Annotated in this window: 57 protein-coding genes and 1 pseudogene (2 of these 58 only partly in view); 31 read left to right on the forward strand and 27 right to left on the reverse strand. The window is 64.6% G+C overall.

The genetic code is table 11. The features are described 5' to 3' along the window. The 8 genes from HALKA_RS19560 to HALKA_RS0113375 form a co-directional block, all read right to left on the reverse strand. Positions 1-444, reverse strand: partial view of an ABC transporter substrate-binding protein gene (locus HALKA_RS19560; RefSeq protein ID WP_018258460.1) — the 5' portion only. It extends 342 nt beyond the left edge of the window; the window shows 444 of its 786 coding nt (coding positions 1-444); its start codon is at positions 442-444; its stop codon lies off the left edge, out of view. Positions 445-654: 210 nt separating this feature from the next. Further along, a complete protein-coding gene (locus HALKA_RS0113345; RefSeq protein ID WP_018258461.1) occupies positions 655-1845 on the reverse strand; it encodes an ArsB/NhaD family transporter in 1191 nt (396 codons plus the stop codon). Positions 1846-1881: 36 nt separating this feature from the next. After that, complete coding sequence (locus HALKA_RS0113350) at positions 1882-2523, reverse strand: hypothetical protein (protein WP_018258462.1); 642 nt, start codon at positions 2521-2523, stop codon at positions 1882-1884. Between the two features lie 39 nt (positions 2524-2562). Next, on the reverse strand, positions 2563-3048 hold the full coding sequence (locus HALKA_RS0113355) for a hypothetical protein (protein WP_018258463.1): 486 nt from the start codon (positions 3046-3048) through the stop codon (positions 2563-2565). 58 nt (positions 3049-3106) lie between these two features. Next, positions 3107-3958: an ABC transporter ATP-binding protein gene (locus HALKA_RS20425; RefSeq protein ID WP_080505821.1), complete on the reverse strand. Its 852-nt coding sequence runs from the start codon at positions 3956-3958 to the stop codon at positions 3107-3109. Continuing rightward, on the reverse strand, positions 3955-5016 hold the full coding sequence (locus tag HALKA_RS0113365; protein WP_044956699.1) for a FecCD family ABC transporter permease: 1062 nt from the start codon (positions 5014-5016) through the stop codon (positions 3955-3957). Before HALKA_RS0113365 ends, HALKA_RS20425 begins: the two co-directional genes overlap by 4 nt. A 109-nt stretch (positions 5017-5125) precedes the next feature. Beyond that, positions 5126-6364, reverse strand: a complete 1239-nt coding sequence (locus HALKA_RS0113370; protein WP_018258466.1) for an ABC transporter substrate-binding protein — start codon at positions 6362-6364, stop codon at positions 5126-5128. 63 nt (positions 6365-6427) lie between these two features. Then, complete coding sequence (locus HALKA_RS0113375; RefSeq protein ID WP_018258467.1) at positions 6428-7186, reverse strand: HEAT repeat domain-containing protein; 759 nt, start codon at positions 7184-7186, stop codon at positions 6428-6430. Positions 7187-7689: 503 nt separating this feature from the next. On the opposite strand from HALKA_RS0113375, the pseudogene HALKA_RS22385 reads away from it, so the two are divergent. The 7 genes and pseudogenes from HALKA_RS22385 to HALKA_RS0113415 form a co-directional block, all read left to right on the forward strand. Further along, positions 7690-8071, forward strand: a pseudogene (locus tag HALKA_RS22385) (hypothetical protein); the annotation flags it as partial. Between the two features lie 691 nt (positions 8072-8762). Continuing rightward, positions 8763-9230: a hypothetical protein gene (locus tag HALKA_RS19565; RefSeq protein ID WP_018258470.1), complete on the forward strand. Its 468-nt coding sequence runs from the start codon at positions 8763-8765 to the stop codon at positions 9228-9230. Positions 9231-9868: 638 nt separating this feature from the next. Further along, the gene (locus HALKA_RS0113395; RefSeq protein ID WP_026190314.1) at positions 9869-10285 is read left to right on the forward strand and encodes a DUF5805 domain-containing protein; all 417 of its coding nucleotides are present in this window, start codon (positions 9869-9871) and stop codon (positions 10283-10285) included. Continuing rightward, entirely contained in the window at positions 10282-11319 is a 1038-nt protein-coding gene (locus HALKA_RS0113400; protein ID WP_018258472.1) for a tyrosine-type recombinase/integrase, read from the forward strand. Before HALKA_RS0113395 ends, HALKA_RS0113400 begins: the two co-directional genes overlap by 4 nt. A 401-nt stretch (positions 11320-11720) precedes the next feature. Then, positions 11721-12104: an ArsR/SmtB family transcription factor gene (locus tag HALKA_RS0113405; protein WP_018258473.1), complete on the forward strand. Its 384-nt coding sequence runs from the start codon at positions 11721-11723 to the stop codon at positions 12102-12104. Position 12105: 1 nt separating this feature from the next. Beyond that, on the forward strand, positions 12106-13062 hold the full coding sequence (locus HALKA_RS0113410; protein ID WP_018258474.1) for a permease: 957 nt from the start codon (positions 12106-12108) through the stop codon (positions 13060-13062). A 150-nt stretch (positions 13063-13212) separates the two neighbouring features. Next, positions 13213-14103 carry an arsenite methyltransferase gene (locus HALKA_RS0113415; protein ID WP_026190315.1) on the forward strand — a complete coding sequence of 297 codons (891 nt, stop codon included), beginning with the start codon at positions 13213-13215 and terminating at the stop codon, positions 14101-14103. Positions 14104-14280: 177 nt separating this feature from the next. Here the strand turns inward: HALKA_RS0113415 and HALKA_RS0113420 are convergent, their stop codons facing one another. From HALKA_RS0113420 to HALKA_RS0113460, 9 genes are all read right to left on the reverse strand, one after another. Continuing rightward, complete coding sequence (locus HALKA_RS0113420) at positions 14281-16155, reverse strand: molybdopterin biosynthesis protein (RefSeq protein WP_044956701.1); 1875 nt, start codon at positions 16153-16155, stop codon at positions 14281-14283. Continuing rightward, positions 16152-17366, reverse strand: coding sequence for a molybdopterin molybdotransferase MoeA (locus tag HALKA_RS0113425; RefSeq protein ID WP_018258477.1), 1215 nt, complete (start codon positions 17364-17366; stop codon positions 16152-16154). The genes HALKA_RS0113420 and HALKA_RS0113425 overlap by 4 nt, the downstream gene beginning before the upstream one ends. Before the next feature lie 143 nt (positions 17367-17509). After that, positions 17510-18517, reverse strand: a complete 1008-nt coding sequence (gene moaA, locus HALKA_RS0113430; protein ID WP_018258478.1) for a GTP 3',8-cyclase MoaA — start codon at positions 18515-18517, stop codon at positions 17510-17512. A gap of 90 nt (positions 18518-18607) precedes the next feature. Beyond that, complete coding sequence (locus tag HALKA_RS0113435) at positions 18608-19252, reverse strand: alpha/beta hydrolase (protein ID WP_018258479.1); 645 nt, start codon at positions 19250-19252, stop codon at positions 18608-18610. A 133-nt stretch (positions 19253-19385) separates the two neighbouring features. After that, positions 19386-20282, reverse strand: a complete 897-nt coding sequence (locus HALKA_RS0113440) for a phosphoribosyltransferase HisG-related protein (RefSeq protein WP_018258480.1) — start codon at positions 20280-20282, stop codon at positions 19386-19388. A gap of 192 nt (positions 20283-20474) precedes the next feature. Beyond that, positions 20475-21665, reverse strand: a complete 1191-nt coding sequence (locus HALKA_RS0113445) for a hypothetical protein (protein ID WP_018258481.1) — start codon at positions 21663-21665, stop codon at positions 20475-20477. 72 nt (positions 21666-21737) lie between these two features. After that, positions 21738-22571, reverse strand: a complete 834-nt coding sequence (locus HALKA_RS0113450) for an MBL fold metallo-hydrolase (RefSeq protein ID WP_018258482.1) — start codon at positions 22569-22571, stop codon at positions 21738-21740. 52 nt (positions 22572-22623) lie between these two features. Further along, positions 22624-23295 (reverse strand): flagellin, encoded by a 672-nt coding sequence (locus HALKA_RS0113455; RefSeq protein ID WP_018258483.1) that lies wholly within the window; start codon positions 23293-23295, stop codon positions 22624-22626. Between the two features lie 351 nt (positions 23296-23646). Beyond that, entirely contained in the window at positions 23647-24045 is a 399-nt protein-coding gene (locus HALKA_RS0113460; RefSeq protein ID WP_018258484.1) for a YlbF/YmcA family competence regulator, read from the reverse strand. Between the two features lie 88 nt (positions 24046-24133). Between HALKA_RS0113460 and HALKA_RS22175 the strand changes: the two genes are divergently transcribed. From HALKA_RS22175 to aglJ, 4 genes are all read left to right on the forward strand, one after another. Then, complete coding sequence (locus tag HALKA_RS22175) at positions 24134-24268, forward strand: hypothetical protein (protein WP_015763443.1); 135 nt, start codon at positions 24134-24136, stop codon at positions 24266-24268. Positions 24269-24426: 158 nt separating this feature from the next. Further along, positions 24427-25473, forward strand: coding sequence for a diphthamide biosynthesis enzyme Dph2 (gene dph2 / locus HALKA_RS0113470; RefSeq protein ID WP_018258485.1), 1047 nt, complete (start codon positions 24427-24429; stop codon positions 25471-25473). Between the two features lie 86 nt (positions 25474-25559). After that, positions 25560-27110 carry an ATP-binding protein gene (locus HALKA_RS0113475; RefSeq protein ID WP_018258486.1) on the forward strand — a complete coding sequence of 517 codons (1551 nt, stop codon included), beginning with the start codon at positions 25560-25562 and terminating at the stop codon, positions 27108-27110. Between the two features lie 43 nt (positions 27111-27153). Continuing rightward, a complete protein-coding gene (gene aglJ, locus HALKA_RS0113480; RefSeq protein WP_018258487.1) occupies positions 27154-28188 on the forward strand; it encodes an S-layer glycoprotein N-glycosyltransferase AglJ in 1035 nt (344 codons plus the stop codon). Here the strand turns inward: aglJ and HALKA_RS0113485 are convergent. Both HALKA_RS0113485 and HALKA_RS0113490 read right to left on the reverse strand, forming a co-directional pair. Continuing rightward, positions 28185-28514: a DUF5789 family protein gene (locus HALKA_RS0113485; protein WP_018258488.1), complete on the reverse strand. Its 330-nt coding sequence runs from the start codon at positions 28512-28514 to the stop codon at positions 28185-28187. The two genes, aglJ and HALKA_RS0113485, sit on opposite strands and share 4 nt — an antisense overlap. 138 nt (positions 28515-28652) lie before the next feature. Then, complete coding sequence (locus HALKA_RS0113490) at positions 28653-29009, reverse strand: winged helix-turn-helix transcriptional regulator (protein WP_018258489.1); 357 nt, start codon at positions 29007-29009, stop codon at positions 28653-28655. A gap of 220 nt (positions 29010-29229) precedes the next feature. Between HALKA_RS0113490 and HALKA_RS0113495 the strand changes: the two genes are divergently transcribed. After that, positions 29230-30912: a rhomboid family intramembrane serine protease gene (locus HALKA_RS0113495; protein WP_044956543.1), complete on the forward strand. Its 1683-nt coding sequence runs from the start codon at positions 29230-29232 to the stop codon at positions 30910-30912. A 7-nt stretch (positions 30913-30919) separates the two neighbouring features. Here the strand turns inward: HALKA_RS0113495 and HALKA_RS0113500 are convergent, their stop codons facing one another. Next, on the reverse strand, positions 30920-31543 hold the full coding sequence (locus tag HALKA_RS0113500; RefSeq protein ID WP_018258491.1) for an METTL5 family protein: 624 nt from the start codon (positions 31541-31543) through the stop codon (positions 30920-30922). 67 nt (positions 31544-31610) lie between these two features. Further along, on the reverse strand, positions 31611-31865 hold the full coding sequence (locus HALKA_RS0113505) for a hypothetical protein (RefSeq protein ID WP_018258492.1): 255 nt from the start codon (positions 31863-31865) through the stop codon (positions 31611-31613). A gap of 156 nt (positions 31866-32021) precedes the next feature. On the opposite strand from HALKA_RS0113505, the gene HALKA_RS0113510 reads away from it, so the two are divergent. Further along, the gene (locus tag HALKA_RS0113510; protein ID WP_018258493.1) at positions 32022-33083 is read left to right on the forward strand and encodes a S1C family serine protease; all 1062 of its coding nucleotides are present in this window, start codon (positions 32022-32024) and stop codon (positions 33081-33083) included. Between the two features lie 81 nt (positions 33084-33164). Here the strand turns inward: HALKA_RS0113510 and HALKA_RS0113515 are convergent, their stop codons facing one another. Genes HALKA_RS0113515 through HALKA_RS0113525 form a run of 3 tightly spaced genes read right to left on the reverse strand, consistent with a single transcriptional unit; the run spans position 33165 to position 35779 of the window. Next, positions 33165-34067, reverse strand: coding sequence for a DNA replication complex subunit Gins51 (locus HALKA_RS0113515; RefSeq protein ID WP_018258494.1), 903 nt, complete (start codon positions 34065-34067; stop codon positions 33165-33167). Continuing rightward, positions 34064-35242, reverse strand: coding sequence for a DNA primase small subunit PriS (gene priS / locus HALKA_RS0113520; RefSeq protein ID WP_018258495.1), 1179 nt, complete (start codon positions 35240-35242; stop codon positions 34064-34066). The genes HALKA_RS0113515 and priS overlap by 4 nt, the downstream gene beginning before the upstream one ends. Before the next feature lie 57 nt (positions 35243-35299). Beyond that, a complete protein-coding gene (locus HALKA_RS0113525; RefSeq protein WP_018258496.1) occupies positions 35300-35779 on the reverse strand; it encodes a GNAT family N-acetyltransferase in 480 nt (159 codons plus the stop codon). A 119-nt stretch (positions 35780-35898) separates the two neighbouring features. On the opposite strand from HALKA_RS0113525, the gene HALKA_RS0113530 reads away from it, so the two are divergent. Beyond that, entirely contained in the window at positions 35899-37005 is a 1107-nt protein-coding gene (locus tag HALKA_RS0113530) for a DoxX family protein (RefSeq protein ID WP_018258497.1), read from the forward strand. Between the two features lie 92 nt (positions 37006-37097). On the opposite strand, the gene HALKA_RS0113535 is transcribed toward HALKA_RS0113530, so the two are convergent. After that, a complete protein-coding gene (locus HALKA_RS0113535) occupies positions 37098-37532 on the reverse strand; it encodes a type IV pilin domain-containing protein (protein ID WP_018258498.1) in 435 nt (144 codons plus the stop codon). A gap of 83 nt (positions 37533-37615) precedes the next feature. Between HALKA_RS0113535 and HALKA_RS0113540 the strand changes: the two genes are divergently transcribed. Further along, positions 37616-38482 (forward strand): eIF2B alpha/beta/delta subunit family protein, encoded by an 867-nt coding sequence (locus HALKA_RS0113540; protein ID WP_026190317.1) that lies wholly within the window; start codon positions 37616-37618, stop codon positions 38480-38482. Positions 38483-38640: 158 nt separating this feature from the next. Here the strand turns inward: HALKA_RS0113540 and HALKA_RS0113545 are convergent, their stop codons facing one another. Further along, positions 38641-38838 carry a DUF8106 domain-containing protein gene (locus HALKA_RS0113545; protein WP_015763426.1) on the reverse strand — a complete coding sequence of 66 codons (198 nt, stop codon included), beginning with the start codon at positions 38836-38838 and terminating at the stop codon, positions 38641-38643. Positions 38839-38981: 143 nt separating this feature from the next. Between HALKA_RS0113545 and HALKA_RS0113550 the strand changes: the two genes are divergently transcribed. From HALKA_RS0113550 to HALKA_RS0113610, 13 genes are all read left to right on the forward strand, one after another. After that, positions 38982-39986 (forward strand): mechanosensitive ion channel family protein, encoded by a 1005-nt coding sequence (locus HALKA_RS0113550; protein ID WP_018258500.1) that lies wholly within the window; start codon positions 38982-38984, stop codon positions 39984-39986. A gap of 256 nt (positions 39987-40242) precedes the next feature. Beyond that, entirely contained in the window at positions 40243-40818 is a 576-nt protein-coding gene (locus HALKA_RS0113555; RefSeq protein WP_018258501.1) for a hypothetical protein, read from the forward strand. Then, positions 40815-41462 (forward strand): QcrA and Rieske domain-containing protein, encoded by a 648-nt coding sequence (locus tag HALKA_RS0113560; protein WP_026190318.1) that lies wholly within the window; start codon positions 40815-40817, stop codon positions 41460-41462. Before HALKA_RS0113555 ends, HALKA_RS0113560 begins: the two co-directional genes overlap by 4 nt. Then, positions 41462-42844, forward strand: a complete 1383-nt coding sequence (locus HALKA_RS0113565) for a cytochrome b (RefSeq protein ID WP_026190319.1) — start codon at positions 41462-41464, stop codon at positions 42842-42844. Before HALKA_RS0113560 ends, HALKA_RS0113565 begins: the two co-directional genes overlap by 1 nt. 5 nt (positions 42845-42849) lie before the next feature. Next, entirely contained in the window at positions 42850-43032 is a 183-nt protein-coding gene (locus HALKA_RS0113570) for a DUF8120 family protein (protein ID WP_026190320.1), read from the forward strand. Beyond that, the gene (locus HALKA_RS0113575) at positions 43025-45943 is read left to right on the forward strand and encodes a nitrate reductase subunit alpha (RefSeq protein ID WP_018258505.1); all 2919 of its coding nucleotides are present in this window, start codon (positions 43025-43027) and stop codon (positions 45941-45943) included. Before HALKA_RS0113570 ends, HALKA_RS0113575 begins: the two co-directional genes overlap by 8 nt. Then, positions 45940-47016, forward strand: a complete 1077-nt coding sequence (gene narH, locus HALKA_RS0113580; RefSeq protein ID WP_018258506.1) for a nitrate reductase subunit beta — start codon at positions 45940-45942, stop codon at positions 47014-47016. Before HALKA_RS0113575 ends, narH begins: the two co-directional genes overlap by 4 nt. 404 nt (positions 47017-47420) lie before the next feature. After that, positions 47421-48263: an ethylbenzene dehydrogenase-related protein gene (locus HALKA_RS0113585; RefSeq protein WP_018258507.1), complete on the forward strand. Its 843-nt coding sequence runs from the start codon at positions 47421-47423 to the stop codon at positions 48261-48263. Next, positions 48263-48937 carry a molecular chaperone TorD family protein gene (locus tag HALKA_RS0113590; RefSeq protein ID WP_018258508.1) on the forward strand — a complete coding sequence of 225 codons (675 nt, stop codon included), beginning with the start codon at positions 48263-48265 and terminating at the stop codon, positions 48935-48937. Before HALKA_RS0113585 ends, HALKA_RS0113590 begins: the two co-directional genes overlap by 1 nt. After that, positions 48934-49761 (forward strand): DUF8068 family protein, encoded by an 828-nt coding sequence (locus HALKA_RS0113595; protein ID WP_018258509.1) that lies wholly within the window; start codon positions 48934-48936, stop codon positions 49759-49761. The genes HALKA_RS0113590 and HALKA_RS0113595 overlap by 4 nt, the downstream gene beginning before the upstream one ends. Continuing rightward, a complete protein-coding gene (locus tag HALKA_RS0113600) occupies positions 49758-50624 on the forward strand; it encodes a HEAT repeat domain-containing protein (protein ID WP_018258510.1) in 867 nt (288 codons plus the stop codon). Before HALKA_RS0113595 ends, HALKA_RS0113600 begins: the two co-directional genes overlap by 4 nt. 1 nt (position 50625) lies before the next feature. Then, the gene (locus HALKA_RS0113605) at positions 50626-51876 is read left to right on the forward strand and encodes a P-loop NTPase (protein ID WP_018258511.1); all 1251 of its coding nucleotides are present in this window, start codon (positions 50626-50628) and stop codon (positions 51874-51876) included. 309 nt (positions 51877-52185) lie between these two features. Then, positions 52186-53949 carry a methyl-accepting chemotaxis protein gene (locus tag HALKA_RS0113610; protein WP_018258512.1) on the forward strand — a complete coding sequence of 588 codons (1764 nt, stop codon included), beginning with the start codon at positions 52186-52188 and terminating at the stop codon, positions 53947-53949. Positions 53950-53958: 9 nt separating this feature from the next. On the opposite strand, the gene HALKA_RS0113615 is transcribed toward HALKA_RS0113610, so the two are convergent. After that, positions 53959-54363 carry a universal stress protein gene (locus tag HALKA_RS0113615; RefSeq protein WP_018258513.1) on the reverse strand — a complete coding sequence of 135 codons (405 nt, stop codon included), beginning with the start codon at positions 54361-54363 and terminating at the stop codon, positions 53959-53961. 121 nt (positions 54364-54484) lie between these two features. Here HALKA_RS0113615 and HALKA_RS0113620 point away from each other — a divergent pair, with 121 nt between their 5' ends. The 3 genes from HALKA_RS0113620 to HALKA_RS0113630 all read left to right on the forward strand — a co-directional run. Beyond that, entirely contained in the window at positions 54485-54724 is a 240-nt protein-coding gene (locus tag HALKA_RS0113620) for a DUF5816 domain-containing protein (protein WP_018258514.1), read from the forward strand. A gap of 84 nt (positions 54725-54808) precedes the next feature. Next, entirely contained in the window at positions 54809-55108 is a 300-nt protein-coding gene (locus tag HALKA_RS0113625; protein WP_018258515.1) for a DUF7116 family protein, read from the forward strand. A 110-nt stretch (positions 55109-55218) separates the two neighbouring features. Then, positions 55219-55690: the 5' portion of a metal-dependent hydrolase gene (locus HALKA_RS0113630; protein ID WP_018258516.1), read on the forward strand. The gene runs 458 nt beyond the window's last position; 472 of the gene's 930 nt are visible here — the first part of the coding sequence; it begins with the start codon at positions 55219-55221; its stop codon lies off the right edge, out of view.

Below are 55690 nucleotides of genomic sequence, written 5' to 3' on the forward strand. Positions count from 1 at the left end.
TACTTCTGGGTCAGTCTCGAGAACCCCCTCGTAACCGTATAACGCCCATTCCCGAAATGCGTTCTCCACACCCAAATCACGGAACTGTTTGCATTCGGTACCTACTTCGCGGATGGGTAGAGCGTAGAACTCTCCTGATGAGGGGTTTGATCCATTGTTGAGAAACCCGATCGACGGCCGGTTTTCCTCCCGTGGCAGTCGCGATTCGACCTCCTGAAGCATTTGTCGATGCACTTTAGTGAAGGCTCGATAGCGAGCCTCCTGTTTGAATAATTGCGCGTACCTCTCGAACGTATCGTATAACGACGAAGGTTCGTAACCTATCGCGTCCGACTGATCTCTATCAATCCGTATACCAAAGAACGGCGCGACGTTCTCTTCTATCTCCTCGATGACTTCCTGGGACCACGAATCACGGGCTGCGGTTAGGAAGGCCGGGTCCATGAAAAGTACCAGAATCTCGGAGGATAGATCTGATGCGTGCCTTCTTTTCTTCCCTGCTTTACCTGTTAAAATCCAGATTCAGCTTTCAGTCTTACAGCGAGGGAATCAGACAACTCATGACATCTCCGAGATCGGTTGGGAAGTATCACTCAAACACTAAAAGAATGTATCGCAGTACTGAAAACGCCACTTCGCAACGAACTGGCTCTATCAGACTAACAGAATCGCTGTCGCGAGCGCGCTCGTCACGACAGCGATCGGAAGTCCAATCCGAGTGAGATGGACAATGGAGATGTCGACCCCGCGTCGACTCGCCTGATCGAGGACGATCAGCGTTGCCGCGCTCGCGATCGGCGTCGCATTCCCGGCTAGCGTGCTAACCGCCGCCAGAAGATACCACCCGGTGGGATCGGAGACCGCCGTCGATAACAACACGACGGCAGGCACGTTGCTGACGAGGTTCGACAGGACGAACGTCACACTAGCCAAGCCCAGCCCGCTGCCGACCTGTTGGAGGCTCTCGACGAGAGCCGTATCACGAACGCTTCCCACGAGCACGAACAGTCCGACGAACAACACGAGGATGCCCCAGTCCATTTCGGCAAGGACCTCCTCGCCGGGAAGTCGACGAAACAGTTGAAGCCACGCGAGATGACAAATGCCCATCCCCGCGGCGATGATCCCGGCCGATACCGTCGGGAGCGCAGCCATTAGCACGAACGTTCCGATCAGAAACGCGCCGCTTGAGACCGCCCATCGACGGTCGATCTCGGGGACAGAAACGGTCGATTCAATGGGCGTTCCGTTATGCTGGAGTGCGAGCATCGCCGTCGTGACGACGAGAGACACGCCGGCGATCGGTCCGAGCACACTCACGAACTCGAGCGTCGTGAGGCCGCTCTGACTGAGGATATACGCGTTCTGTGGGTTTCCGAGCGGCGTCGCGACACTCCCGATATTTGCTCCGAGAATGACCGCGACGAGCGGTCCGACGGCATCAACATCGGCGTCTCGGACCGCCTGTATCAAGACTGGTGTCATCAGGAGCACAATGGCGTCGTTGAGCGCCAATGCGCTCAAGATCGCAGCCAGCCAGAGCGTTCCGATCACCAGCCGCCGGACCGTTCCTGTCCGGCGGACCAGCTGAGCGGCTGCCCACGGATAGAATCCGCTTCTGGAGAGCGCCTCGACGTGGGCGAGCATCCCGAACAGTAACAGGATCGTTTCGCTGTCGATGCTGCGGAGTGCTTCTTCAGAAGAGATCGCCCCGAGCGCGATGACAACGACCGCACCGGTCGCAGCGGTGATCGACCGAGTGAGCGGATAGACCCGAACCCGTCTAAAAAAGAGCAGTCCGAACGTCCCGAGGACGAGGCCAATCACTGCCGATTCAGATATCATAAATACATTAATTTCTATATGTGATATACTGGAGATCTACTTTTCTACTGGTTTACGGAGAGCCAAATACCATGCAGAATCCAGATAATATAAAAAGCTGTTTGTTAGAACGGGTAGATCGACCAATTCGTTTGAATCACTTGAAAGGCGTGGTAGCCTCCACAACTTCTGTGTCGTTTTCCGGTTCTTTTCCTGAGTCGACGATTTCAAAATCGATCGCACCGTTGACCGACGCCCGGTCCGTTTCGAGAGCTCCAGTAGCAGTTTTTCTCGACCGACTTCGATTTCGAGCTTGTCTTCGTCGATTTCAACCTCAACTTCCACTTCTATGTCGGGATCGTGGGTTACCTCTTTATCGGTTCCCTCTGTCTCTTGTGGGACACCATCGACATCGGTTTCCACGTCAATTCCAACACCGTCTATATCGGACTCCGAGTCAGCCTCCCGGTGTTCTTCAGGATCTAGTTTCAGGTGTTCCAGATCGGCTTCAACCTCTGCTTCAGCGTCCACCTGAATCATATCGCTTTCCTCTGTAAGAGCGACATCAACCTCGAATTCGATTTCAAGCCCATCCGTCTCGAGGTCAGTCTTGGCTTTTCGCGACCCGCCGGATTCGACATCAAGTGCTTCTCGCTCGATCTCGACTTCTGCCTCGATTTCTATCGCTGGTGTCGACATGCAGCATCAAAAATTGCGACCGTGGTCGGAAGAGTTAGATTACTCCTCGCCGACGTGTGCGAGTTCAGCAGTCGCCTCGACGGTCAGTTGGTCTGTCTCCAACGTGCCGACCGTCGTCTTCGGCTCGGCGAGCTCGATTTCGAAGCAGTCCCCATCGACTTCGATCTCGATTTCCGTTTCGATCTCGGCCTTGGCCGCTGTCTCGTCACCGTCAGCGTCACTACCCGATTCGAATTCGGGGCTGAGCTCGACTTTGATCCCGTCCGCCTCGAATCCCGGCTCGCCTTCAAACACGTCAGTGTTCGCAAAGTCCAGTTCGGCGAAATCGACCGCCGTGTAGTTCTCAGCGATGATTTCTATATCACCGTTCTCGTCCAGGTGGGACACTTCAGCTTCGAATACGACATCGAGGCCGTCGGTTTCCATGTCCGTCTTCAGGCTCCGCGTTTCGCCAGCTGCGACATCGAAGTGTTCACGATTGATATCAACGATAGCGTCAATCTCGAGCTCGTGTGCATCAGACATGCACTCATTTTTAGGCTAACCTAAAAAATAAGTGTTGCGATTTGTTCACGCGACACAGCTATTCGAGACTACTTTCCGGCGTGATACGGGGTGATCCGTTATGAGTATCCACCGTAACTGAAACGTTGAATACGTTTTCAAACATATTAGAGGTCATGACAGAATCAGGTGTTCCTTCAGCTGTAATTTCGCCGTCAGATAATGCAATCATATGGTCGGAATAACGGCCAGCGAGCGTTACGTCGTGGAGAACCAGAACCACAGTGATCTCGGAATTTACACGCAGAGTCTCGACGATCTCCATGACCTGCAGTTGATGTTCGAGATCAAGGAATGTCGTGGGTTCGTCGAGAAGGAGGACATCGGTCTCTTGTGCCAGTACCATTGCGACCCAAGCCAACTGCTTTTGTCCTCCACTGAGGCTTTCTATCTCGCGGTCTCGGAGGTCACGGACCCCGGCGAGATATAGTGCCCGCTCGACTGCGACTTTGTCTTCACGACTGACGGACTCGAAGAAGCCTCTATGTGGGTATCGACCGTGATACGCAAGGCCCTCGACAGTCAGCGTACTTGGTGCCTCGTGTTCCTGCGAGAGCAGACCCATCCGCCTAGCTAACTCTTTCGAATCGAACTCGTGGACTGCTCGACCGTCGAGTAGCACTGTTCCATTCGTCGGTGCCAGCCTGTTTGCGATTCCTTTTAATAATGTACTTTTTCCACTACCGTTGGGGCCGACGAGGGCCGTTACCCGCCCTTCAGGAATCGAGACCGATTCCCCGTCGATAACACGAGTATCTGACGCACTGTACTCCAGTACGATGTTCTCGATTTCAATGACATCGTTCGTCGCGTAGCCGTCTGCTTGATGTCCATCGTTGGCAACCTGCCGTGATTCGATCTGTTTACTCATAGTTCACCTAATTTTTGTCTGCGTCGCATCAGGTACAGGAAGTAGGGCCCTCCAATCAGTCCGGTGAGTACCCCCACCGGTAGCTGGCCAGGACTAATTATCAGCCGAGCGAACATATCGGAAACGGTCATCAATGCCGGTCCCATGAACACGCAGGCGATAATTAACTGCTTGTAGTCGCTACCGACGACGTTTCTCGCCATGTGCGGGACGATTAGCCCGACGAAGCCAACGAGTCCAGCAACGACAATGGCACTGCTCGCAGAGAGAATCGCAACGCCGGACAGCGCGAATCGGACCCGTTCGACCGACATTCCGAGCGCACCTGCAGTTTCCTCTCCAAGCATCAGTACGTTGAGTTGCCGTGCTCCGATAACGGTCAGTCCGACACTCAAGACACTCAGCAGGAACACGAGCCGGATTTCGCGCCACCCGGCACCGGTTAGCGAGCCGGTCGTCCACGCCAAAGCTGTGAGTATCACGTCTATATCCGGCGCGAAAAAGAACAAAGCCGTCTGGATCGATCCCATGAGGGTGCCGACGATGACCCCAGCGAGAACGAGTCTAACCGGACTCGTACCACCCTTCCAAGCGATAGCGTACACGATGAGGAAGGCGACGGTTCCGCCGGCTGCAGCCAACAGAGGAAGAAACGGCGTGAACGCAGTAAACACGACCAGCGTGAGCATGATCGCGAGACTCGCGCCGCTATTGATACCTAAAATAAACGGGCTCGCCATTTCGTTGCGTGTCACGGACTGGAACACGGCCCCCGACACAGCGAGATTCGCACCGACGATGACCGCCGCAATGACTCGTGGGAGTCTGATATCCCAGACGACGAGCGTCCCGGTTGCGACATCGGGATTCGTGCTCTGGAAAACAAACGCTCGAAGCGTATCGAGGTTCCAGATGACTGCTGGATCAAGTACTGCTTGCCATGCTTCACGAACCGTCAAGGGATACGCCCCAAAAGTCAGCTGAACGAGCCCCGAAGCGATGACGAGCACCGTACTGACGATGGCGACTGTGATGACTTCCGGCGTGATCCAGCCCATTTCCGGCGTCGTTTCGGGTGGCTCTATCTCTTCGGGAAGCCTCGTTTGTTCTTCAGTATCAAGCCCGCTGTCAAGCTCGAAATCCCATTTGTCGTTGCTCATGTAGTAACTACAGATTTCCGTTGATAATGTCTGCCACCCGCTGGTGATCGAACAGATTCGCACCACCGAAGACATCGGGGTAAAGTTGCTGTGCAAGCCGCTCCGTCTGGAAGAGATGAGTAATCGGGCCCTGCTCCTGTCCAGTCAGATAGATATCGTCGTTCTGGACTGCAGTCAGTTCACCCCCTGACGTGTCCTGTTGCATCGGCTCTCGGAACTGCGTATTAAACTCCTCTTGAGTGACCGCGATATCCCACTGGACGACAATAATATCGGGATCGTCCCGGAGCAGTGCCTCGTAGTCGACGATGGGATTTTGTGTTGTCTGGTCGACACTCGGCATCCCATCTCTTACATCGAGAGAGCGGAACTGCTTCGTTTCGAGTCCTTCGAGTGTGGGGTCCCGTAGCTGGAACTCACCTTTCGTCGGATTGCTACCACCGGCGAATACTCCTACCGCCTTCGCCTCAATGTCCGTTCCGATACGCTCGTCGATCCGGGTCTGCATCTCGTCGTGGACTGCCTGGAACGCTTCAAACCGCTCGACTCGCTGGAATACCTGTGCGGTCTTCTCGAAGTCCGTGTACAGATCATAAAAGGCGTACTCGCCCCACGCGTCATTACGACGGTAGGGGTGTCGGTTCGAGTTGCCAATGAACGGTCCGATCTCTAGGAGATCCTGCACATCTTCCTCGTCCAACCTCCGGCGAAGGTGGTTGGGATCCATCAGATGGACATCCGCATCAATAGCGTAGTACACTTCTTTGAGAGGCGCGGGCGGACCGGAGCCGGTGTTAGTTACGGGCTCCCGGTCGCCAACCTGAACATCGACGCCGGAAAGCGTGTTCCAGTATTCATCGGCGTAGCCCTCGATGTCTTTCGGCTCCCCGATTCCAGCGAGGTCGTCGTACGCTCCGAGTGCCACACTCATATCGATGTACTTTAGATTGGGCGAGACCACCGTCTCCGGAGGTGATTCGAACGTCACACAACCTGCTGGTTCCGTACAAACCTCGTAGACCGTCGAAGTTTCCGTCTCTGTCTCGGTCGAGTCGTCGTTCTCGGTCGAGTCGTCGTTCTCGGTCGAGTCGTCGTTCTCGGTCGAGTCGTCGTTCTCGGTCGACGTCGACCCGGAGTCGGACTGACCCGTACAGCCGGCGAGCAGTCCGCCGCCGACAATCGCCCCGCTATACTTGATATAGTCACGCCGCGTCGGTGCCTCATGTGCCGCGTCGTCTCTCGACATGTATTTTAGGCTCGCCTAAATAGACAAAAACCCTTCGAACTTTAGGCCAGCCTAATCCGTCGGTCACCGCGGTGCGTCACGTCGCGGACACATCGGTGGCCCGCCTTCTGGAGTTGCGAGTTCACATTGTGGGCATTCGCCGCCATCGGGCGTCGTCATCGCGTTGACGACCACCTCGGTTCTGATTCGTATTGAGTCGGGCGTCCCCACACCATCAGTTATTTCAACTGTTTGCTCCACCTGTGCGGCCCGGAAAAACCAGAGTCTGGAGCGGACGAACTCGGCCGTCTTATCCTCGTCCCAATCGATCTCATCGGGCACGGTCACGCCCTCACCGTCGATGTCCTCCAGCAGCCCCAGCAACTCAGCGGCCCGGCCGCGAGTGTACGGGTTCTCGTTTACATCCGAGAGCCGGGCCACGAGGGCGTCGCGACCGTCCACAAGCTTCCCGGGGTGCTCACAGCCGACCGCTGCCAACGCCGTACAGAGGTGATACCGGACCAATTCTTCGTCCTCGTCAAGGTGATCAACCAAGACCCGATCTGATGTCGAAGCCGACTCTGGTCGCCCAACGCGACACACTCCAGCCTCCGCGAGTTTCTCTTTGACCTCCGTTTTGTCGAACGACAGCCCAATACGGAAGTCAGCGAGGATCTCCGGATCGCTGACCGCTTCCGGGTGGTCGTGGCCGACGTAGCCCAGCGCTTCCGCGCACCGCGCCCGGACGTAGTAGAACTCCCCGTCGTCGGCGAGCCGGTCAGCGGGCGTGTCAACAGCTGGGCAGGCAATCTCGGGCTCGACCTCGGCGAGCCTGACGAACAATTTCGCGGTGGTCAGCCTGACGGCTCTGTCCTCCTCGATTAAGGACGTCGAAAGCGGGTCGATGAATTACTCGACGGAGCCGGACCGTTCTGTACAACGTCCCGAACTGCCCGCAACGCACGCTTGCGGGCCTCAGTCTCAGCCGTGGCGAGCCGGTCAAGATACGCCACGATCTCCTCTTTGGTCCCCTGCTCGAGGAGTTCGGGCAAGCGGTCGGGCGTTGGCGGCTGGTCCGGTTCAGTCATCAGGTCAGTTGGTGTGTGAGTGGCTTTCAGGACTAATTGCCTCAATCCGGTGGTTCCGCGCTGGATTGTGAAGTCCCTCGTGAGCAGTTCTATCGACAAATAACGTCCGTACAGACGAGACCACGGCCACTTCTATTCTGCCGATACAACCGAGAATCGATGTCGGAGACGTTGGACCCGCTGTCGGACCGTACCTGCCGGATGACTCACGGGTACAAGACCGGAATCGAGCTCACACAGGCGCTACGTGATGGAGCTGACGGACAAACTGTCGCGGTAGAATCGGAGTCCGTTCACGTCGAATCAGGAGGTCACTCGATGCAGTTCCTGTACGTACCGTCGACGAGTCGTGAGGGGACGACCGTCTTCGCGACGAAGCTCCAGTCGCCCCGGAGGTAGCATAGTCGTTCTGCCGGCGCTGCAGTCGGCGCTGACAAATCGAAAACGGGTACAAGAGCATCAAGAACGACTTCTTCGCGAAGACCTCGCCAAAAAACTACAGATTCAGGCTGTCTACTTCGTGTTTGCGGCCTTGCTCTACAACATCTCACGGCTCACCGACTTCCTGCTGAAAGCGGGTGTCGACGGAGATTTAACCCAAACACAGTCTATCCTCCGGAACTTATTCCTAAAGTGCTAATTAGCTCGACATTGGCGATAAGTGTTGTTGAGTTGGTGGTTTGTAGAAATCCAAATGCAGAATCTGTGGTCGTTCGCACGCCCACTTCTGTATAGTGCTATGCAATTTATCAGTCCCACTGCGGTCACTTCCGATGGGCAGAAATGAAAGAACTTGATCATATATGGCGACCACAGACGAGAAACGATCGAAGACGCCAGCTCCAGAGTCACACTCGCGATCCGCTGCCGGACGGCAGCCGACGAGGACGGATCGAGCCGTCGAGAGACCAGCGAGAGGCTCGTCCGCACCGACCGTCGTCGGTAGTGGCGTCGAGATCCGTCGCCACAGCCCGGCGCTTGGCGACGATCGACTGTCCGAAGGTGCGGAGATTGGCCGAAGCAACTGACAGCACCGAAAGCCCTGGGGGTGAAAGGCCGAGGTGCAGTTGGCAGATCTGTGCCGGCCTATCCGATCGACGGGAGGATATCCGGCACGGATCCGCCTTCCGAACTGCCGGTACATTCATTAGTCCGCCGCTTGTCATACTGCCGGCTGTAACTGTTTCAAGATATTCGCGACCTCGTGGTCGCGAAATTCTGTACAGACTTACAGCCGGCAGTATCAGTCGAACACTGATTTCGCGGGGGCCTCGCTCGAACGTCCGCCGGGAACGCTCGCTTCGATCGAGCCACGACACAACCCACCCACCATGACGACAGACACCCCATCTCCGGAGATCGAACCGATCGTCGACTACGAGCGCCTCTCTGCGGACGATACAGTGCCGTATCACGAGCAGCGAGACGTCGTCGACCGGGCAGTCGTTGACCGGATGAGAGACCTCCCAGATCTCGCTTGCGTGGGCATCACGAACCCAGCGGGCGAGCTCCTCCTCCGACAGCAAACGGACACCTGCTCGTGGAAGATCCCCGTCGAGAGCGTGACACCGGACGAGGCGTTCACGACTGCGATCGAAGGCGTCTGGCAGATCACCGTCGAAACGGACGACGGCGAACGGACCGCGGGGATTCGTCACCTTCGGCGGCGTCCCCGTGTCGAGAGCGTACGATCTCACCGGCGTGGAACCGGCAGGCGAATCGGTCCACGCAGCCGAGTGGTTCGACGAACTGCCCGCGATGCCGACGCGATTCCGGGGACAGGCGTATTTCTGGACTGATACTTCCGGCTGTCACTGTTTCGAGAGAGTCGCGACCACGGGGTCCCAACGGTCTGTACAGACGGACAGCCGGCAGTATGGTGGCGGCGTCGAATCGAGTCAGTCATTCATGGACTGCTCCTGCGGCTGTAACTTTGTAAACGACTGGAGGCCACAGGGCTGGAAATAGCTAACCACGGTGACAGTCGGTCGTGTGACGGACCGGCTGTCGAGTGTCGCCACGACCGGCGGCCGTCCGATAGGATCTTTCTATCCGATCGTCGCTCGTTCGAGCACAGAGATCTCTCGAAGTCGTGCGCGATCAGCTCCATGCCAGAGTCTCGTCCGATGCAGCGAGTCGTGCAAGAGCGCCTGCGTCGCAGAGCGTACCCACGGTCGCGGTGTTCCGACACGGCGACAGTCGGCACCGTCCACAGCGAGCGGCCGCTGCTGACCAGATCGATTGGCGTCGTCGGCGATTTGTGTCGCTGCTGTAGAAACAATACTTATTTGTGAACATAATCTTCAGTGCTATCTGAGCATAGATACACAAATAAAGTATTAGTTGCCGGCCGCTACGGGACATTATCTCCACAGATAAAGGTCTTTATCTGTGTGAGTGAGTTAGATTGATGTGGCTGGGAAGTGACGAGATCGGTATGGCACGTAACGGCGGCGTCGACACCTCCCGAGCGAGGATTCAGTCCTACGTTCCGACCTATCAGAAACAGGAGTGGCAGGCACACGCCGACGAACTCGACATGAGCCTCAGCGAGTTCGTCAGATCGATGGTACAGGCCGGGAGACGTGGTTTTACTGCTGACCCGTCTTCGATCGAACCGTCGACAGTAGCTGAAGGCGGTGAAGGGGAACAATCGGACGCTGACCCCCAGGGTCAGCGTCTGGAAGACCGGGTTCTCTCGACCCTCGCCGACGGCGACAGCTACGAGTGGGACGAGCTGGTCGCGGCAGTGACCGACGACATCGAAGCGCAACTGGACGAGACGCTACAGGATCTCCAGGCGCGCAACGAGATCAGATACAGCGGGCGAGAGGGAGGGTACGTCAAGAAATGAGCTCCGACACCGATGCCGTCGACGCGGGCGAGGACCCGGTTGGCTACTTTCTGGACGATATGACCTACCACGGAAAGACGGATCGAACGCGGGAGTACTACGAGCGCGTGCTCCGGGAGTTCGAGTCCTTCCTCGACAGCGGAGCCCGGCCGGTCGGACTGGCCGAAGCGACCCACCGAGACTGTATGGCGTACGTCCACGGGCTCAGAGACGAGCAGAGTGACTCGACCGTCGCGACGTACGCCTCATACTTGCATCGGTTCTACGCGTACATGAATCAAGTCGGAACCTTCGAGGACAATCCGATGGCGCTGGTAATGGAGGAGATGGACGAGACGATCGACACCGACCCCCAGCGCCGAGAGATCCCCATCCCGGCGATGCGGTCGTTCGTCCGGGACATCGGCCATCCCCTGGAGCGAGCGGTCGTCGTGACGCTGTTGAAGACCGGGATGCGTGCGGGCGAGCTCTGTAATCTCGACGTTCGTGACCTACATCTGTCGGAGTGTGCGGTCACGGCGGGGACTGCGATTCGGCCACAGCTCGAAGAGCGCCCCGACTCGCTGTTCGTCTCGGCCGAGCCGGCGCGTGGTGCGGTCGTCAACGGCGAAGAGCGGACGGCCTCGAACAAGCGAAAACGGGACACGACGGTCCCCGTCGACGCGGAGCTGGGCGACGTACTCGAACGGTGGCTGGCCGTCCGCCCAGATCCGAGATCGACCGCAGAGCCGCTGTTCACGTCGACGAGCGGGGATTGGGGGAAGCGACTCACGCCGGACATGGTCCACCACGTCGTCGAACGCCGCGCACGCGACCGGGGCTGGTACCAGGACGGCGGCGACGCGGCCCAGAACGTGACGCCGCACTACTTCAGGCACTTCTTCACGACACACCTCCGAGATCGAACTGGTGATCGCGGGATCGTGAAGTATCTGCGCGGCGACGTGGCCCAGGACGTGATCGACACGTACACCCACGAGTGGGGCGACCGCGTTCGCACCGTCTACGACGAGCACGTGTACAATATCTGTTAGCACTTGACACTGTTTTGTCGGCGACCCGACGGCAGCTTGCAGACACGTGAATTATATTTCGCTATATCAATGTATCGGCGCTTTCCGATGAGATGATCAAATCCCACTCGCGTACATCACCGTTTTCGACTACTCCACTGCACTGAATCGTGACAACACGAATCCTCTTCTCGGCAAGGAGACCGAGGTCCGAGCCACCACAATCTTCATGTAAATCGGGAAAATACAATATGGTGGAGATGGCTCAAAGTACCCTCGGTCGACTCTGGAACCGTCTCGTAAGCCGCTACGAGCAGGACGAAGAGTCCTGCTGTGGGACAAGCATCGAAGAAACACGATCTACCTCGCCAGGATCCGAATCAGAGGATTGCTGCGAGTGATTCAAACCGGGAAATGAAAATATGTCTGATGCAGATCCGTCACACGACGAGGCCTATAGCGCACTTGAACGGTTGTACGACGACCCGGAAGAACGGATCGCCGCCTTACGGGATGTTCGGCAATCCGAACAAGATGTCGCCGGTCAGGAGACGGTGTTCAAGGCCCTTGGGAATGAAGATCGCATCCGCGTTCTCAGCGCACTCCGGGAATCAGAGTGCTGTGGATGTGAGTTACAGATCGTGCTCGACGCCCCCCAATCCACCGTCGCTACCCACCTCCGGAAGCTGAGAGAGGCCGGGCTGGTCAAATCCCGCAAAAGGGGCAAGTGGAGCTACTACCGCATCGCCGACACCGCGGTCTTCGATCTGCTCGACCTCGCTCAGGCCGTTCAGGGGGACGATTGAGATGCTCACACCGAGCCTTACCAACGCGCTCCTGGACTCGTGGAACTACTTCCTCCACCTCGCGTTCCTTCTCGTCCCGTTGTTCATCGGGGCGTCGTTCCTCGTCGGATTAGCACAGGAGTATCTCCCGCCGGAAAAAGTCGAGCGGAAACTCCGCGGCCACGATGAAGGCACCGGTAACGTCGCTGCCGCCGGACTGGGCGCGGTGACGCCGTTCTGCTCGTGCTCGACCGTCCCTGTCTTAGCCGGATTGCTTCGGGCGGGTGCGCCGCTCGGACTGGCCTTCTCGTTCCTCCTCGCTTCGCCACTCGTCAACGAGATCGCCGTACTGTTGTTAATCGGGCTGTTCGGAATCGAAGTAACCGTCTGGTACGTCCTCATAACGTTTCTCGCAGCCGTTCTCGGCGGAATCGTTATCGGTCGGCTGGGCTTGGCCGACCACGTCAAGGAAGTCCACATTACGGATAGTACAGGTCAGACCGTCGCAGACGGCGGAACAGTCGACTGCTGTGCCGGCGGAGCGGCGAATACGGAGCAAACGCACCGGCAGCATTTCGAATCGGCCGCGCGTGAAGCGTGGTCGTTCTTCGTCGATACCCTTCCATATCTTGTCCTCGGGATGGTTCTCGGAGCATTAATTCACGGCGTCGTCCCCGTCGAGATAGTTCGAACCGTGCTCGGTCCGGAGAACCCGCTCTCCGTGCCACTGGCCGCACTCGTCGGGGCTCCGGTCTACGTCAGCCTCAGTGGAATGCTCCCCATCGCGGCCTCCCTCAGCGAACAGGGAATCGCCGTTGGAACTGTGCTCGCGTTCGTCATCGGTGGAGCCGGTGTGAGTATACCGAACCTGATTCTCCTGAACAAGCTGTTCAAGCGCCGACTATTGCTCGTCTACGCTGGAACCGTCGTCACAATCGGTGTTGTCGTCGGTGTCGTGTTCAACTTCCTCATCGTCTGATCCCCGAAATGAGACACCAACACACAGACCTGCCAGTGACGGTGAACCGCTCGTTAGATCGCCAGTTGGCGCTTGGGCCATCGAACCGACAGTCGACACAACTCCCGAGCAGCGGATTCGAAAAACCCGACACGGACCATACAAACAACGATGACTGAGAATACGACTTCACGAGAAGAAGCGACGTTCACTGACGACGAACAGCACGAGACAGTCCGTGACCGATACGCGGGGGTCGCATCGGAGGACACGGACTGTTGTGAATCGAACACGACAGCCGACTGCTGTAGTGATACGGAGTCGCCGACGAGTGGCGATACCGACACGGAGACGCTAACCGGCTGCTGTACAAACGATAAGACATCAGCGACATGGGCAGAACACGTTGGGTACAGTTCCGAAGATATCGAGTCGGTTCCAGCCGATGCGAACCTCGGGCTCGGGTGTGGTAATCCGACCGCTATCGCAAACCTGTCTCCGGGAAGGACGGTCCTGGACCTCGGTTCCGGCGGTGGATTCGACTGTTTCCTCGCTGCAAATGAGGTCGGCACGGAGGGACACGTTATCGGCGTCGACATGACGCCTGAGATGATCGAGAAAGCCCGCACAAGCAGTGAGAACAACGACGCTGAGAACGTTGAATTCCGGCTCGGTGTGATAGAACATCTGCCCGTCGGCGACGAAACCGTCGACGTCATCATCTCGAACTGCGTAATCAATCTCTCGCCAGACAAGCGGCAGGTGTGTGAAGAGGCGTATCGGGTGCTCCATCCCGGCGGCAGATTGGCGATCTCGGACGTCGTTTTGACGGCTAAGCTCCCCGAGGAATTGCGTGCAGACCTTGACTCGATCGCGGAGTGCATCGGTGGTGCGTCACTGATCGAGAGATTGGAGGCTCTGCTTGAGGAGACCGGTTTCCAAGATGTCCGAATCGAACCCAAGGACGAAACCCAAGACTTCATCCGCGAATGGGGTGATGATCGCGACTTAGATGAGTACCTCGTTTCTGCGACTATTCGGGGACACAAACCGAGCGCTTAGCCGCGATATCGGAGTTCGTGCAACGTCAACATCGGACCCGCGACTCTCGCACAGCGATCCGGCAAGCTGGTGTCCTCTGTGAACACGAAGACCATCGAGCACGACGTTATCCGCGACGGCCGCGCGGACACCGAGAGTGTGAGAGCGCGGGGAGCAGAGAGCGATCGGCTGTCGTCGTCAGTCGAACCCGGGGAACTCCGCGAGGTCGACCTCGTCGATCGCACCGGCGAGTCGATCGACTGCGGGCTTGTCTCGACGATCGGCCGTTGTGAGTACGCGGACCCGCTGTCGGCCCAACGAGACGAAACCGAGTCCGAGCGCCGTCGCAGTCGCCCGGAGTCCGAGGCCGGCGTCGGCGTCGCCGTCCGAGACTGCGCGGGCCGGGCTCTCGCCGCCGGTGGTCGTCAGGTCGTACCCCGAGATGTCGTCTGTCAGCTCGCTCCGGGCGATGTCGCGTTCGTCCGCGAGGGCGTCGAGATGGGCGTCGAAGCTGGTACGGAGCCCGAATCCGGTCGCGAGATTAACCATCGATCTGTCGTCGTCGACCAGCGACGGGACGCCCTCGATGCCGTCGGGATTGCCCGCGGGGACGACGAGCCCCCACTCGCGAGTCCAGCCGCCCAACTCGACGGCGTCCGAGGGCGCTCCGGTCGGGCCAGCGGCAACCACCACGTCGGGGATCCCCTCACGCAGTCGCCGCAGTGCCTCACGGGTCTCGACGGGGAGAAAGCGTGGCTCGTCCAGACCGTCGAGGAGCTGAGAAGCCACGGGATCGGTGTCGCCGGCACACAGCACCGACGGAGGCCGAACGTCGGGCGAGAACAGCTCCACCGTGACGGACTCGCCCGCGTCGAGGAAGGCTGTGTCGGCGGGCACGGTCACGGTCCCGTCCGCGTCGACGAGACTCGTCGTCGCGCCGCTGCCCTTGTCGACCGGGTAGACGAGCAGGTCGCCGTCGCCGTTCTCGACGAGGCCGGCAGCCAGCAGCCGGCGGCGACCCTCCTCACAGCGTTCCCGGACGGCCATCTCGCCGGTCACGGTCGCGGTGGCGGGTTCGGGGAGACCCGCCGCGTCGCGGATCTGCGGTGCGACGAACGTCCGGAAGATCGTCAGCGCAGAGACCGGATACCCCGGCAGGCCCACGTAGGCCGCGTCGCCGAGTTCACCGATCAACATCGGCTTTCCGGGCTTGATCGCGGTCCCGTGCAGGAGGAGCGTCCCCTGGGATTGGACGACACTGTAGATCACGTCGACGGCGCTGGCGCTCGTCGATCCCGACGAGAGGACGAGATCACACTCCGTCGCGGCCCGCCGGAGCAGTCGCTTCATGGCCTCGTAATCGTCGCCGACGTGGGGGTACAGCTCCGGCGCTCCGCCGGCCTCCGCGACGGCCGTCGCGATCGTGTAGCTGTTCACGTCGTAGATCTCTCCAGCCTGGCTCTGGAGGGGCTCGCCCGGGCGGACGAGTTCGTCGCCCGTCGAGAGGATACCCACCGTCGGCTTCGCTCGGACCGGCACCTCGTCGACGCCGAGCGCGGAGAGCAGCCCGATCTCGCGGGGGGTGAGCCGCGTTCCGGGGCCCAGCGCCCGGGTCCCGGCAGCGATGTCTGCCCCCGAGAGCATGACGTTCTGGCCGGGAGTGACTGCGGTTCTGATCTCGACGCCGTCGTCGGTCGTCGTCGTCCGCTCGACGATTACGACCGCGTCGGCACCGTCGGGCATCACCGCGCCGGTCGAGACCTCGACCGCCGTTCCGGATTCGACGGACGCCGCCGGCCGCTCACCGGCGTGGACCGCGCCGGCCAGCGACAGGGTCACCGGGCTCGCTTCGTCGGCGTCGAAGGTGTCCTCGGCCCGGACCGCGTACCCGTCCATGCTCGCCCGATCGAACCCCGGCACGTCCAGTGTCGCGTCGATGCGCTCGTCGAGGACGCGCCCGCGGGCCCCGTCGAGGGGGACCGTCTCGGCACCGGGATCGATGTCGAGGCCGTCGGCGACCTCGTGTGCGCGCTCGGGCGTCGCGAGATCACGGAACTCCTTGCGGTCGCTCACGGCGACCACTCCCAGTCCTCGACGGCGACGGTCCGACCGGCGTCGTACCCCTCGCTGTCTTCTGGAACGACGACCCAGCCGTCGGCCAGCGCGACGCTGGAGAGGACGCCGGCACCGCTGGCTCTGGTGGGTGTCGCCGTCCGCTCGTCGCCGTCACGATCCAGCCGAACGCGGACGAACGAGCGCGTCCCGACCTCGCTCGCGACCTTTCGCTCCAGACGGGCCTCCGTCACCGGTGGCTCGCGCTCGGGGAGGTGTGCGAGCTTCTTGAGGGCCGGCCGGAGCAGCTGGACGGCGTTGACGATCGTCGCCACCGGATAGCCCGGTAACACGAGGATCGGCGTCTCCTCGACGCGGCCGACGGCGACCGGGTGGCCGGGCTTGAGTGCGACGCCGTGGACCGAGACCGTCCCGAGATCGTCGACGACCGCCGGCAAGAGATCCCGCTCGCCGACCGAGGAGCCGCCGGTCGTCACGATCAGGTCGTGGTCGAGGTCTCGCTCGATCGCCGACCGAAGCGCGGCCTCGTCGTCGGTGACCACGTCACGGTAGGTCGGTTCCCCTCCCCACCGCCGGACGTACTGAGCGACGGTCTGGCCGTTCGTCTCGACGACTTCGCCGGGTTCAGGATCGGACTGGACGAGTTCCTCGCCCGTCGGGACGACGCTGACTCGCGGGCGCTCGAACACCGCCACGGTCTCGACTCCGAGTGCCTTCAACAGTCCCAGATCGGAGGGACGGAGCTGGTGGCCGGGATCGAACAGGTGCTGTCCGTCCGCGACGTCGTCACCGACCGGCGCGACGTTCTGGCCGCTGGCGACGGCGTCGAACACCTCGATCGTCGCGTCGTCGGCCTCGACCCGCTCGACCCGTACGACCGCGTCGGCACCCTCCGGCAGTTCGCTCCCGGTGTGGACGCGGCACGCGGCGTTCGGGCCGACCGACTCCGATCGCTCCAGTCGGACCGGCGATCGTCGGGTCGCTCCGAACGTGTCCTCGGCCCGAACGGCGAAGCCGTCCATCGCCGCGCGCGGATAGTGTGGCACCGGTCGCCGGGCCGTGTGTTCGCTCGCGAGCGCCCGTCCGTCGGCGTCCGTGATCGGCACCGCCTCCGTTCGAGACACCGGCGACAGCGAGTCGAGCAGCCGCCCGCGGGCCGGCCCGAGCCGCGTCCGCTCTCTGAATCCGACGCCTCGAGGGTCGTCTGTCATACTCGAACACAGGCCGCCGGAGGGCAAAAAGCCACGACTTCGCGAGGCCAACGACGGGGCACGCGATACCGTCGGCTGTCCCGTCGTGAAGCGATTCGCCCCCTAGAGCGGCGAAAGCGGGGAGATTCCGACGACCGTCCGTCTCAGTCCTCGGTGTAGGCGTAGGGGGCGCGGTCGCCCTCCCCGTCGCGGTACCGCTCGTTGCGTTCCCAGCCGTCCTCGGTCTCGACCATGTACTCGCCGTAGTAGGGGACGCGGCTGGCCACGGTCGACCGGAACGCATCGCGCATGCGAGACTTCGTCTCGCCGATCGACCGGAGGTCGTCGTTGCGGTTCAGACAGCCCTTCAGGTAGCCGTCGTGGGTGAGTCGCACCCGGTGGCAGTTCGCACAGAACGTCTCGTTGCCCACCGGGTCGACGATCTCGACCATCCCCTCGCGGTCGCCGTCGTCGCTCGCGACGAAGTACCGCCACCGGTCGTGCATCCGACGGTGCTCGATCCGGTCGGCCCGTTCGGACAGCCAGTCGTGGACGCGATCGATGTCGATCGCCCACTCCGGGTGGCCGGCCAGCTCGGGCATGTACTCGATGAGCTGGAGGCGAAGCCCCTCGTTCTCGACGACGTGATCGACCATCTCCGGAACGTACCCCGCCGTCGGCTCGAACACCACCATGTTGATCTTCACCGGGGCGAGTCCGGCGTCGACCGCCGCCTCGACGCCCTCCAGCACGCGGTCGTACGCGCCGCTCTGGGTGAGTTCGGCGAACGCCTCCCGGTCGAGTGCGTCCTGGGAGATGTTGACTCGTTCGAGTCCGGCGTCGACGAGTTCGGTCGCTCGCCCGGGAAGGTAGGTCCCGTTCGTCGTCAGGGACACCGCCATCTCGTCGGGCGTCCGCTCGACGATCTCGGCGAGGTCCTCTCTGAGCAGCGGTTCCCCGCCGGTGAACTTCACCGAGTCGACGCCGAAGTCCGCGGCCACTTCGAGGAAGTCGACGACCCGGTCCGTCGAGAGCTCGTCGTCCTGTGCCGCCAGTGGCCCGCGCGTGTCGCCCAGCCCCTCGTTGTGGCAGTAGACGCAGTCGAAGTTACACCGATCGGTCAGCGAGACGCGGACGCCCGAGACCTCGCGACCGAACTCGTCTGACAGCATTCGAGTTGAGACAAGGCGTTCGAGACGGATAAGTGACGCTGGTCACCGGTGCGGGATCGTTCCCGCCCGGTGGGAATCTCACCGTCCGTATCAGTCCGAACCCGTCAGCGTCGACAGCAGATCGACGACGTACTCGACCTCGTCGTCGACGATCGTGTGGCCCATGCCCTCGTAGAGTCGCGTCTCGACGGTGGCTCCGAGGCGCTCGAACACGTCCGCGGACTCGGTGACGCGAGTCTCCGGAATGTGCGGGTCGGAGTCGCTACAGCCGAAGAAGGCCGGCATCCCGTCGAGTTCCCCGTCGTGGTCGAACGCCGTCCCGAGCGGTCCGATGAGTCCGCCGCTGAAGGCGACGAGTCCACCGTACGCGCGGGGGTTCCGGGCGACGTACTCGCTGGCGAGACAGGCACCCTGAGAGAACCCCATCAGGACGATCTGTTCGTGGTCGAGGCCCGCTGCGAGGGCTCTTTCGATCGTGTCCGCGACGACGCCGAGTGCGGCGGTGAGGTGTGGCTCGTTGCTCTCGATCGGGTCGACGAAACGGTTGGGGTACCAGCTCCCGCGCTGTGCCTGCGGTGCGAGATACGCGACGCCGTCGACGGCGATCTCGTCTGCGAGCTGGAGAAATCCCTCGGCTCTGGCTCCGCGGCCGTGGATCATCACGACGGCGACGCTGGCGTCGTCCAGCGGCGTGCCCGCGGTGTGGACCGGCTGGTCGGCGTGTGGCTCACTCATCTGTCGGCCCCGGCTGTCCGTGTCGGCGTGGTTCTGTGTCGTGACATGGTGGTGCCGTCGCGGTGACGGATACGGCGACGTAGGTCGCCGAGGGCCAAAGGTCTGTGCTGACACCGATGTCACCGCGGGGCCGCTACTGGAGCGCCAGGACGGATTCGTCGGGCGCAGCGAACAGCTCCTTGACCCGATCGACGCCGTCGCCGACCTCCGAGCGGTTCTCCAGCAGGACAGTCTCGCTGGGGAACAGCTGCTCTCCCAGTTCGAGCCCGTGGTCGCGGGCGGTCGAACCGGTCACGGTGAGGTAGACGCCCAGCCCGACCTCGGCGATGGCGGCCTCCTCTTCCCGTCCGTTCTCGGGGTAGACGAACTCGATGTCTCGCAGGGCGTCCGTGCCGATGACGGCCTCGACCAGCCGCTCGTAGCGCGGCGAGATACAGAGATCGCCCTCGTAGGCCGAGAGAAACTCGCGGGAGAGGTCGTGTGGGAGCGACTCGCGCACCGCTGGCGTTCCGAGCAGCGTGTGATACACCGTATCACCCATCCCGGTGACGACGCGAACGTCCGTGTCGACCGGATCGATCCGCTCGTTGATGGCTGCGATCTCGGTCAGGGGATCGTCCCGCAGCTGCACGACCTCTTCGAGGACGAGGTCGGCACTGTCGAAGCCCAGCGCGAACTCGTGTTTGCGCAGCGACCGAAACGGCTCCTCTCGACCGACCAGACGCAGGTCGATCCCGTCGACCGGGACCGTCAGGCTGTCGAAGACGACGCGTCGGGGCATCCCCTCGCGGTCGTCTCGCAAGAGCGTGTACTCGGGTCTGGTCGGGTCGTCGAGGTCGCTGTACGCCGCGAGACGATCGTACACCGGCGCGTCGGGTGTGGCGTCGTCCTTCGTGATGGCCTTCTCGTAGCGCAGCGTCGAGATCACGTCGTCGGCGATCTCGGTGAACGCTGCCGTCGTCGCCAGCCGTTCGAGCACGGCCTCCAGCGGGCGACCCTTGCGTGGAACGGCCACGCTGATCGTCGTCATTACGATGGCACAGACGATGAGGGAGTAAAACGAGTCCGGTTTCACACCGGTGGATGTCACCGTGTCGATATGCCCCTGTCCCGGAGTGGGCGGGACGCGACCGGTCGCGTCATACGGACGGTTGTAGGCGTTTACCCAGTCGACCGCACGACGGCGTGCGGTCGATCTGGTAAAGACCTACAACTTTCCGTATCAGTCGCCGCCACCGATGACCGACGAGAGCTGTTCGCGCCACTGCTTGAGCTCGGCGATCTCCTCGTCGATCTCTTCGATCTGGCTCTCCACGCCCGCATCGGCCATCTCCTCGCGGATCTCTTCGAGGTCGTCCTGGACGCCGTCGAGGGTCGACTCCAGCTCCGATACGTCGCCTGTCACGTCGTCGACACTCTCGTCGATCTGCTCGACGCCGTCGGCGAGTCCGTCGATCTGAGCGCCGTTCTCGGCGGCCGTCGACTTGACCGATGCCAGCTCGGACTCGAACTCCTCGACTTCGGAACGGAACTGCTCGACCTCGGACTCGAACTCGTCGATGAGCTGTTCGCCGGTGCCGTTCTCGTCGAGGAACTCTTCGAGTGCGTCGGTGTAGGCGACGACGTCGGAGACGTCTTTCTGGAGCTTGTCGATCCGGGCCGTCACGGAGCCGTCGTCGCTCGCGAGGTCGAAGGCCTTCCGGAGGATCTGGACGTCTTCCTTCCGGACCTCGTTGTTCCGGAGCTCGTTCGCCATCGCGGCGACGAGGCTCCCGCCCTCGACTTCGACGCTGCTCGCAGTCCCGTTGTTCGCCGCCTGCTGGGCCGATGCGTCCTCGGCCGCCTCCTCGGCGTCGCCGTCCGTCTCCTCGGGAGCGCGTTCGGCGGCACGGCGCTGCTGGCCCTCGTTGTTCGGATCCTTCAGGTCGAGGGTCTCGATGTCCTCGTCGTCGGACTCTTCGAGCCCCGGAACGCTGTCGGCGTCGCCGCTGATCACGTCTTTGACAGCGTCGGACCCTTCGCCGACGACTTCGCCCCCGTCGTCTTCCAGCGGCGGGTCGATGCGGTCGATCTGTGGTTCGGTGAGGAACTGCTCGACGTTGTCGGTACCGGTCGCGCGGATTCCGTACACCGTCGTGTACTCCGATTCGGGTTCGAGTTCACGCTCGAAGGCGATCTCGTCGTCGTCGATCGTCCAGTACTCGCTCCCGTACTCCGGGTGAAAGCCCAGATCTTCGACTGCCACGTCTTCCGGAACCACGTCGGTCAGCCGCACGCTCACCGGTTCGGTCCGGCTGGACGCGAAATTGAACGCGATGGCAGGCACCGGGAACTCGTCGGCCTCGTACCGTTTGGTGACGGTCACCCCATCGGAGGCCACGGTAATCTCCTCGTACGCCTGAGAGTCACTCATGTCTCGAATAGCGTCGACCGAGAATATTAAAGATACGTATTGCCTGCTTTATTACTTTTTTGAGCTGTCAATTCATTCCAGGTCGATCCGATCACCGATCTCGACGATGTCGAGGGTCGCCGGTGCGGGGAAGCTGTTGACGTGGTTGTGTAGCACTGTCGGCTCCGTCGTCATGCCCTTCCACATGTCCCAGTGGGTCGGGACGAGCGTCTCGAGCTGGAGTTCGTTCGCGGCTTCGACGATCATGTTCTCGTCGTTGTACCACTTCGTGCGTTCGGGTTCGCGGGTCTCCTTGTCGGGAATCATCCCGACGGTACCGAACGCGAGGACGCCCACGTCGATGTCGTAGGACTCGCCGACGGGCTCGAACGCGCCAGGCCGTGCGTCGCCGCCGTGGAAGAACGTCCCCGCGTCGTGTTCGAAGACGTACGAGACCGGGTGGTCGGCGTCGGGGTCGTTGGCGGGTTCGACGTGGACGGTGAGATCACCGACCTCGAAGGTGTCTCCTTCGCCGATCTCGCGGAGCTGTTCGTCGTCGACGTCCCACGTCTCGGTCCAGTTTTCGGCCGAGACCACGTCGTGGCTCGCGTCGGTGCCGTAGAACGTGGCTCCCGTACCGGCGAGGATCGGTGCCTGGCTCGGCCCGTGCGTGTGGTCCGTGTGTTCGTGGGTCGCGAGGACCGCGTCCGCCTCGCGCACGTCGTCGGGATCGAACGGGACGGGGATCATCCGGACCGTCCGTGGCGGATCGCCGATACCCAGATACGGGTCGACGTAGACGACCGAGCCGCCGCTGGACTTGAGTACGAAGCCGTTACAGCCGAGATACCAGATCGCGAGTCCGTCGGGATCCGCGTCTTCGACCGCGCGAACGAGCCAGTCGCCCCAGTCGGAGTCGACAGTCATGGTTGCACGTGTCGCGAGCGGCCGCTAAGTCCTTGCGAAAGCGGGCGACGGCCTAGAGCGAGACGGCGGACTTGCCCGAGAGAGACTCGGGCACGACGACCGTGGCGGTGGTCTCGCCGCCGGCCTGGGTGGTCAGCCTGATCTCGGCGGACGATCCCTCGGTGAGGTCCCCGCTGACGAGCTTCCCGTTCAGGTCGTCTTCCTCCTCGCTAGTGGGAACCGAGTCGGTCTGGAACCTGATGATCGCCCGATCGGCCTGGTCGTTGAGGGCGTTGCTGTTCGAGATCGAGCCGTCGTCGTCCTGCAGTGTCGACGTGATGAACCCGGCGTCACCACTCGATCCGCCCAATCCCTCGGCCGCCGTGTAGCTGAGGACGTTGTAGCTGCCGCCCGACGAGACCCACTGGGCGGTCGTCGTCGACAGGTCCACGTTGCCCGAGCCCGGCGCTCGCTTGACGGTCACGTCGACCGTCGTCACCTCGAAGCTCTCGCCGTCTTTCACGATGTCAGTCCCGGCGATGTCGACGACCTGGAGGCGGTTGGTCACCTGCTGGCTGCTCTGTTGGCCGCTCTGTTCCGCGTTCGTCTGGAGAAAGCCCGCGGTGTTGATCAGTACGCCCGCCGCGATCGCCGCGACGAGGACCATCGCGATGAACACGATCAGCGTTCCGATCCCGACCTGACCGCGGTCACTCGCTCGCTCGTGTTGCCTACTCTGTTGCATTTGAATAGTACTCGCTCCGCTTGTCTATCGGTGGCCACTACTCGGTAATAAGACTACGCGCCGAATTATCAGGTTCTGTATTCGGGAGCTGTGGCGGGTTCCAGACGCCTCGAATGTAGCTGCAACGCGGGACGTAGCTGGTCGAGACGCCCCCGACGAACGCCGGCAACAGCGGACTTCGCGCCCTATTTCAGACACTGATAGCTCGAATGGCGGCGGGACTCCGGACGACGACACCGGAGGTCTAGCCGACGATACCGGCGGCCCACCGACGCGTTACTCGCCGGCCGTCGGTCGCCGTCGTCACTCCGCGAAGAAAGCGGCGACACGACGCGATCGCGGTCCGTCTGGTCAGTCCTCGCAGCAGCCGCCGGCCTTCTCGCCGAAGTCGACGACGAGCCGCTCGGAGACGACTTCGTTGAGTTCCTGCAGACGCAGTTCGAGTTCGCTCTGCAGTTCGAGGTACTCGCTCATCACCGGCAGGTCGTGGAGCTCCTCCTGTGCGGCCTGGAGCTCTCTGAGCGCTTCCTGGTCGGCCTGTCCGGTCTGGCGTGCGAGCATGAACTCCTCGCGGATAGACTCGAACTCCTCGATTTTCTCCTGGGCCTGTTCGTCGTTCTCGACGGCCGCTTTGGCTTCGGCGAAGCGCTGGTACACCGGTAGCTGTGTGATCGCGTCGCCGAACTCGGCGGCGATCTCTTCGACGTGGCTGTCGACGGCCGAATCGGAGCTCTCGGACTCGATACTCATCTCTCGGTCCTTGGTGCTGGCCGCCTAAAGAGTTGCCGAACCGCCACCAGGGGAGCAGGCTTTTTAGGGTAGAACGGTAAGTCAGTGTATGGCATTGACACTCGTCGGTGGCGCGATGCTCGCTGTTCTGGCCTTCGGATTCGTCGCGTTCGGTGACCGGATCGCGGATCGACTGGCGTCGGTCGACGACGCCACACAGGAGCTTCTCCTCGACGAGTCCTGATACGCCGCTGTCCGTCTGTCGCACGTCTCGCCACCACGAGCGGCGAACGCGGCGACGAACGGACAGCGAGTCGTCCGCGATTGGGACAGTGTCCGTCCGGTCGGCGACACCGTCTGGAAGCACGCTTGTTATACGCGCCGAGGCGCTACCCCGGTCCAATGAGTCAGGACCGCAGCGAGGGGGATCTCCGGGCAACTGGGCTCGCTCTCAAGCACGACCGCGAGTGGGACTACGAACTCGACCGCATCGTCGAGGAAGTCGCCGACCGCGACGCAGAGACCGTCGGCCTCCAGTTCCCGGAAGGGCTGAAGCGCCGCGGACCGGCCGTCGCCGACGACCTCCGGGACGAACTGCCAGACGACACGCAGGTGATGATCTCGGGCCAGCCCTGTTACGGTGCCTGCGACCTGGACACGTACCTGATGCGCCGGACCGACGTGTTCGTTCACTTCGGCCACTCCCCGATGAAGGAGTCGGACAAGATCATCTACGTGCCGCTGTTCTCGAACGTCGACGTGTTCCCGATCATGGAGCAGGCCCTCGAATCGGAGCTTCCCGCCCCCGACGAGGACCCCGAGGTCGGGCTCGTGACGACGGCCCAGCACATGAACAAGTTCGACGAGATGCGCGGCTGGCTCGAAGAACGCGACTACGAGGTCCACACCCGCAAGGGCGACGAGCGACTGACCCACGAGGGACAGGTGCTCGGGTGCAACTACGCCAGCGCCGAGGTCGACGCCGACCAGATCCTCTACGTCGGCGGCGGCAAGTTCCACCCGCTCGGGCTGGCGATGGAACACCCCGACAAGAAGGTCGTCATCGCCGACCCGGTCAACAACGCCGTCCACGTCGCCGACACGGAGAAGTTCATGAAACAGCGCTACGCCGCGGTCCACAAGGCGATGGACGCCGAGCGGTGGGGCGTCATCTTCTGTACGAAGATCGGACAGGGTCGCTGGGACCAGGCGACCGAGATCGTCGAGAACAACGACGACGCCTACCTCATCACGATGGACGAGGTGACGCCGGACCGCCTGACGAACTTCGGGATGGATGCCTACGTCAACACGGGGTGTCCGCGGATCACGACCGACGACGGCCCGCAGTTCAAGAAGCCGATGCTGACGCCCCAAGAGTACCGCATCGCAATCGGCGAGGAGGACCTGGAGGAACTCGCCTTCGACACCTTCCACGGCACCTGGTGACGCCGTCGGCCGCGCGTTCGTGACGATCGCGGTGGCCAGGGCTCGGCCGCCAGAGGATTGAAGCGGTGTCGTGCCCACTAGCTGGCATGGACTCCGAGGGCGGTGACGACACGGCCGACGCGTCGACGGGTCACCTCGAAGCGCTACAGGACCTCACGTCGGCGATGGCCGACGGGGACGGGGCCGTCGAAGAGCGCATCGAGCGCGTCCTCGAAGTCGGCTGCGAGCACCTCGGGTACCCGAGTGGATACCTCTCGGCGGTCACCGGCGACAGGTACGAGATCGCCGTCGCGGCCGGCGAACACGCGGCCGACGCCGTCGGCGACACGTCGCCACTCGCCGAGACGTACTGCCGACACACGCTATCAGATAGCGGTCTGTACACGATTCTCGATGTCAGTGAGAGCGCGCCGGACGATCCGGCCTACGACAGGTGGGGCCTGGAGACGTACGTCGGCGTCCCGATCGAGGTCGACAGCGAGACCTACGGGACCCTCTGTTTCGGGGACCCGTCGGACCCGAGGTCGACGCTGGATCCCTGGCAGGGAGTGCTCCTCGACACGCTTCGTCGGTGGGTCGAGTCGGAACTGGAACGCGAGCAGATCGCGTCGCTGCGGGACCGCAACGAGCGACTCCTCGAAGCGACGTTCGACTCGCCGAACGTCTTCGTCGGGATCCTCGAACCGGACGGAACGTTGCTGCGTGCAAACGAGACGGCGCTTTCCTTCGCCGGGGTCGACGTCGACGACGTGCGTGGCCATCCCTTCCCGGAGACGCCCTGGTGGAACCACGACGACGAACAGCGTGCGAAGTGCCGCGACGCGATCGAGCGGGCCGAGAGCGGCGAGACCGTCGAGTTCGAGGGCACACACGTCGGGGCCGACGGCACTCGCATCAAGACGGCCGTCACGGTTCGGCCGGTGTACGACGACGGAGCCGTCTCGGAGATCGTCGCGGAGGGGCTGGACATCACCGACCTGCAAAACCGGAAAGAACAGATGGACTTCTTCAACGGGATCCTCCGACACGACATTCTCAACGGGATGAACGTCGTCCGTGCGCGGGCCGAGCGACTCGAAGCCGAGCTCGACGGGGAACTCAACGACCACGCACAGACGATCCTGGAGTGGAGCGACGACATCGTCGAGCTGACCCAGAAGGTCCGCTCGGTGCTGTCGACACTGTCCGAAGACGGTCTGACAGACCCGGAGCCGGTCGATCTGCGAGCGATGCTCGAAGCGGCGGCGAGCCGGCCGACGAGCGCGGACCAGCACTGCTCGGTGTCGATCGACGTGCCGGCCGTGACCGTCGCTGGCGACGAGCTCCTCGACGACGTGTTCGCCAACGTCATGCTCAACGCCGTCGAGCACACCGACTCGTCGCCGTCGATCGAGGTGACCGCGACCGAGGCCGCGGAGACGGTACGGGTCCGCATCGCGGACGACGGTCCGGGGATCCCGCCCGAGCGGCGACCGTCGGTGTTCGAACGCGGTGCCCGGCGAAGCGGGTCGAGTGGCACCGGATTCGGGCTGTACTTCGTGGACGTGATGGTCGACTCCTACGGCGGTTCGGTCTGGATCGAAGAGAGCGACCGGGGCGGCACCGCCGTCGTGATCGAGTTGCCCCGTGCCGGATAGCCCACCAGTATATATTTGAGTCCGCGCAGTCGACTGGTCAACAATGGCCGATCGAGACGACGTGTGCGTTCTCATCCCGACGTACAACGAAGCGGCGACGATCGGCGATGTCGTCGCGTCGTTCGTCGGACAGGGGTTCGAACACGTGCTCGTGATCGACGGCGATTCCGACGACGGCACGCGCGAACTCGCCGCCGACGCCGGCGCGAGGGTCGTCGAGCAATCCGGCACCGGACGGGGATCGGGCAAGGGGCAAGCGGTCCGCGAGGCCCTGAATCGCCACGTCGAACAGCCCTACGTCCTCATGCTCGACGGCGACGCCACCTACCGGCCCGACGAGGCCGACCGGCTGCTGGAGCCGCTGCTCGACGGGCGCGCGGAGCACGTCATCGGGAACCGCTTCGCAGAGATGGAGTCCGGAGCGATGACCCGGCTGAACCAGATCGGCAACGGGATCATCAACACGGCGTTCTCGGTGATCCACGGCCGGGATCTGACGGACATCCTCTCGGGCTACCGCGCGTTCACCCTGGAGTCGGTCAGGCAGTTCGACCTGACCGCCGACGGGTTCGGAATCGAGACGGAGCTGGCCGTCGAGTGCGTCAAACAGGGGGTCTCGACGGCGGTCGTACCGATCACCTACCAGACCCGCCCGAACGACTCGGAGACGAATCTGGACCCGTTCAGCGACGGTGCAGTGATCATCCTGACGCTGTACCGGATGGCCAAGACCAACAATCCCCTGTTCTACTTCGGGAGCGTCGGCGTGGCGAGCGCACTCGTCGGGGTAGTGCTGGCGATCTACGTCGCCTACGAGTGGTTCGTCGTCGGCGTCTCTCACGAGGTGATCGCGCTCGTCGCCGCCTCGGGGCTGCTCTTTGGCATCCAGTTGCTCATGTTCGGCGTCCTCTCGGACATGATCGTCGCACTGAATCGCGAGCAGACCCGACGGCTGAGCGAGATCGCGCGCCAGGTCGGTAACGAATCGACCGCGGCCGACGCCGTCGGCGACGACACGGAGCCCAGCGCGGAGGGAGAATCGGACGGGGAGCGGGCCAGTTCGACCAGTCGTCCCTAGAAGGGGACCAGCGCCCGAAGCTGCGAGAGGAGACTGTTGCTCGTGGCTTCGCGTCGGGCCTCGAACACCGGGTGGAGGGTGTTGAGCAGTTCCTGCTCGTTCTCGAAGGTCGTCTTCGGTACCTGTTCGAGCGCCTCCGCGACCGTGATCGAGTGGCCCGTGGCGTCGAAAGGGACCTCGCGGTGCCCGATCTCGGACCGGAGCGTCTGTTTGTCGGTCGGGTACTCGATATCGGCGTCGCTCAGTGTTCCGTCGAGCGCGGCGATACCGAACTCGATCGCGTCCGGTTCGTCGCCGTTGTCGTCTGCCGGTGGCCGGACTCCCATCGAGTCGACAGTGGTACTTGCAGGTGGAAAAAGCTACGCTGTCGGACCGTTATCGTGTCATACTGTTTACCTGAGGAGCGTCCCGGCGATCGTCGCTACGAGAGAGAGGACTACCGGGAAACCGCTACAAAAGCCGTCTCACTGCGTCTCGATCTCCGGCGTCGCGACGGCGTCGTCGAGCCACTCGTCGGCCCAGTCGCCGATCTTCTCGAACACCGGTGCGAGCGCCTCGCCCTTCTCGGTCAGCGTGTAGTAGGTCGCGACCGGCGCGGCCTCCTCGACGCGACGGTCGACGAAGGCGCGGTCCTGCAGGTCGTCGAGGACCCGCGAGAGCGTGCGGGAACTGGTGCCGGTCTCTCGCTTGAGTTCGTTGAACCGCTGTTCGCCGTCGAGCAGTTCGTACAGCACCGCCAGTCGCCACTTCGATCCGATCAGGTCGAAGGACTCGACGACCTGGCAGGTCTCGTCTGGCTCCGGGGAAAACGTGGATGACATCTGTTGGCTCTCACCCTCCCGTTGTCGCCAGCGAAATATATAGGTTCGGTTCCGAACCAGGTAACAGAGTGATACCCGATTTCTGATACGGAAAGTTGTAGGTCTTTACCAGATCGACCGCATGCCGTCGTGCGGTTGACTGGGTAAATGTCTACAACCGTCCGTATGAGTCCGACCCGTCGCCGCCAAGGATAAGCCACAGCCGTCCCATGATCGGGACATGCTACCGGGCCCGATGGATGCGATTCCGTCGTGGCTGCCCCTCAGGACGCTGACCGTCCTCCTCGCCGCCGCGGTCTCGCTGGGGGTCGCGCTCGTCGCCAGCGACCGCACGGATCGGCGACTCGGCGCGCTCCGTCGGCGTCTGTTGCTCGGCGTTCCGTGGGGCACCGCGCTCACGATCGGCGCGGTCGCGCTCGTCTACCTGTTCGTCCAGGGCGGCATCGAGGACCCCAGAGATCCGCTGGTGATCCCGTTTCGATCCTGGTCGTATCGCTACCCGCTGGGCATGGTGACGGCGGCGTTCACACACTCCAGTCTCGGGCACGTGACGGGCAACCTCGTGGCGACGGCGGCGTTCGGCTCCGTCGCCGAGTACGCCTGGGGCCACTACCCCCGAAAGCGAGGCGCTCACTCGTTCGGATCGGCGCTGACGAACCCGTTCGTCCGGATCCTGATCGTTCCCGCCGGGGCGCTCGTCGTCGGGCTGTTCACGTCGCTGTTCGCACTGGGACCGGTCGTCGGGTTCTCCGGGGTCGTCTTCGCCATCGCGGGCTTCGCCCTCGTCCAGCGCCCGCTGACGGCACTGCTGGCCCTGCTGGCCGATCAGGTCCTCGGATTCCTCGTCGTCGCGGTCCAGACTCCCCGCGTCGTCGCCGTGCCGCGTCCCCGGGTCGTCACGCCGTGGTGGGCCAGCATCGCGATCCAGGGCCACGCCATCGGGCTCTTCGCCGGCATCCTGCTCGGGTTCGGCCTGCTGTACTACCAGGACCGCTGGCCCGACCCGACGCGGCTGTGGTTCGGGCTCCTCGTGTTCGCGGAGTTCCAGGGACTGTGGGCGCTGTACGTCCCGGAAGGCAACGGCCGATTCGTCCTGTTCCGGTGGCTCGGCGCGGCGGTCGTCTTCGTGCTGGCGGCGGTCGTGATCCTCGGGGCGCTGAACGCGGACCGGCGGGCCGGGTCGCGACTCGACTGGCTCGTCGAGCGCCGGCTGCCCGAATCGACGGCAGGGGTCCACACTGTGGGGCTGGCCGTCGTCCTCGTCCTCTTGCTCGGACTGAGCGGCGCGGCGATCCCGTACAACGTCGCGCCGATCGGCGACTCGCCGGCCCCACAGCCGACGGTCGAAGTCCGGGACTACACCGTCAGCTACGGCGAAGACGTGCCCGACGGCTACGTCCGGAGCGTCTCCCTACCGTTCGTCGACGATCCGACGGCGATCAACACCAGCGGCGTCGTCGTCACGAGCCAGCGACGACACGTCTGGCAGACGGTCGTCCTCGAATCCCAGCTCCGGAACCGCGGTTTCGCGACCGTCGAGGTCGGCGGCGTCGGCTGGCGGCGAAACGTCCACGTCAACCGCACGGGCTGGCGGCCGGCCGGCAACGACAGCGTCTACAAGGTGTCCCTCAGGCCGGCCGGCGACGAGCGGACGCGTGGCTACACGAGCGAGCCGCGCCGAGCCGACCCGGTCGTCGCCGGCCGGAACGTCACGCTGGTCCCGACCGACGAGGGGTTCGCCTTCGAGGTGTCCAGAGAGGGCCGTGCGCTCGCCACCGCGTCGGTGCCCGGCCGGAACCGGACGACAACCGCTGGAGGGCTCACCTTCCGGCGCAACGGCTCGCAGGTGTTCGCGAGCGTCGAGGGGACACGCGTCACGATCGCGACCCGCGAGGCGGCGTAGAAGGCGGCTACCAGTCGATCCGATACACTTCCGCGGTGACGGCTCGCGACTCGTCCTCGTGGTGGTCGAACTGGCGCGGGATCTCGAACTCCGTCTGGTAGGAGTCGGTGACGGTGCCGCCGTTGTCCGCCGCGAACGAGCCGACGAACTCCTGGCTGCCCTCGTTGTGGATCGAGTAGGAAACGTCCGCGATCGCGGCCGTCGTCTCCAGGAAGGCCCGGTCGGCGTGTTCGTTGCCCGACTGGGCCCCGAACGGCGGGTTCATCACGACCGTCGTCCCGTCTCGATCCGGTCGCAGCGGCGCGTTCTCGGCGTCGCCCCGGACCCAGGAGACCGACGTGGCCGACGCGACCTTCCGCTCGTTGTCCCGAGCGGTCTGTAGCGGTGCCGGATCGACGTCGAGCCCGACGGTTCGCTCGGGGCCGCGCAGCGCCGCGCCCAGCGTCAGCATCCCGGTCCCACAGCCCAGGTCGACGATGGTGCGATCCTCGATGTCTCCCCGGAGGTCGGCGAGGTGGATCAGGTGGGCCGCAAGCTCCGGCGGCGTCCGATACTGTTCGAGCGGGGCTCGCGGATCGTCGAACCCCGCCACCACGCCGAGTTGCTGGGCCAGCGCTCGCTTGGTCGACATTGCCGACTACTACTGGAGAGACGTTCAAAAGGTTAGTGACTGGTCGGACGGTCCCAGCGCGACCCCGTCATTGCACCGTCGGCTTGCCCCGTGCGTGTTTGATCCAGCGGTCCATCTGTTGGTTGAGACACCAGAACAGGACGACCACCATCGCGACGAACGCGAGCAGCACCACGACCGCGAGCACGATCGGATTCTGGGCCGGCAAGCCAAGCAGCAGTATCAGCGACGCGACGAGCACCATCTCCAGTGCACACCTGATTCCGGCGAACAGGAACGGCGGATGTGGAACGTCCGACAGCTCGCCGCCAGATCCAGCCATAGCTACGGGTACGGTAAACCACTACCTCAAGCTTGTGTCCGTTTCGTCGACAGGTCTGAGACTCGCGACGGCCCCGGTCGGCCGTTCGCTCCACCGCCCAGAGCGCGAAACGTCGTCTGGCCGTGGGTTTATTCGACCGCCGCCGATAGTACGCCCATGGACGATCAGCAGACGCGTCGTGGCGTGCTGGGTTCGATGGCGGCGGCCGTCGGTGCCAGCGTCGCGGGCTGTCAGGCCCCCGCGCTGGACGCGACCGCCGGCTCCGAAGGGCAATCGGCCAGCGACGGCTACAACGCCGTCTACGAGCAGGTGGTCGACTCCGTCGCGACGGTCCGTACGTACACCGAGAACAGTCGCGGCGGTCAGGGGAGTGCGTTCGTCTACAGCGACGACTACCTCGTGACCAACGAACACGTCGTCGGTGACGCCGACGAGATCTACGTCCGCTACCGCGAGTCGGGCTGGATCGAGTCCGCCGTCGTCGCCGTCGACGCCTACAGCGATCTGGCCGTCATCGAGGTCACCGACAAACCGGCGAGTGCCACGCCGCTGCCCTTCGTCGAGGCCGATCCCGGCGTCGGGACGGAGGTGGTCGCCATCGGCAACCCCTTCGGGCTCTCGGGCTCGGTCTCGGCCGGGATCGTCAGCGGCGTCGACCGGACGCTCCCGGCGGCGAACGGCTTCTCGATCCCCGACGCCGTCCAGACCGACGCGGCGGTCAATCCGGGAAACAGCGGCGGCCCGCTGGTCACGCTCGACGGGACGGTCGTCGGCGTCATCAACTCCGGCGGGGGCGACAACATCGGCTTCGCCATCTCGGCGGCGCTCACCCGCAGGGTCGTCCCGTCGCTGATCGACTCCGGGGCCTACGACCACTCGTACCTCGGCGTCCGGCTGACCGATCTGACGCCGCCGATCGTCGAGGCAAACGACCTCCGGACGGCCGAGGGCGTCTACATCGACGAAGTCGTCACGGACGGACCCGCCGAGGGCGTCCTGGAGCCGTCGAACGGCGAAGAAGTCGTCAACGGCGTCAGAGCCGGCGTCGGCGGCGACGTGGTCGTGGCGATGGACGAGACCCCGACTCCCTCCCGGCAACACCTCTCCTCGTTTCTCGCACTGGAGACGACGCCGGGCGACACGATCGCCGTCGACGTACTCCGCGAGGGGTCCCGAGAGACGGTCGATCTCACGCTGGGCGAGCGACCGGAGAGATAGTCGTACGGACTCGTCGATCGTTCCCGAATCGACCGCACGACTGCGTGCGGTCGACCTGGCAAACGGCGACGATACTCCGTCTCAGTCGAGGCGTTCGGCGGCGTCCCGATCGACCAGCGGCGCGGCGTTTTGCTCGGGGAGCGTGACCACGTCGTCGGTCGAGAGGTCGTACTCGCGCTGGTCGATCCCGAAGATCTCGCCGACATCGTCCGTGATCCGGACGGTCGCGCGCTCGATCGTCGGCGTCGCCGGCTCGTCGCCGGTGTCGGGCGCGTCCGGCGAGGTCGGCCCCGCGTCGTCGGACGGGGGAGAGGGTACCGTGCCGCCGTCGGAGGCCGGTGACTGCTCGCCGGCCAGCGGGTCGTCCCGGCTGGCACCCCCCTCTGGCGGACCGTCCGGCGGCGCGTCGGGCGGCAGGTCGACGCTCTCGTCGCTGCCCATCAGGTCGGCCGCTTCGATCGTCGTCGGCTCGTCGCTCGACGAGGGGTCGGCGGCCGGCTCCGGCTCGGGTTCCGGCCTGGCGTCGTCGGGCTCGGACGACACCTCGTCCGCGGGGCTCTCGTCGGCTCCCGCGTCTTCGACGGCATCGGGCGTCACGTCGCCAGCGAGCACGTCGAAGACGTGATCGCGGTTGCTCTCGATGGCGCTGACCAGCGTCTCGAAGAGGTCCCGCTCCTCGCGGGTCAGCCCCTCCTCCTCGGCCGGCATGTCGGCGGCGGCCAGCGACGCCATCTTGACGATCTTGCCGACGCGGCGCTCGTAGATCGCTTCGACCGTCGACTCGGCGGTGTTGATGTCGTCGGTCAGGCGGTTGACTTCCGGGGCGTCGAAGGGGTCGTCGGCCCGATCGGCCACGCTGTCGCGCTCCTCGCGGAGCTGCTGGATGAACTCCCCCGCGTCGGCGTAGAACGACTCCCGCAGCTGCTGGAGGCTGTCGGTCTGGCGCTCGCGGGACTGGACTGACTGGAGTTCGTCGAGATTCATTCTGGGCCTTTCTCGGCGCGGCCGCGGGCCATCGCGAAGACGCCCACGTGCTCTGGATAGGTTCCAATGCCCGGTTCCAATGTAAAGCTGTCGCCACCGAGTTCGACCGGGCCGCCGTCAGTGACTTCGATCGTGATGTCGTGGCCGCGGAAGGTCTCCGGAACGGCGTCGACCAGCGGATCGAACTCGTCGATGTCGTCGCGCTCGATCCGCTGTACTTCGAGACCGCTGCCGCCGTGGAGGCTACCGGGCAGACGGATCAGGCGGTTCGTGTCCGTCGTCACCGGCTCGTCGATCGGGGCGTTGTCCATCGCGACGACCTCGGTCATCAGCGGCTTGGCGATCTGGAAGAAGGCCGGATGCACGTCGATGTTGCCGGCCGCGAGCCGGTCGTAGTTCTGGCGGGCCGCGCTGAGCGCCGCCGTCGCCTTCCCCTCGCCGATCCCCTCGTACTCCCTGAGGCGCTCGATCGCCGTCTCCTCGTCGCGTTCCAGCAGGTCGTCGACGACGCTCATCACGTGGCGGTGGGCCCGGCGGCTCCACCCGCCTTCGGTCGAGAGCGTCCGCTTCTGTGCCGGCGAAGATCGCCCCGCCGTTCCGGCCACGGTCTCCTCGTCGACGAGCTGTTCGAACTCCAGCCCGATCCCGCGGACGTAGTCGACGATCTCCCGGCGCGCGTCCCGTTCGAGCTGCTGGATGCCGGAGTCGCGCACGTGGACGTGGTACCCCCGCCCGCCGGAGAAGACGACGGTCAGGTCCTCGAAGCCGAAGTCGTTCTCCAGGAAGTCGAGCAGTCGGAGCAGCGCGTCCTTGCACTTTGCGAGCATCTGCGCGTAGCTGTCTTCGCCGAGTTCGACGGCGGGCAGGTGATCGGCGTCGAGGTCGAAGACGAGATCCGAGGACCGCCACTCCTTGGCGCTCATCGAGGAGGCGCTGGGGTCGCGGTACCGGCCCGCGGAGAAGTAGACGTGTTTGGGCCGCTTGCGCTGGAGGAACTCCCCAAGCTCGCCCAGATCCAGCAGCGAGCGGTGTCGGACCATCGTCTCGCTCGGCCCGTCGGTCCAGGGGATGAACCCCCACTCGCGCTCGTTGGCGTCCGGCGGCGGCGTGAACTCGCTGCGGCGATAGTGGTCGCCGAAGCGTCCCCGAAGGTACGCCTGCGTCCGCTCTTCCATCTGAACACGTCTTTGCGGACGGCCATCAAAGGAGTTGCGTTCGGTCCGCCAGTTGTGTCATCCACGGAGGAGCTTCGAGAGCTTCTCGCGGATCGAAGCGTCGCCGAGCTTGAGGTAGTAGGCGTCGCCGCCGTCCTCGTAGTAGTTGTCGATCTCGCGTCGGCGCTCGAACCCGAGGTGTTCGTAGAACGAGATCGCCGCCTGATTGGTCGCACGCGCGTGACAGGTGACGCTCCCGTAGTCCTCCGAGACGCGGGCGATGAGTCGCTTGCCGAACCCGTGGCCGCGGTACTCCTCGTCGACGGCCAGAAAGAGGATGTAGCCGTCACTGCGGACGGCCGCGAAGCCGATGAGGCGGTTTCGGGAGCCGTCGACGTAGAGGTAGACCCGAGATCGGCGGTAGGCGTCGCTGAAGAATCCGTGTCGCTGTCTGAGGACGCCGTCACGCTCCCGAATCCGCTCTTTGAGCTTCCAGGCGGCATCGACGTGATCGTCGTTCCCGCGATCGACGACCCGCGATTCGACGTTGACGCTCACTGTCCCCACTAGCCCCCAGGAAAGTATAATTTTACCGGTCGGGTTTTTGACATCGGGGCCACAGGACTCGGCCATTCCGTAGGGGTCAAGGTTAGGCGTCGCCGGCCCCAACAGTGTGTATGACGTTCTCGAAGGTCCCCCGCGTGGCACTTGCGCTGGTCGCGCTCGCGGCTATCGCTCGACCGGCCGCCGCGCACGTCGACTACGTGACCGATCCGACCGGTGATACGATCGACGCGATCGCGTTCGTTCGCGAGACACTGGCGGAGCCGGTCAACGCAGTGCTGTTCTTCGGTAGCGGTGCGATCGGCGTCGTAGGCCTGGCGCTGTATCTACGGTACCGCCCTCGTGTCCTCGATATCGAGATTCTCCGCGCCAAACTCGCGACCTACGAGGACCTGATCCCGTGGATGCTGCGCCTGAGCCTGGGGCTGCCCCTCGTCGGTGCGGGCTTTCAGGGGTACCTGTTCGCACCGACGGTGTCGTTCGATCCCGCCGCGAACCCGCTCTTGCGCCTCGCGCTGATCGGCGTCGGGTTCTGCATGCTCTTCGGCCTCGGAACGCGAATCGTGACCACCTTGGGGATGGGACTGTACGTGCTGGCACTGGCCGTCAGTCCCGACGCGCTGCTGGCACTGGAGTACGTCCCCGGTTTCGTCGCGCTGTTCGTCCTCGGCGGCGGTCGCCCCAGCGCCGACGACATCCTGCTGGACATCGCCTCGACGGAGGGATCGATCTACGGGCGCGTCGACCGGGTCCACCTGCTGAAAGCCTGGCTCGACGAGCTGACGGCCCCGTACCGCCGGTACGTCCCGACGGTGCTACGCGTCGGCCTGGGCGTCTCTTTCGTCTTCCTCGGCGTCACGCAGAAGCTCGGCGATCCGGCGCGATCGCTCGCAGTGGTCGAGAAGTACGACCTCACCGCCGTCGTCCCGGTCGATCCCGGTCTCTGGGTGCTCGGAGCGGGCGTGACCGAGGCCGTCGTCGGACTCGCGCTGATCGTCGGCCTGCTGACGCGAGCCAGCGCCGGGGTCGCATTCCTGCTCTTCACGACGACGCTGTTCGGCCTGCCGCAAGATCCCGTGCTAGCACACGTCACGCTGTTCGGGATGGCGTCGGCACTGGTGACGCTCGGGAGCGGTCCGCTGTCACTGGACCGGCTGCTCGGCGAGGAGCCGGCGGGCGACGCTGAGGGGGTGTCGGCGGCGGACTATAGTAGCCATTGAAAATCAATGCACACCTGATCGCACGACTGCAGTGCGATCGGTGTGTAAATCGTTTCAATTGTTACTATAGCGCTGGGTCCAGAACGGAGTCGTCACTCCGACGACCACTCGTCGAGCGTGGTCCGGTTGCCCTCGTAGACGTACTGCACCTCGATCTCCGTCGAAGAGGTGACCGGCGTGCCGAAGGCGTTGTTCTCGCTGAGCTGGACGATGTCGCCCGGACCGACAGTCGTCGTCTCGTTGGTCTCCGCCGCTGCCGCCCAGGTCGTGTCCTGGTCGGCACCGACGAAGTGGATCTTTCCGGCTTCGAGTTCGTCGCCGCGGTCGTGGGTCACGATGAGCGTGTTGCTCTGCTCGACGTGATCGTAGGTGAAGTTCGCCGACGGCGGGCCGGTCTCCTGACTGTCTACGACGAGGACGTTCAGTCCGACCGAGGCGGTCACGACGACGGTGATGCCGACCAGAATCGCGACGCTCGTGCTCTCGGAGATCGCTCGCTCGTCCAGCGACGACCCGATCGACACCATAGCCAGTGGATGGTGCGCGTCCGCGGTTAAATATGATTCGGCGATGGGGAAAGCCCTTGGTGGCGGGGGTCCGAGCCACGAGTATGATCGACGAGACCGTCGAGGAGATTTCCGAGATGCAGACCCACAGCTCCTCCGTCGTCGCCGTGAAAGCAGCGAGAGCGCTGTCGGCACTCGCCGACCGCGAGTTCCCGACCACCGAGGAGTACGTCCGGGCGCTGGAGCGAAACAGCAGCGCACTTCGACGCGCGAACCCGTCGCACGCGTCGTTGCACACGACCCAGCGGGCGATCGTCGAGCGCGTCTCCGGGGCGGACCTCGACAGCGTCGCGGACGCGAAAGCCGAGACCGAAGCCGCGATTCAGGCCGTCGTCGAGCAGGTCGAGGCCGGCAAAGAACGGGCCGCAAAGCGGTGTGGCGACCGCCTCGATCCGACGGCGACGCTCCTCACGCACGACTACTCCGCGACCGTGATCGAGAGTGTCGAGCGTGTGATCGAGACCGCCGACGGGGAAGTCGACATGACGGTGTACGTCACGGAAGCACGCCCCCGATATCTCGGTCGCAAGCTGGCTCGATCGATGGCGGGGATCGACGGCGTCGACGTGCGCCTGATCGTCGACAGCGCCGCCGCCCACTATCTCTCGGAGTGTGATCGCGTGCTCGTGGGCATGGACTGCATCGTCGACGACACCCTGTACAACCGCGTCGGGACGTACCCGATCGCGGCGGCCGCCGCCGATCAGGGCGTTCCGGTGACCGTCGTCGGATCGGAGTCGAAACTGATCGACGGCGGCTTCGCGTTCGAAAACGAGTTCCGGTCGGTCTCGGAGGTGATGCGAGAGCCGGCGGAAGGGTTCTCGATCGAGAACCCGGCCTACGACGCGACGCCGACGCGTCTCCTCGACAACGTCGTCACGGACGAACGCGTCGTGGAATACGACGAGTGATGCCGACGGCCGTCAGTTCGCAGGGGGCGTCACCACCCGGGTCGGAGAGATCGGTCACAGTCGTCGGTGACAGTCAGTGAACTCCGATCCCAGGAGAGAGTGCGACGGGTGTGAATCACTTCGGTCGTCACTGTAGACGCCCGGCAAAACGAGACGAACTACCGCGTCGCGACCGTCGAACGGCAGTCCGGGCAGACGAGTTCGCGCTCGTCGGCCGTGGCGCGGACGATCCAGTTTCCGTCGGCGGAACTCTCGAATTCGCAGGTCGGACAGAAGAGCAACGACTTCCGGCGACCGGTCGTCGGTGGCGGTGCCTCTGCACTCGCTGCAGTGCAGCGTGAGTCGATACTGGTCATCGACTGTGCCTAGCTGGTGGACGGTCAAATACCTGTTGGCTAATTGTTTAATTGTTCCTGTAGTACGGTGTTGTACCGCGATAACGCCTGTCGTGGTCGGGCGCTACGCAACCCTTTTGTCCGGAGACGCGGATTGGACGAGCATGACGACGGGTGGCGTCTCGGGGGCCCAGAGCGGGACGGCGACGCCGACAGCCTCGCCGACCGGGACGCTCGAATCGCCGGTGCCCTACGAGATGTTTCCGGGGGTGCCCGACTGGATACTGGATCTGGGTGCGGTGGTCGCCGTCCTCGTGGTGGCGTACTTCGCCTCGCGGCTCGTCGTGCTCGTGTTCGGTCGACGCATCGCGCGTCGGTTCCAGCGGCCGAGTCTGACCCGGACCGCGATCAGAGGGATCCGGGGCGCGGTGTTCCTGATCGCTCTCCTGTCGATCCTCCGCATCTACGGGCTCAAGCTGAGTGACATCTCGCTGTCGGTCGCCGTGTTCTCTGCCGTGGTCGGTGTGGTGATCGCACCGGTCGTCGGTTCGATCGTCAGCGGCGTCTTCCTGCTCGCGGACCAGCCCTACGAGATCGGTGACATGATCGAACTCGCCGACACCGATACGCGGGGCTTCGTCGAGGACATCACGCTCCGATACACGAAGATATTCACGCTAGACAACACGTTCATCGTCATTCCGAACGGGACGATCCGGGAGCGAGACGTGGTCAACTACTCCGCAGAGGACCCCCGAACGCGCCTGCGACTCGACATCACGGTGACCTACGAGGGCGACCTCGACGAGGCCAGGCGGATCGTCGAGCGCTCGGCCCGACAGGTCGACGCCGTCATCGAGGGCGGGCCGGACATCCGCGTCGGTGCGGCCAGATACCCCGCCGCGCCGACGTGTTACATCAACAGCTTCGCCGACCACGGCATCCAGCTCACGCTGCGATACTGGGTCGTGGAGCCCTACAAGCTGCTCGCGACCCGCTCGAAGGTCCAGACGAACGTCTGGGCCGCGCTGGAAGACGCCGACGTGGAGATCGCCTACCCCCACTCGCATCTGCACTTCGACGACACTAGCGGCCAGATGCGGGTCGCGATGGAGGAGGGAGCGCCCGACGGCCCGTCGCCCGATCCCGACCGCGACGGTCCGGCGTGACGGCGACGACGATCCCCACGAGAGGACACTAAAAAGGCGACCCGAATAGATTCGCGCTCGTTCCTCGCCGACAGGAAGTGCGGTGTCAGTTTATACTTATCAGATACCCAGGCATAGGTATGAAGAGACGGAAGCATGTACAACCATTATATACATCTGATGCCGGCTTCGGGCATGCACAAGCACAGCCACCGGCTGCACGTGTACAGCACGTCCGTCGGGCGGACGGACCCACGAGAGGAGCCGCGAGGGGACGATGAGGCGCAACACGATCCTGATCGTGCTGTTGATCGCTGCGGTGTTGCTCCCGATGTGGTACGTCTCGCTACACGGTGAGCCGCCGTCGGAGGAGATCACGATCGACGAGAGCGTCACCGACATCCGTCCCCTCGATGGTTTCGTCGACACGCCGAACAAGCTGTCGCCCAGTCAGGTCGGCGTGATCGTCTGGGTCGGACTGTTCGGACTGCTGGGGGCGCTGACGGCCGTCCACCGGTTCATGAACGACGCCGTGCGACCCCCTGACGACGCCGAGGCGGTCGCGGACGGCGGGACGGTGTCGTTACCGTGGCTCGAAACCGACGAGCGCTGGATCGTCGAGTACCACGACGCGACCGACGCCATCGAGGGACTGGCCGCGATGGGCGGGCTGACCGTCCTCGCGATCGCGTTCGCCGCGCTGTTTACCGGCGAGTACCTGACGCTGGCTCGAACGCAGTACTTCGGCGTCTACGCCGCCGGTATGTTCCTCTCGCTGGCGCTGTCGACGGTCGCCTACTACGCCTGGTTCATGCCACACATCGAAGTCGCAGAACACAGGGGGCACGAATGATGGACTACCCGAAACCGGACGACGACGGAGACGACGAACAGTGTCCGTGTGCTGGGAGCGCGAGCCAGCCGAGCATCTTCACCGACGACCGCGCACAGCTCCAGCGGCGTGACTTCGCGAAGGTCCTCGCGACGACCGGCGGGCTGACTGCCGTCGGGAGCCTCGCCGCGCCGCTGGCGGGCCTGACACAGGTGTTCGAGCGCGGGTACAGCGGCCCGGTGTACTCCGACGGGATCAACCTCGTCGACGAGGACGGCAGCCGCGTCACCGAGAGTGCGCTGTCGGCGGGCGAGCAAATGACGGTGTTCCCCGAGCCGCGACCGGGGATCGAGGACGCTCCGACGCTGCTGGTGCGCTTCTCGGAGGACGACTACAGCAGCGACACGAACATGGCCTTCACCGTCGACGGCTACGCCGCCTACTCGAAGGTCTGTACGCACGCGGGCTGTATGGTCTCGAACCGAGAGGGGAACGCGCTCGTCTGCCCGTGTCACTTCGGGAAGTTCGATCCGCTGTCGGGTGCCGCGGTGACCGACGGGCCGCCGGGGCGAGCGCTGCCACAGCTCCCGATCACGATGACCAGCGAGGGGGAACTCGTCGCGACCGGAGACTTCGAAGGGACCGTCGGTCCCGGAGGTGAATGATGTCCCGAGCGAAGCAGGTCTACGACTGGTTCGACAGCCGACTCGACCTGGAGAACGGCCAGACGTTCCTCGGGAAGGCGTTCCCGGCCGAGGACTCGTTCCTGATGGGGGAGGTCGCGGTCTTCTGTTTCCTCCTCTTGATCCTGACCGGCGTGTTCCTCGGCTTCTTCTACGAGCCGTCCACCAGCGCCGTCCAGTACGACGGCAGCGTCGCCCAGTTCCAGGGCGAAGAGATGCCAGAAGCGTTCGTCTCGGTGCTGCACATCACCTACACCGTCCCGTTCGGGATGTTCATCCGGCGGCTCCACCACTGGGCGGCCCACCTCTTCGTGGCCTCGATCGGGCTCCACATGCTCCGGGTGTTCTTCACCGGGGCCTACCGGAACCCACGGGAACCGAACTGGGTCGTCGGCACCGGGCTGGCAGTGCTGGCGATGGGGGCGGCCTACACCGGCTACGCGCTGCCGTTCGACGAGTTCGCCGCGACGGCGACGGGAATCGGGTACAATCTCACGGTCTCGGTACCGTTGATCGGCGACTTCCTCGCCGAGATCGTCTTCGGGGGCGAGTTCCCCACGAGCGCGACGATCCCGCGGCTGTACTTCCTACACGTGCTCGTGATCCCCCTGCTGATCATGGGGGGGCTGGCCCTGCACATGTTCATCCTGATCCGTCAGAAACACACCGAGGCACCCCGCGAAGACGACGTCGAGACCGGCCGCGAGGCGATCGACCGGGAGAACGACGACGTGATCGTCGGGCTCCCGGCGGTCCCCAACCAGGCCGCGGTGTCGGCGGTCGTGTTCTTCCTGACGGCCGCGACGCTGTCGCTGCTGGCCGGCCTGCTCCCGGTCCACAACGTCGCCGAGTACGGCCCCAACGACCCCGCAGCGACGCCGGAGCTCATCATGCCGGACTGGTTCCTGATGTGGGTCTACGGCTTCTTGAAGCTGCTTCCGGGCATCGCCATCGACCTCGGCCCGATCCACATCAACAGCGAGTTCCTCGGTGGCATCGTGCTGCCCGGCCTCGTGTTCGCGGCGATCCTGGCCTGGCCCTTTATCGACCGGACGCCGGAAGTTCACTTCACCGCCGATCCGCTGGACCGGCCCTGGCAGACCGCCGTCGGCGTCGCGGCGGTGGCGTTCGTCATGATCGCCTCCATCGCGGGGATGAACAACATCCTCGCGAACCAGGTGCTCGACGTCTCGACCAGCGTCGTCAATCCGATTCTCTCGGCCGCGCTGCTGACTGTGCCGACGCTGTTCGGGATCGCCACGTACCTGCTGTTGCGTGAGGACGATCCCGCGACGCCCCCGGAGACGGACGGTGAAGACGTTGCGGCCGACGGCGGACCGGGCGAGGTCGTCCGACGGGGGTGACGACGATGACTGACGCAGCCGCTCTCTCGGAGCGACAGTATCGACTGCTGGACACGGCGAGCAAACTGCTCGGGCTCGGCCTCGTCGCGCTGGGCCTCGAAGCCGGTGGCTCGACGCCGACCGGGTTCGCGCTCGCCGTCGTCGGCGCTCTCTGTGCGACGCTTACGGTGTTTCTGACTCATGAGTGAACACGACATCGACGACGACCGGTGGATGGACAGTTCCGGAATTACCCGACGCGACTTCGTCCGCGGCCTCGGGGCCGCCTCGATCGTCGGCGCGACCGGCCTGTCGTTCGCCGACGAAGAGATGGACGGGCTGCAGGCGGTCGACGATCCGATCGGATCGTACCCCTACCGCGAGTGGGAGGACCTCTACCGCGAGGAGTGGGACTGGGACTCCGTGGCGCGGTCGACCCACAGCGTCAACTGCACCGGCTCCTGTTCGTGGAACGTCTACGTCAAGGACGGGCAGGTCTGGCGCGAGGAACAGGCCGGCGACTACCCCGTGATCGACGAGGACCTCCCAGATCCCAACCCGCGGGGCTGCCAGAAAGGGGCCTGCTACACGGACTACGTCAACGCCGACCAGCGCGTGCTCCACCCGCTGCGCCGCACCGGCGAACGCGGCGAGGGCCAGTGGGAGCGCATCTCCTGGGACGAGGCACTGACGGAGATCGCCGACCACGTCATCGACGAGGTGCAGGCGGGCCGGTACGACGCAATCTCGGGCTTTACGCCGATCCCGGCCATGTCGCCCGTGTCGTTCGCCAGCGGCTCCCGGCTCGTGAACCTGCTGGGCGGCGTGTCCCACAGCTTCTACGACTGGTACTCCGACCTGCCGCCGGGTCAGCCGATCACCTGGGGGACCCAGACGGACAACGCCGAGTCCGCCGACTGGCACAACGCCGACTACATCATCGCCTGGGGGTCGAACATCAACGTCACCCGTATCCCCGACGCCAAGTACTTCCTCGACGCCGGCTACGAGGGAGCGAAACGCGTCGGGATCTTCACCGACTACTCCCAGACCGCGATCCACACCGACGAGTGGCTCGCGCCGGAGGGTGGCACCGACACCGCGCTCGCGCTCGGGATGGCCCAGACGATCGTCGACGAGGAGCTGTACGACGAGTCCCACCTCAAAGAGCAGACCGACATGCCGCTGCTCGTGCGAGAAGACACCGGGAAGTTCCTCCGGGCGGGCGAGGTCGGTCTCGCGGCGGACGCCGACGACCCGGACAAGGTGTTCGTGATGGTCGACGAGGACGGGGAGCTCCGGCGCGCGCCCGGTTCGCTCGGCGAGCGCGACGGCCAGCACGACCCCGAGTCGAGCATCGAACTCGACTTCGACCCCCAGCTGGGCGTCGACCGCACCGTCGAAACCGGCGAGGGAACGGTCGCGGTCCGCTCGGTCTGGGAGAACCTCCGTGAGGAACTGTCACAGTACACGCCCGCGTTCGTCCACGAGGAGACCACCGTCGGCGAGAACACCTACCAGCGCGTCGCCCGGGAGTTCGCCGACGCCGACGCGGCCAAGATCATCCACGGCAAGGGCGTCAACGACTGGTACCACAACGACCTGGGGAACCGGGCGATCCAGTTGCTCGTGACCCTGACCGGGAACCTCGGCGAACCCGGCACCGGGCTGGATCACTACGTCGGCCAGGAGAAGATCTGGACGTTCCACGGCTGGAAGACGCTCTCGTTCCCGACCGGCAGCGTGCGGGGCGTGCCGACGACGCTGTGGACCTACTTCCACGCCGGCATCCTCGACAACACCGATCCCGATACCGCCGAGAAGATCCGCGAGTCCATCGACGAGGGCTGGATGCCGGTGTACCCCGAGGAGCGCGAGGACGGGTCCCGGCCGGACCCCTCGATGATGTTCGTCTGGCGTGGCAACTACTTCAACCAGGCCAAGGGCAACGTCGCCGTCGAGGAACAGCTCTGGCCGAAACTGGATCTGGTCGTGGACATCAACTTCCGGATGGACTCGACGGCGATGTACTCCGACATCGTCCTCCCGGCGGCGAGCCACTACGAGAAGCACGACCTGAACATGACCGACATGCACACGTACGTCCACCCGTTCACGCCCGCCGTCGAGCCGCTGGGCGAGGCCAAGTCTGACTGGGAGATCTTCCGCCTGCTGGCCGAGAAGATCCAGGAGCGGGCCCAGGAACGGGGGGTCGAACCGGTCGAGGACCGATCGTTCGACCGCGAGATCGACCTGACGACGATCTACGACGACTACGTGCGCGACTGGGAGACCGGCGAGGAGGGAGCCCTCGAAGACGGCCGCGAGGCCTCCGAGTTCGTCCTCGAACACAGCGAGGAGTCCAACCCCGCAGACAGCGACGAGCAGATCACGTTCGCCGACACCGTCGAGCAGCCCCAGCGTCTCGAAGCGGCGGGGGATCACTGGACCTCCGACATCGAGGACGGAGCACCGTACGTCCCCTGGCAGGACTACGTCCAGGACAAACAGCCCTGGCCCACGTTCACCGGCCGCCAGCAGTACTACGTCGACCACGACTGGTTCCTCGAACTCGGCGAGGAGTTGCCCACGCACAAGGAGGGGCCACAGGACACCGGCGGCGACTACCCCCTCTCCTACAACACGCCCCACAGCCGCTGGTCGATCCACTCGATGTGGCGCGAGAACACGAAGATGCTCCGGCTCCAGCGGGGCGAACCGACGGTCTTCCTCAATCCCGAGGACGCCGAGGAGCGCGGGATCGAGGACGGCGACACCGTCGAGGTGTACAACGACATGGGCAGCGTCGAGGTACAGGCGAAGATCTACCCGTCGGGTGACCCCGGCACGGTCCGGCACTTCTTCTCGTGGGAGAAGTTCCAGTATCCGGGCCGAGACAACTTCAACACGCTCGTACCGATGTACATGAAGCCCACGCAGCTGGTCCAGTACCCCGAGGACACCGGCGAACACCTCTACTTCTTCCCGAACTACTGGGGTCCGACCGGCGTCAACAGCGACGTGAACGTGGACGTCCGACTGACCGACGGGCAGTCGGGCTCGGGAGACGAGCAGCGCGAGTCTGTCGGTGTGCGCCCCGCAGGAGGTGACCGCCAATGAGCTCGAACACCCAGAACGACGGCGAGGACGAGGACACCATGATCACCGTCGCCGACGGCGTCGACCACCAGGTGGCGATGGTGATGGACCTCAACAAGTGCATCGGCTGCCAGACGTGTACGATCGCCTGCAAGAGCCTCTGGACGGAGGACGGCGGCAGCGAGTACATGTACTGGAACAACGTCGAGACCAAGCCCGGCGAAGGCTACCCGCGGGGCTGGGAGGAGTCGGGTGGCGGCTGGCAGTCCGAGGAACACTCGGACCGCCAGACCGGCGAGATCCCCGATCGCGAGGACTACGGCCGAGCCTGGGAGTTCAACCACGAAGAGATCATGTACGAGGGCAGCGACGAGCCGCTGCGCCCCCGCGACGGCGCGGAGTGGGGTCCCAACTGGGACGAGGACGAGGGTGTCGGCGAGTACCCCAACAGCTACTACTTCTACCTCCCGCGGATCTGCAACCACTGTACCCACCCCTCCTGTGTCGAGGCCTGCCCGCGATCGGCGCTGTACAAGCGCGAGGAGGACGGCATCGTCCTCGTCGACCAGGACCGCTGTCGGGGCTACCGCTACTGCGTCGAGGGGTGCCCCTACAAGAAGGTGTACTACAACACCGTCTCGAAGAAATCGGAGAAGTGCATCTTCTGTTACCCCCGCATCGAGGGCGAGGGGCCGGACGGCGAGACGTTCGCGCCCGCCTGTGCCGAGGAGTGTCCCCCGCAGCTCCGGCTGGTGGGCTTTCTCGACGACGAAGACGGACCCATCTACAAGCTCGTCGAGGAGTACGAGGTCGCGCTCCCGCTGCATCCGGAGTTCCAGACCCAGCCCAACGTCTACTACATCCCGCCGTTCGCACCGCCCCAGCACACCGACGAGGGCGAGTCGGTCGACGTGGACCGTATCCCCCGCCAGTACCTTCGAGAGCTGTTCGGCGACCGCGTCGACGAGGCACTGGACACGATCGAACGGGAGCGCCAGCGGGCGAGACAGGGAGCCGACAGCGAACTCATGGAGATCCTCCAGGACAAGAATCCAGCCGAACAGTACCGGTTGGAGGTGTTCGAGGATGCGTAACGAAGTGAGCATCCGCGGGCTCGAAAGACGAGCGGAGCGAGTCTTTGGGTGTTCGAGGATGCGTAACGAAGTGAGCATCCGCGGGCTCGAAAGACGAGCGGAGCGAGTCTTTGGGTGTTCGAGGATGCGTAACGAAGTGAGCATCCGCGGGCTCGAAAGACGAGCGGAGCGAGTCTTTGGGTGTTCGAGGATGCGTAACGAAGTGAGCATCCGCGGGCTCGAAAGACGAGCGGAGCGAGTCTTTGGGTGTTCGAGGATGCGTAACGAAGTGAGCATCCGCGGGCTCGAAAGACGAGCGGAGCGAGTCTTTGGGTGTTCGAGGATGCGTAAGCGAACGGAGCGCCAGCGGAGCGAGGGCACGAATCCTCGAGCTCGGCAGAGCTTCGCTCTGGAGGTGTTCGAGGATGACTGACCGCCGACATCGACGTGCCCTCGTCGCGGCGGCGCTCGTGGCGACGCTGGTGGTCGTTTCGACCGTCGCGACGCCGCTGGCGAGCGCGCGGCCGGCCCACGAGATCCCCGTGGTCGAGCGTCCCGACGGTCCACTCGACGGACCCGACGCCGACGGCTGGGAGGCGGTGCCCGCCAGTGACGTGCCCCTGACCAGCGCGCCGTCGAGCGTGCCAAACGCCGACAACACCACGATAGAGGAGGTGAACGTACAGGCGGCGACGACCGACGACCAGCTCTTCGTCCGTCTGGAGTGGCACGACCAGACCAGAGACGAGAGCGCCAGCGACGTGCGGGCGTTCGCCGACGCCGTCGCCGTGCAGTTCCCGGCCAACCGCAGCGCCCGCCCGCCAATCGCGATGGGGGGACAGGACAACAGGGTCAACGTCTGGTACTGGTCCGGCGACACCGGCACCCAGGAGCTACTGGCGGGCGGTGCCGGCTCGACGACGCCGTTCGACGAGCCGGTGATCGACGCGACGGCCACCCACGGGGGGACCGGCGAGAACGCCACCTGGACCGTCGTCTACTCGCGCCCCCTCGACGCGACCAGCGAGAACCGGACCGCGATCAGCGACGACGGCGACCTCGACGTCGCCTTCGCGGTCTGGAACGGCTCCAACGGCGAGCGCGCCGGACAGAAGGCTGTCAGCGAGTGGTACTACTTCCCGATGAGCGGTGGGCCGGGCGGACCGCCGTACCAGACGCTGCTGTGGACGCTGGCCGGACTCGCGATCGTCGCGGTGACTGCCGTCACCGCGTTCGGCGTCTACCGAGCGGGAGGAGGGCCGAACTGATGGCGACCGTCACCGACGCGCCCGACGATCTCGGCGTGGACGCGGCGGCCCGAGCGACGCTGTTCCGGACCCTGGCATACGCCTTCCGGCATCCCGACGAGGCGTTCCACGAGGCCGCCACGGAGGGGGCACTCGACGCCGACATCGAGGTGTGTGTCGCACAGACGACGCTGGACATGGCGGCCCCCGACTGCACGACCGACGACGGCTACGAGACCCTGGCCGCCCGATACAACGACATCTTCGAGCTGGGGTACAGCGAGTACACGGACCGGACCGACGGCTCGCTCGACGCAGGGGGACCGCCGGTGCCGCTGTACGAGTCGAAGTACCGGCCGGATCGGTCCTGGAACGACGTGAACCTCGATCTGGCACGGGCCTACGACTACTACGGGCTCGCCATCGATCAGGACGATCGAGACAACCACGACGCGCTGGCCTACGAGCTGGAGTTCGCGGCGTTTCTCGCCCGCCGCGAGGCCGCCGTCGACGAGAGCGCAGCGGCCGCCCGGCTGGACTTTCACGACCGCCACCTCGGGCATCTCGCTGCCGGCGTCGCCGATCGCCTCGCCGACGAACCCGGCACCGGCGTGTACGGCCGCCTCGGACAGTTCATGGAGCGAGTCGTCCGCGCGGACCGAAACGACCTGGCGGCACGGCTGGAGGGAGCATGACCGCGAGCGAGATCGAGCGGTCCGCCGTCGTGCGTCCGGCCTCGTTCGGGCGGTGGACGGTCGCAATCGTCGCGACCACTGTCGTCGCGATCGCAGTCGGCGCGCGGTTCGCTGCGGCGATCCTCGTCAACGCACCGGCGGCACCGGCGACGCTCCCACGAGAGCCGATCGCGGGCGCGACCACGGGACTGGCCGCACTGGTCGCACTGTGGCTCGGGGCGAGCGAGGACGACCCCCTCGCGGGCGTCGGTCTCCTCTTCGTCGGCGTGTTCGGGCTGCTCGCGGCCGCCGTCGGCCTCGCCACGCCCGCGGCCGTCGCCGTCGCCACGGGGACCGGCGTCGTCGCGGTCGGCTTCCGCCGCCGACTCACCGTCTGGACGGGCGCGGCGACCGCGTTGCTCGTCGCGGCCGTCGCAGTCGCGCTCGCGGCCGGTTTCGGCTTGCCCGAACTCAGACCGCTCGGTTCGACGCTCGCGCTGCTCGGCATCGCTGGGACGCCACTGTTCGCTGGCGCTGGCCCGCGGGCGGTCGGGGTCGGCGCGGGCGCGTTCGCCGTCGTGGTGGCCGTCGGCCTCGCGAATCCGTTCGTCGCGGGCGCGACCACCCTCGTCGGCAGCGGCGTCGTGGGCACGTCGCTGGTCGTCGTCGGGCTGGCCGTCGCTGGCGCGGTGACGGCGGCGAGCGCGGCGCTCCGAGAGCGACGCTTCGCCCTGCTTGCCGGCGTCGCGTTGCTCGCCTTCGCTGGCGTGCCGGCGACGCTCCCGCGGGCCGTCCCGTTCGCCCTCGGGATCGCCACGCTGCTCTCGCTGGAGGTGGAGCGATGACCGACGACGAGTTCGAGAAGCACCTCGAAGCGGAGCCGGACCCCCAGCTCGATCCCGAACGGAGCCCCGGTCTCCACGCCGACATCGACGCGCTCGAAGACATCGAAGTGAGCCGCGCCGACGTTACCATCGGCGAGGCGACGCCCGCGGAGCTGGCGGCCGCCGACACCGAGCCGGTGGAGGGCGACGATCCCAGTGAACTGCTGGCCGATCTGGCGGCCGACGGCGAGATCGACCGTCGTCGGGCCGCGCTCGCGCTGAAAGACCGGGCGACGACGGAGACGATCGTCGCGGGACTGGCCTACGCCGCGACCAACGACCCGGACGACGACGTGCGCCAGTTCGCCGTCGAGGCACTGACCGCCCACGGGACCGACGCCGGTTCCGGGACGGAGACCGGCGAAGCGGCCGCAGCGGTCGCGGTCGAACTGCTCGACGATCCCGACCCGTGGGTCCGATCGGAGGCCGTCGTGGCGCTCGACAACCTCGACCGCGAGGCCCACGAGTCCGACCTCGAAGCGGCACTCGACGACGACCACCACGCCGTCCGCCGGAACGCGGCCATCTCGCTGTTCAAGCTCCGTGGCGAGGCGATGGCCGACCTGTTGCTCGAACAGAGCCGCGACGACAGCGAGCGCGTCCGCGAGTGGGCTGCACACATGCTCGGGGGCGTCGACGAGGACCGGGCCCGCGATCGCCTGCGGGAGCTGACGGACGATCCCACGACGGTGGTCCGCCAGACGGCCGAGCGCGCCCTGGAAGTCGAGCCGCGTCGCTTCCGCCGCCAGTTCGGCGGCGCGCTGGAAAACGACAGTCGCCTGTTGCCCGGCGAGGACCGCCTCAACAGGATGCCGGGTCTCTAAGATGACAGATACGAACACAGACACCGTGACCGATCGCGTCGAAGCGGCGTTGCGTGCGGTGCGCGACCCACAGGCCGACCTCTCCGTGTTCGAGGCCGGCTTCGTCGAGAACGTCGTCGTCGAGGACGCCGACGTGACCATCGAAACGGACATAACCGCACTGGACGGCGACACGGCGAATCAGGTCGTCCAGGCCATGTTACGCGCTGTCGACGACGTGGCCGGCGTCGAAGGCGTCCACGTCGAGCGGACGACACCCTCCAGTGACGACCGGGCGAGCGTCCGGGAGTTCGACCACGTGATCGCCGTCGCCAGCGCGAAGGGCGGCGTCGGCAAGTCGACGACGGCGACCTACCTCGCCTGTGCGCTGGCGGCCGACGACGACGTGGCGCTGTTCGACGCCGACATCCACGGCCCGAACGTGCCGGAACTGCTCGACGTGAGCGGACCGGTCCAGTCCAGCGAGGAGGGCGATCCCCTCCCCGTGTCGGTCGGCGGGCTGGACGTGATGAGCGTCGGCCTGATGGAGTCGGGCGCGCCGCTGGCCTGGCGAGGCGCGATGGCCCACGACGCGCTGAACGACCTCTTTACGAACACCGCGTGGCGCAACGACGACGTGCTCGTGATCGACCTCCCGCCGGGGACCGGCGACGTAGTGCTGACGACGCTCCAGGAAGTTCCCGTCGACGGCGTCGTCGTCGTCACCACGCCGTTCCACGCCAGCGTCAGCGACACGAGCCGCACCGTCGAACTGTTCCGGGACAACGACGTGCCAGTCCTCGGGACCGTCGTCAACATGGCCGAGTACGTCTGTGACTGCTGTGGCGAGCCAAACGACCTCTTCCCGGAGCAAGCGGTCGGGGACCTCGACGCGGCGGTCCTCGCCGAACTCCCCTTCACTCACGACCTGCAAGGGACGCCGACGCCCGGCGACGTGCCAGCGCCCGTGGCCGATCTCGCCAGCGAAGTCGACGCCGCGATTGCGACCGCCGACGAGGTCGACGTACCGGACGCCGCTGTCGACATCCGCGGCCTCGCGCCGGAAGAACGGAAAGCCCGGGTCCGCGAGCGATTCACCGCGCTCGACGGCGGCGAGCCGTTCGTCCTCGTCAGTGACCGGGACCCGACGCCGGTGGGGAACTTCCTCGGCCGCCTGGCCGACGCTCCACGGGCGGCGTTCGATCCCTTCGAAGTGCGCCGAGCGACCCCCGACGACTGGGTACTGGAGACGATCAGGCCCTCGGCGGAGTAGCTATAGTGGCCATTGAAAATCAATGCATACTCGATCACACGATGGTAGTGCAATCAATATATAAATTGTTTCAATTGTTACTATACCGCTCTGTTCGTTCTCTTTCTCAGGCGGCCAGCGAGACCATCGCCGTGGAGCCTATCGTCCGGCGACGCCGCGGCGTGTCTGGGCGGATAGTATCGATTGTAATATCCAAATTTCGTGCGAAAACCACGGAGACTGGCGGTAAATCGATCCCAGGAGATGTTTTCAATAATTGAGAACGACCCGATCCTTTGACCTTCGTCGTGGTCGATGTCTCGCACACCTATGCTCTCGACGCTCGTCGGTTGGTACAAGCGCCAGATACGCAGGTCGCTGACACTCGTCGGTGTCGACAGGTCCCTGGAACGAAAGATCCTCGCTGCCGTCGCGATTCAGTTCGGCGTCTCGCTGACGCTCGTCGTCGTCTCGCTGTTTCTCTCGGGGATCGCGCAGTTCGCGCTGACGATCGCTCTGTTGCTCGGTGCGGTGCTCGTCTTCGTGAACACGATCTTCATCACGAGAGAGGACATCGTCGACCCCATCACGACGCTGGCAGACCGCGCGGACGCGATCGCCAGCGGGACCGTCGACATCGACGTACCGGACAGCGACCAGCCCGACGAGATCGGGACGCTCGTGTCCTCGTTCTCGCGCGTTCACGGCTACTTCGACACCGTCTCGCGGCAGGCGGACGCCCTCGCTCGCCAGGAGTTCGACGCGGCCGCACTGGACGAAGAAGTGCCCGGAGAGATGGGCGAGTCGCTCGATCACATGGCGGACAATCTGGAGCAGTACACCGACGAGCTCCAGCAGATGACCGACCGGCTCGAACGGCGGTCGGAGAATCTCCAGCGGCTCGTCGAGACGTTCGGAGCGGCGGCCGAGCGAGCGGAGGCCGGAGATCTGACGGCGCGAATCGACGTCGACGAGATCGACGGCGACGAGGCGCTGTTCGACGAGGTCGTCACCAACTACAACGATCTGATCGCGAACCTCGACCAGACGGTCGGTGACGTGACCGACTTCGCCGCGTCGGTCGCGACGGCCAGTGATCGCGTCGACGAGAACATGAACGAGGTCGACAGGGCGAGCGAGGAGATCGCGGCGTCCGTCGACGAGATCTCGACCGGCGCGACCAGACAGACCGAGCGCCACGAGGACGTGGCACGGGAGATGAGCAAGCTCTCGGCGACCGTCGAAGAGATCGCCGCGACGGCAGACGAGGCCGCACAGACGGCCAGAGACGCCGCAGAGCGCGGAGAGAGCGGTCGGGAAGACGCGATCGAGGCGCTGGACGAACTCGACGAACTGGAGTCGAAGATCGATCACATCGCGACCGCGGTCGCGGACCTCGGAGAGCAGATCGCCGCGGTCGAGGAGATCGTCGACGTGATCACCGAGATCGCCGAGCAGACGAACATGCTGGCACTGAACGCCTCGATCGAGGCGGCACGGGCCGACGGAACCGGCGACGGGTTCGCAGTGGTCGCCGACGAGGTGAAGGCCCTGGCCGAGGAAACGCGTGCGTCGGCCGACGAGATCGCCACGCTGGTCGAGTCGGTGAGCGAGGAGGCCGACGAGACGGTCACCGAGGTCAGAGCGATGGACGAACAGGTCGCGAGCTCGACGACGACGATCGCGGCGGCGCTCCGAGACTTCGAGGAGCTCGTCACCGTCGTCGGCGAAGTCGACGACTCGATGCAGGAGATCTCCGACGCGACCGGCGAGCAGGCGAAGACGACCGAAGAGGTAGCGAAGGTGGTCGACGATCTGACCGCGGTGAGCGAGCAGACCCGCGACGAGGCCGAGCAGGCCTCGGCGGCCGCCCAGCAACAGACCGAGACCGTCGAGACCGTCTCGGAGGACATCGGGACCGTCGCGGACCGCGCCGACGAACTGCTCGGGATGTTGCGCTCGTTCGAGACGGAGACGACGGCCCAACAGTCCGGCGACGCACGCTCTCCCGCAGTCGCAGACGGTGGCCGTCCCGAAGCAGAGACGGAGGATCGATCCCCGACGGAGAACGGCGAGAGGCCCGCGGATCGGTAGCCCGACGAGTCACTCGATCGGTGCGGTGACGATCTCGCAGTCGAGTTCGTGCCGGAGGAACTCTCCCACGTCGGTCTCGTCGGTGAGCCGCCGGACCATCGATCGCCACCGACCGGCCTGTTTGCGTCCGATCACGACGAGATCCGCGTTCAGGCTGACGACCTCTTCGAGGATGGTCTCTTCGACGAGGAGGCCGGACGCGACGGCGTATCGGGTCCGTGGCAGTCGCCCGAACTCCGACTGGACGGCGTCGCGCAGCTCCGCTCGCGTGACGCGGCGACCGTTCTGGTAGAGGTTGACGTGCAGGACCGTCAGGTCGGCGTCGCGTTCCTCGGCGACGCGAATCGCCGTCTCCAGAGTCGTTTGCGAGTGCCCGGACAGCGGGTACCTGACCGGGACGACGACGAGAGTCATGTCGTCGTGGGTAGCACGCTCGCTCGTACAAGTGTTGTGCTCTGCTGCGGAGTCGCGTCGCCGTTCCCGGGCAACCCACGGGAAGACAACGTCTATACCCCTGCCGTGCCCACCTCTCTCCATGGAACGACACGACAGTCCGGACGGGCAGGTGCTGTTCGTGAACCGGTCGGAGTCGGAGATCGGTTCGAAGGGGCCGTTCTACGTGGTGTACAGCGACGACGAGGGGACGACGCGCTGGGGATACTTCTGTTCGAACTGCGAGAGCGTCGACAACGCGATGGACGCGATGGGACGGGTGCAGTGCAACGAGTGTAGCAACGTTCGCAAGCCCGACCAGTGGGACGCCGCCCACGAGTGAGCGCCTGACCGCAGACGACCGACTACTGTCATATATCACGACGGTCACAATACTTAATACGTGTGCCGTGGTATCGATTGTCAGATGGCGGCCGTAACCACCTCGCTGGCCGATCAGGCTTCGTCGATTTTCGCAGACCTCGGCTACTCAGTGTCGCGTACAGACGGCGAACTACGAGCGGAGCGCAAGTGGCGCGTCGTCCGCGTCACGTGTTCCGAACCCTCGACGATCCCGACAGACGGGCGTCACCGGTGTTTCGTCACCGAGATGGAGGACGCGGTGACCACCTATCGCCGGCTCTCCGTCGAGAGCCCGTCGTACGACTGGGCCGTCCTCGGCGTCGACGACGACGGCGAGTACGCGGTGTATCGCCCCTCCGTGTGACGGGGCCAAACGACCGCGTCGGCGTGCCCCGTGTCGCGAGCGACAGGTGCCGAGAGTCGTGTTATCACGGGCGCGAGACACTTATACGCGCTCGCGGTCAAACACAGCGTATGTTCGTGGGCCACGGCGTCGCGGCGTTCGCGCTGGTCGGAGCCGTGGCGCTGTCTCGCGAGATCGACAGCCACCGGGCGCTCCAGTTAGCGATCGTCGCCGGCCTGTTCGCGACGCTCCCGGATATCGACATCCTCTATGGGCCGCTGGGACTGCTCAACGGCGTCTCCGGTGTGTTCGACGCGACCGACGCGTTCTGGTCGACGGGGAACGTCGTCCATCGCGGTCCGACCCACTCGCTGGTGTTCGCCGGCACCGCAGCGGCCGCGTTCTCGCTGTGGCGTCGGTCGAGCGCGAGTCGCGTCGTCGCTGCCACCGTGCTGGTCGGTCTGTCGGCCGTTGCGACGGCGACCGGCGGCTCCGTGGCCGGCGCGGTCACGGTGCTGTTCGGGATCGGTGGGCTCGTGATCACCCAGTTCGCCGCTCGTCGCGGGCTCTCCTCTGGTGCCGTGCTCGCGACGGCGCTCGTGG

It is taken from the genome of Halomicrobium katesii DSM 19301, assembly GCF_000379085.1.
GTDB classification, from domain to species: domain Archaea; phylum Halobacteriota; class Halobacteria; order Halobacteriales; family Haloarculaceae; genus Halomicrobium; species Halomicrobium katesii.

Excerpts from the sequence above, each read along its gene's own strand:
- HALKA_RS0113345 (WP_018258461.1), bottom strand. The coding sequence starts at position 1,845 with ATGATATCTGAATCGGCAGTGATTGGCCTCGTCCTCGGGACGTTCGGA.
- HALKA_RS0113350 (WP_018258462.1), bottom strand. The coding sequence starts at position 2,523 with ATGTCGACACCAGCGATAGAAATCGAGGCAGAAGTCGAGATCGAGCGA.
- HALKA_RS0113355 (WP_018258463.1), bottom strand. The coding sequence starts at position 3,048 with ATGTCTGATGCACACGAGCTCGAGATTGACGCTATCGTTGATATCAAT.
- HALKA_RS20425 (WP_080505821.1), bottom strand. The coding sequence starts at position 3,958 with ATGAGTAAACAGATCGAATCACGGCAGGTTGCCAACGATGGACATCAA.
- HALKA_RS0113365 (WP_044956699.1), bottom strand. The coding sequence starts at position 5,016 with ATGGGCTGGATCACGCCGGAAGTCATCACAGTCGCCATCGTCAGTACG.
- HALKA_RS0113370 (WP_018258466.1), bottom strand. The coding sequence starts at position 6,364 with ATGTCGAGAGACGACGCGGCACATGAGGCACCGACGCGGCGTGACTAT.
- HALKA_RS19565 (WP_018258470.1), top strand. The coding sequence starts at position 8,763 with ATGACGACAGACACCCCATCTCCGGAGATCGAACCGATCGTCGACTAC.
- HALKA_RS0113395 (WP_026190314.1), top strand. The coding sequence starts at position 9,869 with ATGGCACGTAACGGCGGCGTCGACACCTCCCGAGCGAGGATTCAGTCC.
- HALKA_RS0113400 (WP_018258472.1), top strand. The coding sequence starts at position 10,282 with ATGAGCTCCGACACCGATGCCGTCGACGCGGGCGAGGACCCGGTTGGC.
- HALKA_RS0113405 (WP_018258473.1), top strand. The coding sequence starts at position 11,721 with ATGTCTGATGCAGATCCGTCACACGACGAGGCCTATAGCGCACTTGAA.
- HALKA_RS0113410 (WP_018258474.1), top strand. The coding sequence starts at position 12,106 with ATGCTCACACCGAGCCTTACCAACGCGCTCCTGGACTCGTGGAACTAC.
- HALKA_RS0113415 (WP_026190315.1), top strand. The coding sequence starts at position 13,213 with ATGACTGAGAATACGACTTCACGAGAAGAAGCGACGTTCACTGACGAC.
- HALKA_RS0113425 (WP_018258477.1), bottom strand. The coding sequence starts at position 17,366 with ATGACAGACGACCCTCGAGGCGTCGGATTCAGAGAGCGGACGCGGCTC.
- moaA (WP_018258478.1), bottom strand. The coding sequence starts at position 18,517 with ATGCTGTCAGACGAGTTCGGTCGCGAGGTCTCGGGCGTCCGCGTCTCG.
- HALKA_RS0113435 (WP_018258479.1), bottom strand. The coding sequence starts at position 19,252 with ATGAGTGAGCCACACGCCGACCAGCCGGTCCACACCGCGGGCACGCCG.
- HALKA_RS0113440 (WP_018258480.1), bottom strand. The coding sequence starts at position 20,282 with ATGACGACGATCAGCGTGGCCGTTCCACGCAAGGGTCGCCCGCTGGAG.
- HALKA_RS0113445 (WP_018258481.1), bottom strand. The coding sequence starts at position 21,665 with ATGAGTGACTCTCAGGCGTACGAGGAGATTACCGTGGCCTCCGATGGG.
- HALKA_RS0113450 (WP_018258482.1), bottom strand. The coding sequence starts at position 22,571 with ATGACTGTCGACTCCGACTGGGGCGACTGGCTCGTTCGCGCGGTCGAA.
- HALKA_RS0113455 (WP_018258483.1), bottom strand. The coding sequence starts at position 23,295 with ATGCAACAGAGTAGGCAACACGAGCGAGCGAGTGACCGCGGTCAGGTC.
- HALKA_RS0113460 (WP_018258484.1), bottom strand. The coding sequence starts at position 24,045 with ATGAGTATCGAGTCCGAGAGCTCCGATTCGGCCGTCGACAGCCACGTC.
- HALKA_RS22175 (WP_015763443.1), top strand. The coding sequence starts at position 24,134 with ATGGCATTGACACTCGTCGGTGGCGCGATGCTCGCTGTTCTGGCCTTC.
- dph2 (WP_018258485.1), top strand. The coding sequence starts at position 24,427 with ATGAGTCAGGACCGCAGCGAGGGGGATCTCCGGGCAACTGGGCTCGCT.
- HALKA_RS0113475 (WP_018258486.1), top strand. The coding sequence starts at position 25,560 with ATGGACTCCGAGGGCGGTGACGACACGGCCGACGCGTCGACGGGTCAC.
- aglJ (WP_018258487.1), top strand. The coding sequence starts at position 27,154 with ATGGCCGATCGAGACGACGTGTGCGTTCTCATCCCGACGTACAACGAA.
- HALKA_RS0113485 (WP_018258488.1), bottom strand. The coding sequence starts at position 28,514 with ATGGGAGTCCGGCCACCGGCAGACGACAACGGCGACGAACCGGACGCG.
- HALKA_RS0113490 (WP_018258489.1), bottom strand. The coding sequence starts at position 29,009 with ATGTCATCCACGTTTTCCCCGGAGCCAGACGAGACCTGCCAGGTCGTC.
- HALKA_RS0113495 (WP_044956543.1), top strand. The coding sequence starts at position 29,230 with ATGCTACCGGGCCCGATGGATGCGATTCCGTCGTGGCTGCCCCTCAGG.
- HALKA_RS0113500 (WP_018258491.1), bottom strand. The coding sequence starts at position 31,543 with ATGTCGACCAAGCGAGCGCTGGCCCAGCAACTCGGCGTGGTGGCGGGG.
- HALKA_RS0113505 (WP_018258492.1), bottom strand. The coding sequence starts at position 31,865 with ATGGCTGGATCTGGCGGCGAGCTGTCGGACGTTCCACATCCGCCGTTC.
- HALKA_RS0113510 (WP_018258493.1), top strand. The coding sequence starts at position 32,022 with ATGGACGATCAGCAGACGCGTCGTGGCGTGCTGGGTTCGATGGCGGCG.
- HALKA_RS0113515 (WP_018258494.1), bottom strand. The coding sequence starts at position 34,067 with ATGAATCTCGACGAACTCCAGTCAGTCCAGTCCCGCGAGCGCCAGACC.
- priS (WP_018258495.1), bottom strand. The coding sequence starts at position 35,242 with ATGGAAGAGCGGACGCAGGCGTACCTTCGGGGACGCTTCGGCGACCAC.
- HALKA_RS0113530 (WP_018258497.1), top strand. The coding sequence starts at position 35,899 with ATGACGTTCTCGAAGGTCCCCCGCGTGGCACTTGCGCTGGTCGCGCTC.
- HALKA_RS0113535 (WP_018258498.1), bottom strand. The coding sequence starts at position 37,532 with ATGGTGTCGATCGGGTCGTCGCTGGACGAGCGAGCGATCTCCGAGAGC.
- HALKA_RS0113540 (WP_026190317.1), top strand. The coding sequence starts at position 37,616 with ATGATCGACGAGACCGTCGAGGAGATTTCCGAGATGCAGACCCACAGC.
- HALKA_RS0113545 (WP_015763426.1), bottom strand. The coding sequence starts at position 38,838 with ATGACCAGTATCGACTCACGCTGCACTGCAGCGAGTGCAGAGGCACCG.
- HALKA_RS0113550 (WP_018258500.1), top strand. The coding sequence starts at position 38,982 with ATGACGACGGGTGGCGTCTCGGGGGCCCAGAGCGGGACGGCGACGCCG.
- HALKA_RS0113555 (WP_018258501.1), top strand. The coding sequence starts at position 40,243 with ATGAGGCGCAACACGATCCTGATCGTGCTGTTGATCGCTGCGGTGTTG.
- HALKA_RS0113560 (WP_026190318.1), top strand. The coding sequence starts at position 40,815 with ATGATGGACTACCCGAAACCGGACGACGACGGAGACGACGAACAGTGT.
- HALKA_RS0113565 (WP_026190319.1), top strand. The coding sequence starts at position 41,462 with ATGTCCCGAGCGAAGCAGGTCTACGACTGGTTCGACAGCCGACTCGAC.
- HALKA_RS0113570 (WP_026190320.1), top strand. The coding sequence starts at position 42,850 with ATGACTGACGCAGCCGCTCTCTCGGAGCGACAGTATCGACTGCTGGAC.
- HALKA_RS0113575 (WP_018258505.1), top strand. The coding sequence starts at position 43,025 with ATGAGTGAACACGACATCGACGACGACCGGTGGATGGACAGTTCCGGA.
- narH (WP_018258506.1), top strand. The coding sequence starts at position 45,940 with ATGAGCTCGAACACCCAGAACGACGGCGAGGACGAGGACACCATGATC.
- HALKA_RS0113585 (WP_018258507.1), top strand. The coding sequence starts at position 47,421 with ATGACTGACCGCCGACATCGACGTGCCCTCGTCGCGGCGGCGCTCGTG.
- HALKA_RS0113590 (WP_018258508.1), top strand. The coding sequence starts at position 48,263 with ATGGCGACCGTCACCGACGCGCCCGACGATCTCGGCGTGGACGCGGCG.
- HALKA_RS0113595 (WP_018258509.1), top strand. The coding sequence starts at position 48,934 with ATGACCGCGAGCGAGATCGAGCGGTCCGCCGTCGTGCGTCCGGCCTCG.
- HALKA_RS0113600 (WP_018258510.1), top strand. The coding sequence starts at position 49,758 with ATGACCGACGACGAGTTCGAGAAGCACCTCGAAGCGGAGCCGGACCCC.
- HALKA_RS0113605 (WP_018258511.1), top strand. The coding sequence starts at position 50,626 with ATGACAGATACGAACACAGACACCGTGACCGATCGCGTCGAAGCGGCG.
- HALKA_RS0113610 (WP_018258512.1), top strand. The coding sequence starts at position 52,186 with ATGCTCTCGACGCTCGTCGGTTGGTACAAGCGCCAGATACGCAGGTCG.
- HALKA_RS0113615 (WP_018258513.1), bottom strand. The coding sequence starts at position 54,363 with ATGACTCTCGTCGTCGTCCCGGTCAGGTACCCGCTGTCCGGGCACTCG.
- HALKA_RS0113620 (WP_018258514.1), top strand. The coding sequence starts at position 54,485 with ATGGAACGACACGACAGTCCGGACGGGCAGGTGCTGTTCGTGAACCGG.
- HALKA_RS0113625 (WP_018258515.1), top strand. The coding sequence starts at position 54,809 with ATGGCGGCCGTAACCACCTCGCTGGCCGATCAGGCTTCGTCGATTTTC.